Origin of the sequence: Pseudomonas sp. RC3H12, assembly GCF_018596375.1 — a bacterium.
Classification (GTDB): domain Bacteria; phylum Pseudomonadota; class Gammaproteobacteria; order Pseudomonadales; family Pseudomonadaceae; genus Aquipseudomonas.
In genome coordinates this window covers 5425284-5482235 of sequence record NZ_CP075595.1, presented here as the reverse complement: position 1 = coordinate 5482235, position 56952 = coordinate 5425284, and the positions used below count along the sequence as shown (strand labels likewise).

The window sequence follows — 56952 nt, the reverse complement described above, 5'->3', positions numbered from 1 at the left end:
ACCGACAGGCATGCGCCTTACCCTGTGCGCGCATGTAAAGGGAGATAAGCAATGCCTGTACGTTCCGTTTGTGTCTTCTGTGGCGCCAGCATCGGTGCCAACCCTGCCTACCGTGAAGCCGCCGTCGCCCTCGGCCAGGCCATCGCCCGCCGTGGCCTGACGCTGGTGTACGGCGGCGGCGCGGTCGGCCTGATGGGCACCGTCGCCGATGCCGCCATGGCGGCGGGTGGCGAGGTTGTCGGCATCATTCCTGAAAGCCTGATGAACGCCGAAATCGGCCACAAGGGCCTGACCCGCCTGGAGGTGGTAGATGGCATGCATGCGCGCAAGGCGCGCATGGCCGAACTCAGCGACGCCTTCATCGCCCTGCCGGGTGGCCTGGGCACGCTGGAGGAGCTGTTCGAGGTGTGGACCTGGGGGCAACTAGGCTATCACGCCAAGCCGCTGGGCCTGCTCGATGTGAATGGGTTCTATGCGAAGCTCGGCGGGTTCCTCGACCATATTGTCGAGGAAGGCTTCGTGCGGCCACAGCACCGGGCAATGCTGTTGCTCGGGGAGCGGCCGGATGAGTTGCTGGATGGGATGGACAGCTTCGTTGCGCCGGTGGTGCCGAAGTGGGTCGACAAGCAGCCTGATTGACCTGGAAGGGGCTGCTTTGCAGCCCCTTTTATGATCAGCGCGGAATGACCGGCTGGCGCGGCTTCTTGCCCTTGCCGCCACCACCCTTGGCCGCTTCCTTGCGCTCCTTGGCCGCCTGCTGGTTGCGGGCGAACGCCTCGGCCTTGGCTTTCTCGCGCTTGTCCCACGGCTTGCTGCCATCGCTGGCGCGCGGCGGCAGGCCGGTGTGCTGGGTGAGGATCTTCTGGTCCTTGCCCACCTTGTGGCTGCCGGCCGGGGTCGAGTTCTTGCGCCGCGCACTCTGGTAAGTGTCGGTCGCCGGCTGGTGCAGCGGGATCAGCTGGTGCTTGCCTGGCCCGATCAGGTCGGCGCGCCCCATGCGCTGCAGCGCCTCGCGCAGCATCGGCCAGCCCTTTGGATCGTGATAACGCAGGAACGCCTTGTGCAAGCGGCGCTGCTCCTCGCTCTTGACGATCTCCACCCCTTCGCTCTTGTAGGTGACCTTGCGCAGCGGGTTCTTGCCCGAATGGTACATGGCGGTGGCCGAAGCCATCGGCGACGGATAGAACGCCTGCACCTGGTCGGCGCGGAAGCCATTGCCCTTGAGCCACAGGGCCAGGTTCATCATGTCTTCGTCGGTGGTACCCGGGTGGGCGGCGATGAAGTAAGGGATCAGGTACTGCTCCTTGCCCGCCTCTTTCGAGAACTTCTCGAACATGCGCTTGAAGCGGTCGTAGGTGCCGATACCCGGCTTCATCATCTTGTCCAGCGGACCACGCTCGGTGTGCTCCGGGGCGATCTTCAGGTAACCACCGACGTGGTGGGTGACCAGCTCACGCACGTACTCCGGCGACTCGACCGCCAGGTCGTAGCGCAGGCCCGAGGCGATCAGGATCTTCTTGACCCCCGGCAGGGCACGAGCCTTGCGATACAACTCGATCAGCGAGCTGTGGTCGGTGTTGAGGTTCTCGCAGATGCCCGGGAACACGCACGAAGGCTTGCGGCAGTGCTTCTCGATGTCGTGGCTCTTGCAGGCGATGCGGTACATGTTGGCGGTCGGCCCGCCGAGGTCGGAGACCACGCCGGTGAAGCCCGGCACCTTGTCGCGCATCTCCTCGATCTCGTGCAGGATCGACTCGTGGGAGCGGTTCTGGATGATCCGGCCTTCGTGCTCGGTGATCGAGCAGAAGGTGCAGCCACCGAAGCAGCCACGCATGATGTTCACCGAGAAGCGGATCATCTCGTAGGCCGGGATGCGCTCCTTGCCATACGCCGGGTGCGGGATGCGCGCATAGGGCATGCCGAACACATAGTCCATCTCTTCGGTGGTCATGGGAATGGGAGGCGGGTTGAACCACACGTCCACCTCGCCATGCTTCTGCACCAGGGCGCGGGCATTGCCCGGGTTGGTCTCCAGGTGCAGCACGCGGTTGGCGTGGGCGTAGAGCACCGGGTCGTTGCGCACCTTCTCGAACGACGGCAGGCGGATCACCGACTTCTCGCGGGTGACGCTGGGGCTGTCGAGGATCTGCACGACCTTGGCTTCGTTCGGGTCTTCCTGGTCGCCCTTGGCCTGCTCGATGGCACAGGCCTGGGTGTCCTGGGTGTTCACGTACGGGTTGATGATCTTGTCGACGCGGCCCGGACGGTCGATGCGCGTGGAGTCGATCTCGAACCAGCCCTGCGGGGTGTCGCGACGAATGAACGCGGTGCCGCGCACATCGGTGATGTGCTCGATGCGTTCACCCTGGGACAGGCGCTGGGCAACCTCGACGATCGCGCGTTCGGCGTTGCCGTACAGCAGGATGTCGGCACTGGCGTCGACCAGGATCGAGTGGCGGACCTTGTCCTGCCAGTAGTCGTAATGAGCGATACGGCGCAGCGAGGCCTCGATGCCGCCGAGCACGATCGGCACATGCTTGTAGGCTTCCTTGCAGCGCTGGCTGTACACCAGGCTGGCTCGGTCCGGACGCTTGCCGGCCAGGCCGCCTGGCGTGTAGGCGTCGTCGGAACGGATTTTCTTGTCCGCGGTGTAGCGGTTGATCATCGAGTCCATGTTGCCCGCCGCGACCCCGAAGAACAGGTTCGGCTCGCCGAGCTTCATGAAGTCGTCCTTCGACTGCCAGTTCGGCTGGGCGATGATGCCCACCCGGAAGCCCTGGGCCTCGAGCAGGCGGCCGATGATGGCCATGCCGAACGATGCGTGGTCGACGTAGGCGTCACCGGTCACGATGATGATGTCGCAGGAATCCCAGCCGAGCTGATCCATCTCCTCCCTGCTCATCGGCAGGAACGGCGCTGGACCGAAGCATTCGGCCCAGTACTTGGGATAGTCGTAGAGTGGTTTGGCTGCTTGCATGTCAGTGACCGGTTCTAATGTGCAGGAAAATCGCGGGCGCGGAATATAGCACAAATTTTGACCAAATCCGACGGTGGTGGTCGGATTCATCTGTAGCTTCCACTGGCCCTATCGCCGGCAAGCCGGCTCCCACAGGAGCGCTGCTGCCGGGGATAGGCTCGGTGATTACTCGTCGTCGTCGAAGTTGTACATGCCCGGTGCGAGGTTCTCGAAGCGGGTGTACTTGCCGATGAACGCCAGGCGAATGAAGCCGATGGGGCCGTTACGCTGCTTGCCGATGATGATCTCGGCCACGCCCTTGTGCTCGGTCTCGGGGTGATACACCTCGTCACGGTAGACGAACATGATCACGTCGGCGTCCTGCTCGATCGCACCCGATTCACGAAGGTCGGAGTTGACCGGGCGCTTGTTGGGGCGCTGCTCCAGGGAGCGGTTGAGCTGTGACAGGGCGATTACCGGGCAGTTGAATTCCTTGGCCAGCGCCTTGAGCGAGCGGGAGATCTCGGAAATCTCGTTGGTCCGGTTGTCACCGGCCGAACCCGGGATCTGCATCAGCTGCAGGTAGTCGACCATGATCATGGCGATCTCGCCGTGCTCGCGGGCCAGGCGGCGGGTGCGCGCACGCATTTCCGATGGGCTGATGCCGGCGGTATCGTCGATGAACAGCTTGCGGTCGTTCAGCAGGTTGACCGCCGAGGTCAGCCGCGGCCAGTCGTCGTCGTCCAGCTGACCGGAACGCACCTTGGTCTGGTCGATGCGCCCGAGCGACGACAGCATACGCATGATCAGCGATTCACCGGGCATCTCGAGGGAGAACACCAGCACCACCTTGTCGCTGCGCAACACGGCGTTTTCCACCAGGTTCATGGCGAAGGTGGTCTTGCCCATCGACGGACGGCCCGCGACGATGATCAGGTCGGCGGCCTGCAGGCCGCTGGTCTTTTCGTCCAGGTCGGTGAAACCGGTGGACACGCCGGTGATGTCGCTGTCGGAGTTGAACAGCGTGTCGATACGGTCGATGGCCATGGTCAACAACTCATTGACCCCCACCGGCCCGCCGGTCTTCGGCCGCGCCTCGGCGATCTGGAAGATCTGCCGTTCGGCGTCGTCGAGGATCTCTTCGGCGTTACGCCCCTGCGGGTTGAAGGCGTTGTCGGCGATATCGGTGCTGATGCTGATCAGCTGCCGCAGCGTGGCCCGCTCGCGGATGATCGCAGCATAGGCCTTGATGTTGGCCACCGACGGGGTGTTCTTGGCCAGCTCGGCAAGGTAGGCCAGGCCGCCGACCTGGGTGGACACGCCTTCCTTGTCCAACTGCTCGTGCAGGGTGACCACGTCGAACGGCTGGTTCGCATCCACCAGCTTGTGGATGGCACGGAAGATCAGGCGATGGTCATGCCGGTAGAAATCGCCATCCGACACCTGATCCAGCACCCGCTCCCAGGCGTTGTTGTCCAGCATCAGGCCACCGAGCACGGCCTGTTCGGCCTCGATGGAATGCGGCGGCACCTTCAGGGCAGCGGTTTGCAGGTCGAGTTGTTCGGGGGTGGTGATCTCGTTCATGGCCACGAAAGAATTCTGGAAGATGAAAAAGACAAAGGGCACGGCCTGCAAGACAGGACCGTGCCCGATGTTAACCGCCTGGCCCGCGAGGGACCAGCCGATTACGCAGCTTAGGCAGCTACGACAACCACACGTACGGTGGCTTCAACGTCGCTGTGCAGGTGCACGGCTACGTCGTACTCGCCAACCTGACGAATGGTGCCGTTCGGCAGACGAACTTCAGCCTTGGCCACTTCAACGCCGGAGGCGGTCAGGGCGTCAGCGATGTCGTGGGTGCCGATCGAACCGAACAGCTTGCCTTCGTCGCCAGCGGTGGCAGTGATGGTCACTTCCAGCTCGGCCAGTTGGGCAGCGCGGCTTTCAGCCGAAGCTTTTTTCTCTGCGGCGGCTTTTTCCAGCTCGGCGCGGCGTTCTTCGAACGCGGCCAGGTTGGCGGCGTTGGCAACGGTGGCCTTGCCGAATGGCAGCAGGAAGTTACGGCCGTAACCAGCCTTAACGTTTACTTTGTCGCCCAGGTTGCCCAGGTTGGCGACTTTTTCCAGCAGGATCAGTTCCATTTGGTAAAACCTCTTAACTTTTAACCTTCACCGTTCGCGGAGTCGTCACCCTGTGAAGGGGACTTGCGACCGCGAAAATCAATCAGGCTGTCGACAATGGCCAGAACCACGAGCAACGGATACATCAGCTGCATGAGCAGCGGCAACGTCACGTACATCCCCACCAGCCAGAAACCGGCCAGACGCCGTTGTGCCACCAGCCCGTGAATCAGGGCGATGCCAGCGAGCAGCAGCACCAGGCTGGACGCACTGGCCAGGACGATGAACTGAGACCCGATGAACGGGCCCAACACCATCAATGACACCAGCACCAGCATGGGTACCAGCGGCAGCCTCAGTTCGCGAAACTCGCGCCCGAAACCACCGGGGTTGTACAACGCAGCCTGCCAATAGCGCGCCAGCATCAAGGCCAGCAGGCTGAACAGCTGCAGCATTACCGCACTGGAAGCGACCAGCAAAGGGCCGATCAGCTCACCAGGTAGTACTGGTTGGCCCTCGAACTGCGGCAGGGCTTTTTCAAGCGCCTTGGCCAGCACCTCGAAGGTTTCGCGCATCACCGCATCCAGGATCAGGCTGTACAGCAAGCCTAATGCGACACTGGACAGCAGTACCCGGGTCCAGGAATGCCCGGCGCGCAACGAGGCGGCCAGACCCAGCGTTCCCAAAAGCACCAGCAAGGTGCTCGGTTCGCCGAAGAACCCCATGATCAACGCTGGCAAAAGGCCCCAGGCGATGACCGATGAAGCGTCCTTGAACCCGCGCCGCAGGAGCACAAGGCTCCCGGCAGCGGCACTCAACCAGAACAGCAGCGGCAGTACCGCGCTGATGACCACCACGAGGGTGGCCTGCACACGACCGCGCATGATGAAACTTGCCAACGCTCGCATGCTTATCCCTTGCTACTTAGTCGACGACCCGGTCTCAGCGGCCGTGGCTGTCGGTGTAGGGCAGCAGGGCCAGGAAGCGGGCGCGCTTGATAGCGGTGGCCAGCTGACGCTGATAACGAGCTTTGGTACCGGTGATGCGGCTTGGAACGATCTTGCCGGTTTCGGATACGTAAGCTTTCAGGGTGTTGAGATCTTTGAAGTCGATCTCTTTCACGTCTTCAGCAGTGAAGCGGCAGAATTTACGACGACGGAAGAAACGTGCCATGTAATAGGCTCCTCAAAAGGTCCGTGGATTACTCGTCAGCGTTATCGCTGTTGTCGCTGTCATTGCTGTCGTCGCCTTCGGCGCCATCAGCATGCTCAGGACGTTCACGACGCTCACGGCGCTCGCTGCGGTTCTCTTCTGCCTTGAGCATCTCGGACGGGCCGGTGACGGCTTCGTCGCGACGGATGACCAGGTTACGGATCACGGCATCGTTGTAGCGGAAGTTGTCTTCCAGCTCGGCCAGGGCCTTGCCGGAGCACTCAACGTTCAGCATCACGTAGTGAGCCTTGTGAACATTGTTGATTGCGTAGGCCAGTTGACGACGGCCCCAGTCTTCCAGGCGGTGGATCTTGCCACCATCTTCTTCGATCAGCTTGGTGTAACGCTCAACCATGCCGCCGACTTGCTCGCTCTGGTCCGGGTGAACCAGGAAGATGATTTCGTAATGACGCATGAATGCTCCTTACGGGTTAGTAGTCTGCCAGCAACCTGGTCAGACAAGGAGTGAATGACACTGTATGTCTTGCCCTAGAGAGAAGGCACATGCGCGCCTGCCAGCTCGGCAAGGGGCGCAATTGTAGAGAAGCCGGGAAGGACAAGCAAGGAGGTTGGCGAATATTTGAACAGCCGGAAACATATTCGCCAGGTCGGGTGATTCTTGCGGGAACGGGGCTCGTGGGAGGGGCGATGCGGCGACCCGCCCCGCGATGGTGGTGGGTTTGCCATCGCATCGCGGGGCAAGCCCGCTCCCACGCCCCCGCCCCACGAGCAATGAATCAGCGCTTGACCTGACGCTGCCTCACCGCCTCGAACAGGCACACCCCGGTGGCCACCGAAACGTTCAGGCTGCTGACGCTGCCGCCCATCGGCAACTTCACCAGGAAATCACAGTGTTCACGGGTCAGGCGGCGCATGCCCTTGCCTTCGGCCCCCATGATCATCACCAGCGGACCGGTCAGGTCCTGCTGGTAGATTTCCTGCTCGGCCTCGCCAGCGGTACCGACCACCCACAGTCCGCGCTGCTGGAGTTTCTCCAGGGTACGCGCCAGGTTGGTCACGGCCACCAGCGGCATCACCTCGGCGGCGCCGCAGGCCACCTTGCGCACCACGCCGGTCAGGGTCGCGGACTTGTCCTTGGGGATCACCACGGCGGTCGCCCCGGCCGCATCGGCGGTGCGCAGACAGGCGCCGAGGTTGTGCGGATCGGTAACGCCATCGAGCACCAGGATCAGTGGCGGCGTCTCGGTGCGCTCGAGCAGCTCGTCGAGCATCGCCTCGCCCCATACCTGGCTCGGGCTCACCTCGGCGACCACCCCCTGATGCACACCTTCGACCCAGGCGTCGAGCTCACGGCGCTCGGCCTGGCCGACCTGGACGCGGTTCTGCGCAGCCAGCTCCAGCAGGGCCTGGATGCGTGGCTCACTGCGCCCTTCGGACAGCCAGATCTGCTTTACCCGCTTGGGGTGGTGTTGCAGCAGCGCCTGCACGGCATGCACGCCGTAGATCTTTTCCAGCTGACTCATGACTTGTTCTTGCCCTTGCGTGGCGCGCCGGACTTGGGCGGCCCCTTGCGATGCTTGGTCGGCTTGCCGGACGACTTGCCACCTTTTTCCGACTTGCCGCCGGCATGGCCGCTGGCACGCGCCTCGCCCATCAGCGCCTTCTTCATTTCACGGCTCTTACGCACCTCGGCATTGCGCTGCACGGCGTCTTTCGGGAAGTACGCCTCGGAGGCCTCGCTCTTGCGGCTGCGCGGCTTGGGCGAAATCTTCGCTTCGGCGGCAGGCGCCTGCTCGGCCACCGGCTGCGCGGCAGCGCGTGGCTTGCGGCCGACCGGCGCGGTGACGGTCTTCTCCGACATTTCGAAGTCGATCTTGCGCTGCTCGAGGTCGACACGCATGACCTTCACCTCGACCGTGTCGCCCAGGCGGAAGCTGCGGCCGCTGCGCTCACCGGACAGGCGGTGATGCACCGGATCGAAGTGGTAGTAGTCACCCGGCAGGGCGCTGACATGCACCAGGCCTTCGACATAGATGTCGGTCAGCTCGATGAACAGGCCAAAGCCGGTCACCGCGGTGATCACACCAGGGAAGGTCTCGCCGACGCGATCACGCATGTACTCGCACTTGAGCCAGTTGACCACGTCGCGGGTGGCCTCGTCGGCGCGGCGCTCGGTCATCGAGCACTGCTCGCCCATCTGCTCGAGGCTGTTCTCGTCGTACGGGTAGATGCGCGCCTTGGGAATGCTCATGGCACCGGCACGCTTGACATGCGGGGTGTCGACCTTGGAGCGGATCACGCTGCGGATGGCGCGGTGCACCAGCAGGTCCGGGTAACGACGGATCGGCGAGGTGAAGTGGGTGTAGGCCTCGTAGTTCAGACCGAAGTGACCGTTGTTCTCGACGCTGTACACCGCCTGGCTCAGCGAGCGCAGCATGACAGTCTGGATCAGGTGGAAGTCCGGGCGCCCAGCGATGCTCGCCAGCAGCGCCTGGTAGTCCTTTGGCGAAGGATCCTTGCCTTTGTGCAGGCTCAGGCCCAGCTCACCGAGGAATGCGCGCAACTTCTCCAGGCGCTCGGGCGGCGGACCATCGTGCACGCGGTACAGCGCAGGCACATTGTGCTTCTGCAGGAACTCTGCCGTCGCGACGTTGGCCGCCAGCATGCACTCTTCGATCAGCTTGTGGGCGTCATTGCGCACGGTCGGACGAATTTCGTCGATCTTGCGGTCTTCGCCGAAGATGATCCGGGTTTCCTGGGTCTCGAAATCGATCGCGCCACGGGTGTGACGGGCCGCCAGGAGCACCTTGTACAGGGCGTACAGGCTCTTCAGGTCCGGCAGCACCGCGCTGTACTCCTCGCGCAGGGCCTTGCCTTCGCGGGTGCGGGAATGCTCGAGCATGCTGCTGACCTTGTTGTAGGTCAGGCGCGCATGGGAGTGGATCACACCCTCGTAGAACTGGTAGTCGACCATCTGGCCGGCCTTGTTGATGGTCATTTCGCAGACCATGGCCAGGCGATCGACGTGCGGGTTCAGCGAGCACAGGCCGTTGGACAGCTCTTCGGGCAGCATCGGCACGACGCGCTCGGGGAAGTACACCGAGTTACCCCGTTGCTGCGCTTCGGTATCCAGGGCCGAACCCAGGCGCACGTAGCTGGAAACGTCGGCGATCGCCACGTACAGGCGCCAGCCGCCGGAGAACATGCGCAGCTTGCCGAGCGGCTCGCAATACACCGCATCGTCGAAGTCGCGGGCGTCTTCGCCGTCGATGGTGACGAAAGGCAGATGGCGCAGGTCGATGCGCTTCTCTTTATCTTTCTCCTCGACTTCGGAGCGGAACTTGCGCGCTTCCTTGATCACCTCCTGCGGCCAGACATGCGGAATGTCATAGCTGCGCAGGGCGATGTCGATCTCCATGCCCGGCGCCATGTAGTTGCCGATCACCTCGACCACATCACCCTGCGGCTGGAAGCGCGGGGTTGGCCAGTGGGTGATCTTGATCGACACGAACTGGCCGATCTTGGCGCCGCCGTTGCGCCCGGCGGTGACCAGCACTTCCTGCTGGATCTTCGGGTTGTCGGGGGTCACATAGCCGATGCCGCCCTCTTCGAAGTAACGGCCGACCACGCTTTCGTGGGCGCGGGAGATGACTTCCACCAGCACACCTTCGCGGCGGCCACGGCGGTCCACCCCGGAAACACGGGCCAGGCCGCGGTCGCCGTCGAACACCAGGCGCATCTGCGACGGGCTGAGGAACAGGTCTTCGCTGCCATCGTCGGGAATCAGGAAGCCGAAACCGTCGCGGTGGCCGGACACGCGGCCACAGATAAGGTCAAGCTTGTCCACCGGGGCATAGGTGCCGCGCCGGGTATAGATAAGCTGACCGTCGCGCTCCATGGCACGCAGGCGGCGGCGCAGGGCTTCGATCTGGTCTTCTTCGTAAAGACCGAACTCTTCGGCCAGCTGTTCGCGGGCAGCCGGCTCGCCACGGTCGGCGAGGCGCTGCAGGATCAGCTCACGGCTGGGGATAGGGTTGTCGTATTTTTCCGCTTCGCGAGCGGCCTCGGGATCGAGGGATTGCCAATCGGCCATCAGAAGGGGTTCACCTTGGGGTATATAGATATGAATTCTGGCATAGGCGTATTGAAACCGGAAATGTCAGCCTTGGACAGCCCCGGCGTGGTATCCGCCGAACGGAAATAGGCGCGTGGAATCAACGGGTTGAATTTTTTGAATTTTTTTTCGGTCAGGGGCTTTACAGCCATCAGGAGCGTCCGTATAGTGCGCACCACAACGACGGACAACCCCGAAGTTGTAGTAGAGATGAACGACGCTGTAAAGCATCTTTTAATCTCGAATGTGTGCCCAGGTGGCGGAATTGGTAGACGCGCTGGTTTCAGGTATCAGTGACTTAACGGTCGTGGAAGTTCGAGTCTTCTCCTGGGCACCAAAAATTTTCAAGTAACAGATGACCAAGGATCTGTTACTACTGTGTGAAAGCAGACGAAAGTCGCCTTCAACAGACGATGCAAAGCTTTGCCCAGGTGGCGGAATTGGTAGACGCGCTGGTTTCAGGTATCAGTGACTTAACGGTCGTGGAAGTTCGAGTCTTCTCCTGGGCACCATACAAAAACCCACTAGCTTGCTAGTGGGTTTTTTCTTGCCTGCGATTTCATGTCGCCGGGCAGCCCCCCCCCTTCGTCTACCCATGAATTTCCCGTCATGCGCCCATTTGAGAAACAATTTCGTTTACCATTGTTTCCAAATATGTAGCCGTAAGCGAGGAAGCACCCGCATGACGATCCGCCCGCAACCGCTGATGCGCACCCTGGCCGCCGCAGTCCTGAGCCTGGTGATCGGCGCTCCGGCCGCCCTGGCAGACGAACCAGTCACGTTGACAATGTACAACGGCCAGCACAAGGAAATCGGTGAAGCCATCGCCAAGGCCTACGAGGCCAAGACCGGCATCCATATCAATATCCGCAAGGGCAGCAGCAACCAGCTCGCCAGCCAGATCATCGAGGAAGGCGAACGCTCGCCGGCCGACATCATCTATACCGAAGAGTCGCCACCGCTGAACAACCTGGGCGAACTGGGCCTGCTGGCGAAGATCGACGACGCCACCCTGAACATGCTGCCCAAGGAGTACGTGGGCGCCAACGGCACCTGGATGGGCGTCACCGCGCGCACCCGCGTGGTGGTCTACAACCCGAAGAAGATCGATGAGAAGGACCTGCCGACCACGGTGATGGATTTCGCCGGCCCCGAATGGGACGGCCGTGTCGGCTACGTGCCCACCAGCGGCGCCTTCCAGGAACAGGCGGTGGCCATCCTCAAGATGCACGGGCGCGAAGCCACCGAAGAATGGCTGACCGGCCTTAAAGCCTTCGGCAAGACTTACACCAACAACATGGTCGCGCTGAAGGCCGTGGAGAAGGGCGAAGTCGCCGCCGTGCTGGTGAACAACTACTACTGGTACGCCCTGGAGCGCGAGCGCGGCAAGCTCGACTCCAAGCTGTACTACCTGGCCGACGGCGACGCCGGCAACCTGGTGACCATCTCCGGTGCTGCCGCGGTCAAGGCCAGCAAGCATCCGAAAGAGGCCCAGGCCCTGCTCAACTGGATGGCCAGCGAAGAAGGCCAGCGCGTGATCACCCAGACCACCGCCGAATACCCGCTGCATAAAGGCATGGTCTCCGACCGCGGGCTGAAGCCGTTCGATGAGCTGCGCCCGCCGAAGATCTCGCCGGCCGACCTTGGCAATGCCGAGGAAGCCATCGAGCTGGAACGTGAGGTTGGCCTGCTCTGATGACTGCCGCCCTGCCCTCGCCCGCCTTGGCGCGCTTCGTCCCCAAGCGCAAGCGCCCGTCCATCTGGGTGGTGCTGCCCGTGCTGTTCCTGGTGGCCATGAGCCTGCTGCCATTGCTGTACGTCGGGCTCAAGGCCTGGGATGCCGGCTGGCATGAAGCCCTGCGCCTGCTATGGCGTCCGTTCGTGTGGGGCTTGCTGCGCAACACCCTGCTGCTGATGGTCGGCGTCACCGCGCTATGCCTGGTGGTGGGCGTGGCCCTGGCCTGGCTGCTGGAGCGCAGCGACCTGCCGGGCCGACGCCTGTGGGGCGTGGTGCTGTGCCTGCCGTTCGCCGTGCCGTCGTTCGTCAGCAGCTTCACCTGGGTGTCGCTGAGCTCGGACTTCGAAGGACTGGGCGGGGCGATCCTGGTGATGGCGCTGTCGAAGTACCCACTGGTGTTCCTGCCGGTGGCCGCTACCCTGCGCAACCTGGATACCGCGCTGGAGGAGTCGGCGCGCACTCTGGGCTGCAGCCGCTGGGGCGTGTTCCGCAAGATCACCCTGCCGTTGCTGTGGCCGTCGATGCTCGGTGGCGGGCTGCTGATCGCCCTGCACATGCTGGTGGAGTTTGGCGCCCTGTCGATCCTTGGCCTGCAGACCTTCACCACGGCGATCTACCAACAGTTCGAACTGGAATTCAGCAACGCCAACGCCGCGATGCTTTCGGCAGTACTGCTGGTGCTGTGCCTGGCGATGCTGTGGCTGGAACTGCGAGTGCGTGGCAAGGCGCGTCATGTGCGCATTGGCCAGGGCGTTGCGCGCCGCGCCCAACCCTTGCGACTGCGCGGCTGGATGCCACTTGGCCAGCTGTTCTGCCTGGCGCTGGCGGTGCTGGGCAGCGGCATTCCGCTGGCCATGCTCGGCTACTGGCTGAGCGTGGGCTCATCGGCGGCCTTCCCGGTCGCGGCCATCGGCAAGGCCCTGGGCACCTCGCTGTCGGTGTCATTGGGTGGCGCCGGCTTCTGCGTGCTGCTGGCCCTGCCAATCAGCTTCCTGGTGGTGCGCTACAAGGGGCGCCTGGCGATCTGGGCCGAGCGTTTGCCGTACCTGCTGCACGCCCTGCCCGGGCTGGTCATTGCGCTGACCCTGGTGTTCTTCGCCCTGCACTATGTGCCGGCGCTTTACCAGACCACGGCGCTGTTGATCTTGGCCTATGCCCTGCTGTTCCTGCCGCTGGCGCAGTCGCCGGTGCGCACCGCACTGAACAAGGCCTCGCCAACCCTGGAAGAGGCGGCACGCACCTTAGGCGCCAGCAGCTTCGCGGCCTTCTGCCGGATTACCTTGCCGATCATCTTCCCGGCAATGGCAGCGGCTTTCGCCCTGGTGTTCCTGGATGCGATGAAGGAATTGACCGCCACCCTGCTGCTCAGCCCGACCGGGATGACCACATTGGCCACCGAGGTGTGGGCGCATACCGCCAACGTCGAGTTCGCGGCGGCGGCGCCTTATGCGGCGTTGCTGATCGTGGTTTCGGGATTGCCGGTGTATCTGCTGACTACGCGGATGTACCTGAACAAGGCCTAAAACGCCATCGCGGGGAAAGTCGGGTCGCCGCATCGCCGCTCCCACGGTCACAGCGCACCGTGGGAGCGGGCTTGCCCCGCGATGCTTTATGTCAGGCCCTGAACTGCCCCAGGCTTGCACGTAACTGAGCCGCCAGGTCATCGAGCACCTTGCTGCTGGCCGTGGTCTGCATCACCACCTCGGCCGAACGCTCGGCCTGGGCATGGATGGTTTCGACTCGCCCACGCACGGCTTGCGCGCCACTGGCCTGCTGCTCGGCCGCTCGCGTGGCCAGGCCGATCGCCGCATGCACCTGCTCGACCGCAGCCTGCACCGATTGCTGCCGCCGTTCATTGTCGCGCAACACCAGCAAGCCTTCACTGGCCTGGCGTCCTGCCTGGCTGATGGTCGCCACCGCCTCCTTGGCGCCTTGCTGCAGCGCAGCGATATGCGACTGGATATCCCCGGTCGAGCTCTGCGTCTTGCTCGCCAAGGCACGCACCTCATCGGCCACCACGGCGAAACCGCGCCCGGTCTCTCCGGCCCGCGCCGCTTCGATGGCGGCGTTGAGCGCCAACAGGTTGGTCTGTTCGGCAATACCATGGATCACCGTCAACACCACCTCGATCTGCTCGCTCTGCTTGGCCAGCCGCTCGATCACCTGGGAGCCGGTCTGCACTTCGCCGGCCAGGTTCTCGATCAAACGCGCCAGCTGCGTCGAAGCACGGCTGTTTTCGTCGGTCGCCTGGCGAATGTCCACCACCTGCTGCAATGCCGCCTGCATGGCATGGCTCTCGGCCTGGGCCTCGTCAGCCATGCTCGACAGGTCGCGCAGGCTGGCAGCCACTTCATCGCGCTGCAACGCGGCGGCGGCATCGGCCCCGGCGTTGCGCTGGGCCATGCTGTCGATCTCCACACCCGTACGCTGGGCCACTTCGCCAGCTTCGCGGACGATGGGCTGCAGCTTGTCGACGAAGCGGTTGACCGCCGAGGCCATGTCGCCGATCTCGTCACGGCTGTCGAGCTTGACGCGCTTGGTCAGGTCGCCTTCGCCGGCGGCCAGGTCGTTCAACGCGGCGATCAGCAGGCCGAGCTTGCTCAGGACACGGCGCCCGAGCACCACCGCCACCACCACCAGCACACCCAGACCGACCAGCACCAGACCCAGGCCGATGCGCCAGCGCAGCTCGGCGGCGGCATCACGCACGGTCTGCGCGGTATTGGCCTGCATGGCCGTGGCGCTGTGCTGGGCTGTCTCCAGGCGCGCACGCAAGGCCTTGCCACTGTCGGCGGCGGCGGCCACCAGGCTGTCCCCGACCAGTTGCTCGCCACTGGCGATCAAGGCCGCGAAGCGCTGATCCAGGGCCTTGAGCTCCTGGTCGATGCCCGCGGTCGACACGCCCATCAGCACCTTGCCGATCTCTGCGCCATTGGGGTTGATCGACGCTTCTACGAAGTACACCGACGGATCCTTGCGCGCGGCATCCAGCACCTTGTCCAGCGCCCGCTCACCCTGGCCCTTTTCCATCAATGCCTGGTTGATCGGGTTCTGCCGGTTGAGGTAGCGGGTCAGGTGCTGGCCCTGGGCATCGTCGTAGATCACGAACAGTACGTTGGGATTGCGCTGGGCACGGCGAGCGAAGTCCGAGAGCATCGGCACGTCGTTGTCCCAGATCGCCCGTGGCGCGACCGAAGCCAACAGATCGGCCATTTCATGGGCCGAGTCCCTGAGATTTTCCTCCAGCGTTGCGCGCAACTGCTGCTGCTCATCCTGCAGGCGGCTGGACAGGCCTGCACTCAAACGCTGGCGCGTACTGACGGAAAGGCTATCGAGCCCAGCCCGGACATCCTCCCCGGCCTGCTCCAGTTCGGCAGCCAGTTTCTGGCTGTCATTGCCCAGGCGCGCCCCCAAATCGGCCTCCAGGGCGGTGACCGTGCTCCGCGTCAGTGCAACAGCAACCAGCACCTGCACCAGAAGAGCGATACCAAGCGCAACAAACACAGGCCGCAAGAGGCGGCTTCGTAACAGTGAAAGGATGGCAGACACGTTGTAACCCTCGTGTTTCTGGCGCCATTACTTTGATGGCATCTACAGAAACTTCTTACAGCAAGGGTTGTGCCTGAGACAGCAGGTATAAATGCCAAAGGTATGAGGTAATTATCCATGGCAGCGAAATTGCCCACGCCGATGCCATGCGCGGGGCAGGTCCGCCGCTACTTCGTACCCCATATGAAAACGCCGCGCCTCCTTGCGGGGGCGCGGCGTTCAGTCAGCTAGCGAGTAGCTGATCAGGCGAACGGATGACGCAGCACGATGGTTTCGTTGCGGTCCGGGCCAGTCGAGATGATATCGATCGGCGCGCCGACCAGTTCCTCGATGCGCTTGATGTAGTTGCGCGCGGCCTGCGGCAGCTCTTCCAGGGTTTTAACGCCCAGGGTCGACTCGCTCCAGCCTGGCATCTCTTCGTACACCGGCTCCAGGCCGATGTAGCTGTCGGCATCGGAAGGCGCGTCGATGACGGCACCGTTCTCGTTCTTGTAGCCAACGCAGATATTGATGGTTTCCAGGCCGTCCAGCACGTCCAACTTGGTCAGGCAGATACCCGAGATGCTGTTGACGTCGATGGCGCGACGCAGGATCACGGCATCGAACCAGCCGCAACGACGGGCACGACCAGTGGTGGAGCCGAACTCGTGGCCACGCTTGGCCAGGGTGGCGCCGGTCTCGTCGAACAGCTCGGTCGGGAACGGACCGGAACCGACACGGGTGGTGTAGGCCTTGGTGATGCCCAGGATGTAGTCCAGGTACATCGGGCCAACGCCGGAACCGGTAGAGATGCCGCCGGCGGTGGTGTTGGAGCTGGTGACGTACGGGTAGGTGCCGTGGTCGATGTCCAGCAGCGAGCCCTGGGCGCCTTCGAACATGATGTCCTTGCCGGCGCGGCGCAGGTTGTGCAGTTCGGCGGTGACGTCGAGCATCATCGGCTTGAGCTGCTCGGCGTAGGCCATGCACTCGTCCAGGGTCTGCTGGAAGTCGATGGCAGGCTCTTTGTAGTAGTTCACCAGCTGGAAGTTGTGGTAATCCAGCAGCTCACCGAGCTTGGCGGCGAAGCGCTCGCGGTGGAACAGGTCGCCGACGCGCAGGCCGCGACGGGCCACCTTGTCTTCGTAGGCCGGGCCGATACCACGACCGGTAGTGCCGATCTTGGCTTCGCCGCGGGCTTTTTCACGGGCCTGGTCGAGGGCCACGTGGTACGACAGGATCAGCGGAGCAGCCGGGGAAATGCGCAGGCGCTCGCGCACCGGTACGCCCTTCTCTTCCAGCTTGGTGATTTCACGCATCAGGGCATCCGGGGCAACGACCACGCCGTTGCCGATCAGGCATTGCACGCCTTCACGCAGGATGCCGGACGGAATCAGGTGCAGAACAGTCTTCTCACCGTTGATCACCAGGGTGTGGCCCGCGTTGTGGCCACCTTGGTAGCGCACGACGGCGGCAGCATGTTCGGTCAGCAGATCGACGATCTTGCCTTTGCCCTCATCACCCCACTGGGTGCCCAGGACGACGACATTCTTACCCATTACATTTGTCCTCATTCACGCAAACTTGGTGCCGGCCCATTGCCGGCGAAGAATCTCAATGGGTCAGCGGCAGAACCTGCCAGCGCCCGTCTTGCTGAATCAATTGCCGATCACAATCCGCCTCGAGGGCAGCACTCAGCGGCTGGCCAGGCAAAGCCTGGACCACTCGCTGGCCCTCGTTGCGCAACTGGCAGACCATCTGCCAGAGGGCCGCATCGCTGCTGTCGGGCATCCAGATGCCGCCAACAGGCAATACGACCTCCGCTCGCCCCAGTGTGACCAGGGTCTTCAAATCCGTGGAGAATCCGGTGGCCGGGCGTGCCCGGCCAAAATCGGCGCCGATGTCGTCATAGCGGCCGCCCTGGGCGATCGATTGACCTTCGCCAGGCACGAACACGGCGAACACCACGCCAGTGTGATAGTGGTAGCCGCGCAGTTCGCCGAGGTCGAAGTACAGTGGCAGGTCCGGGTAGCGCGAAGCCAGGCGGTCGGCGATCGCCAACAGGTCGTCCAGCGCCGCCAGCACGCTGGCCGGGGCACGGCCCAGGCGCACACGGGCCTCGGCCAGCACTTCACGGCCACCGCACAGTTCGCACAGGGCGCGCAGCATGTTGCCCAGGTCCTTCGGCAGGTCTGCGGTCAGCGCCTGCACTTCATCGACGGCCTTGCGCTGCAGGGCATCGAACAGTTGCTGCTCGACCGCGCCGGACAGGTTGGCGGCACGGGCCAGGCCACGATAGATACCGACATGGCCAAGGTCCATGTGCACATCGGCGACATCAGTCAGCTGCAGTGTGGCGAGCATCAGGCTGATGACTTCGACATCGCTGGTAGGGCTGGCGTCGCCGTACAGCTCGGCGCCCAGCTGGATCGGGCTACGCGAGGTCGACAAGGCACGCGGCTGCGCATGCAGCACGCTGCCGGCATAGCACAGGCGGCTCGGGCCTTCACGGCGCAGGGTGTGGGCGTCGATGCGCGCCACCTGCGGCGTGAAGTCGGCACGGAAACCCATCAGGCGGCCGGACTGCGGGTCGACGACCTTGAAGGTACGCTGGTCCAGGTCCTGGCCGGCGCCGGTGAGCAGCGACTCCAGGTACTCGATATGCGGGGTGACGACCAGTTCGTAACCCCAACTCTGGAACAGGTCCAACACCTGACGACGCGCGATCTCGATGCGCGCCGCCTCAGGTGGCAGTACTTCCTCGATGCCATCTGGCAGTAGCCAGCGGTCTACCGTTGCCATTACGCCATTTCCCCTCTGGTCCGGGCGGCCTGCCAGCTGGCGAGCCGTGAGTAAAGCAGGCATTGACACACAACAGCGGGCAGCACCGATCCCAGCGCAACCACCGTAGCCAATACCCTCGAATTGCCTTGCGACCTGACCAAACCGTCAACTGGCCGTTTGCCAATCAACCTTGCAGACGCAAAAAAGCCGGGAATTTCCCGGCTGACTCATCATACACCCCTTTTCATTCAGGATGCACCCCGCCAGGCATTTTAGCTGCCCGGCGGGGCGAATCCCTCATGAGAGCACGATCAGGGCTTGCTCTTGTCCAGGAACCTGAAGAACTCGTTCTTCGAATCCAGGACCAGTACATCGCTCTTGCTGGAGAAGCTTTCGCGATAGGCCTTGAGGCTACGGTAGAACGCGTAGAAATCGGCGTCCTGCGTGTAGGCCTTGGCGTAGATGGAGGCCGCCTGGGCGTCACCATCACCACGGGTCTCTTCCGCTTCGCGGTACGCTTCGGCCAGCAGTACGCGGCGCTGACGGTCGGCGTCGGCGCGGATACCTTCGGCCAGTTCGTTACCCTTGGCACGGTGCTCGCGGGCTTCACGCTCGCGCTCGGTGCTCATGCGGTCGAACACGCTGCGGTTGACTTCCTTGGGCAGGTCGATGGCCTTGACGCGAACGTCGACCACTTCGATACCCAGCTCCTTGCTGGCCATGCGGTTCAGCGAAGCGGTGATATCCGCCATCAGCGCATCACGCTCACCGGAAACCACTTCGTGCAGGGTGCGTTTACCAAACTGGTCACGCAGGCCGCTCTCCAGACGACGCGACAGGCGCTCGTCGGCGATCTGCTTCATACCCGAGGTTGCGGTATAGAAGCGCTCGGCGTCCTTGACCCGCCATTTGGCGTAGGCATCAACCATCACCGCTTTCTTCTCCAGCGTCAGGAAACGCTGGGTCGGTGCGTCGAGGGTCATCAGGCGGGCGTCGAACTTGCGCACCTGGTTCACGTACGGCACCTTCACGTGCAGGCCAGGCTGGACATCGGCCTTGACCACGCGGCCGAACTGCAGCAATACCGCGCGTTCAGTCTGCGAAACGATGTAGAAGCAGTTCCAGGCGGCGATCGCCAGCACCACGGCGCCGATCAGGGCGAACAGTGACTTATTGCTCATCAGCGGCTCTCCCTGGAACGCAGCGGCGGTTGTGGTTGCAGGTCCTGCGCAGCACGCGCGGCGGCGTCATTGACCGACGGCGATACGCTGCTGGCCGGCGCTGCACTGTTGCCACGGCTGCCTTCGACCATCTTGTCCAACGGCAGGTAGAGCAGGTTGTTCTGCCCGTCCTTGGCCGTGACCAGAACCTTGCTGGAGTTGCTGTAGACCTCCTGCATGGTATCCAGGTACAGACGCTGGCGCGTGACCTCCGGTGCCTTGCGGTACTCGGCGACCAACTTGGTGAAGCGATCGGCCTCACCCTTGGCGCGGGCAATGACTTCATCACGGTAGCCGTTGGCGTCCTCGATGATGCGCTGCGCCTGGCCACGGGCCTCCGGTACCACACCATTGGCGTAGGACTCGGCCTGGTTGCGCGCACGCTGCTCGTCCTCACGGGCACGGATCACGTCGTCGAAGGCTTCCTGCACTTCACGCGGGGCTGCCGCGCTCTGTACGTTGACCTGGGTGACAGTGATACCGGTGCGGTAGGTGTCGAGGAAACGCTGCAGGCGCTCGCGGATATCCACCGCCATCTGCTCGCGGCCTTCGGTCAGCACCTGGTCCATCGAGGTGGAACCCACCACGTGGCGCAGGGCGCTTTCGGTCGCATGCTGCAGGCTGACTTCCGGCTGGTCGACGTTGAGCACGAAGTCCTGCAGGTTGCTGATGCGGTACTGCACGGTCAGTGGCACTTCGACGATGTTTTCGTCTTCGGTGAGCATCTGCCCCTGCTTGGTGTACGCCCGCTCGCGGGTCACGTTTTCCATGTACTTGCGGTCGATCGGCGGGAAATAGATATTCAGGCCGGGACCAACGGTCTCGTAGTACTTGCCGAAGCGCAGCACCACGGCCTGCTCCTGCTCGTCCACGACATAGACGGCGTTATACAGCCAGATTGCCGCCAGAGCCGCCAGGCCGATGCCCAGCAGGCCATAGCCGCCACCCTTGCCGATATTGCGGTCACCGCCGCCGCCACGTTTCTTGCCACTGCCGAACATGCCGTTCAGGCTGTCCTGCAGCTTGCGGAAGGCCTCGTCCAGATCCGGTGGACCTTTCTTGTCGCCACCACCGCCGCCACCATTACGGCGGCCGCCCCAGGGATCCTGATTGTTCGAGTTGCCACCCGGCTCGTTCCAAGCCATAGCGCTCTCCATCTGATAAAGCAAAGACGCGCCCACGGCGCGCCGTCCAATGCTACAGAATGCCTGTCACGGCTGCCCGGCGACCTCGACGGGCATTTATTGCAAAGTGTGTTGCTCGACAAACACTTGCGGCTCCATGCCTTCGCGGCTGACCAGGCGATTCAACTCAACCCTGGGCAGTCGCACGCTCAGCAGGCTGCGCCCTTCTTCATCATGCTCTTCACTCTGCACGGCACCCAGGGCAAAGAATTGCGCGCGCAGGCGGGCAAACCGTTGCTCCAGGCACAGGGTTCCGACATACAGGTCGTCCCCCAGCAACTCGGCAATCGCCTGGCCAACCAGCTCCAGGCCTCGTCCATCACGTGCCGATACCCAGACTCGCTGCGGCTTGCCATCGGCATCGCGCTGGATCTGCGGCTCGACATCTTCGAGCAGGTCGAGTTTGTTATAGACCTCGAGGATCGGCAAGCTCTCGGCACCGATCTCGCCCAGCACCGCCAGTACCTGTTCAATCTGCTCCATGCGCTCGGGCTCATGGGCATCGATCACGTGCAGCAGCAGGTCAGAGTTGCTCGACTCTTCGAGCGTAGCCCGAAATGCCTCGACCAGCTTGTGCGGCAGGTGGCGGATGAAACCTACGGTGTCGGCCAGCACGATCGGCCCCAGGTCGGCCAGCTCGAGCCGGCGCAAGGTCGGGTCGAGGGTGGCGAACAACTGGTCCGCGGCATACACATCGGATTCGGTCAGCGCATTGAAGAGGGTCGACTTGCCGGCGTTGGTATAGCCCACCAGCGACACCGACGGGATGTCCGCGCGCTTGCGCCCACGGCGGGCCTGTTCGCGCTGGCTGCGCACCTTCTCCAGGCGTGCCTTGATCTGGCGCAGGCGCACCCGCAGCAGGCGGCGGTCGGTTTCGAGCTGGGTTTCACCCGGACCACGCAGGCCGATACCGCCCTTCTGCCGCTCAAGGTGGGTCCAACCGCGTACCAGCCGCGTGCTCATGTGCTCGAGCTGGGCCAGTTCGACCTGCAGCTTGCCTTCGTGAGTACGCGCCCGCTGGGCGAAAATGTCGAGAATCAGCCCGGTACGGTCCAGCACGCGACACTCGAAGACGCGCTCGAGGTTACGTTCCTGGCTGGGCGTGAGGGTGTGATTGAAAATCACAAGGTCGGCTTCGGCCGAATGGACCAGGTCGCGCAACTCCTCGACCTTGCCGCTGCCGATCAGAAACTTGGCGGTGGGCTGATGCCGCGCCACTGTTACCAGCGAAACGATATCGGCTCCGGCCGACAGCGCCAGCTCCTGAAACTCCTGCGGGTCTTCGCGCGCCTCAGGGTTCTGACCTTCCAAGTGAACGAGCAGCGCTCGCTCACCACCACCGTGGCGCTCAAAGAACAATGCAGGCTCCTACTTTTTTCAAGCGTTGCCTGGCTCGCTGTCGCCGTGCTCACCATCGGTCGGGCTTGGCAGACGAACCGGGCGTGCGGGGACGACGGTCGAAATGGCGTGCTTGTAGACCATCTGGCTGACGGTGTTTTTCAGCAGCACGACGAACTGGTCGAAGGATTCGATCTGGCCCTGCAGCTTGATCCCGTTGACCAAATAGATCGAAACCGGGACTTTTTCTTTTCTCAAGGTGTTCAAGTAAGGGTCTTGTAGCGAATGCCCTTTTGACATATGCCGCACTCCTGTAAGGATCAATAATAGAAAATCAAGAAAATCGATAAATTATGCCGCCCCTTCGCAAGAATAGACGGCAACTGGCAGGGACTCAGCTCAATATGGAGACGGTCCCCAGGTATTTCAAGGTGCGGGACAGATTGTCGCAGGCCAGGCTATCCAGCCAGTGGACGTCGGACCAGCCGCGCAACCAGGTGAATTGCCGCTTGGCCAGCTGACGCGTGGCAATGATACCGCGTTCACGCATCTCATTCTCAGTCAGCTTGCCGTCGAGGTAGTCCCAGACCTGCCGATATCCCACTGCCCTTATAGACGGCAGCTCCGCATGCAAGTCACTTCTGGCCCGCAGCGTTCGGACCTCGTCGACAAAGCCCTGTTCCAGCATCTGTGAAAATCGTAACGCAATTCGCTGATGCAAAATGTGACGATCTGTAGGCGCTATCGCCAGGCTGGCGACAGTATAGGGCAAATGCTCGCCCGCGCCTGCGTCTGCGCCGCTACTTTCCGCGTATTGACGCTGACGGTGGGCGGTCATGCTCTCGCCACTCACTTTGTACACTTCAAGCGCACGAATCAGCCGCTGCGGGTCATTCGGATGAATGCGCGCCGCCGACTCCGGATCGACTTCGGCCAGTTGGCGGTGCAATTCGGCCAAACCGAGCGCCTGCGCCTGTGCCTCCAGCTCGGCACGCACCATGGCATCGGCTGGCGGCATGTCCGCCAGGCCATCGACCAGTGCCTTGTAATAGAGCATGGTGCCGCCAACCAGCAGTGGGATCTTGCCGCGCGCGGTGATCTCGGCCATGGCTTGGAGAGCATCGGTGCAGAAACGCTTGGCCGAGTAGCTTTCGGCGGGGTCAAGAATGTCGATCAGGCGGTGCGGATGCGCGGCCAGCACTTCCTTGGAGGGCTTGGCGGTACCGATGTCCATGCCGCGATAGACCAGCGCCGAGTCGACACTGATCAGCTCGCAGGGCAGCTTGCTGGTCAGTTCGATCGCCAGGTCGGTCTTGCCGGCCGCGGTCGGGCCCATGAGGAAAATCGCCGGAGGTCTGGCACTCATTTCATCGGCCCCGCAGGAACAGCTTGTCCAGATCGTCCAGGCCCATCTGGGTCCAGGTCGGTCGGCCGTGGTTGCACTGGCCGCTGCGCTCGGTGTTCTCCATGTCGCGCAGCAAGGCGTTCATCTCGGGGATGGCCAGGCGCCGGTTGGCCCGCACCGCGCCATGGCAAGCCATGGTCCCCAGCAGCTCGTTGAGGTGCGCCTGGATACGATCACTGGTGCCGTACTCCATGAGGTCGGCCAGCACATCCTGCACCAGGCGATTGGCCTCGGCCTGCTTGAGCAGGGCCGGGATCTGGCGGATCGCCAGGGTTTCCGGGCCCAGGCGCTGCAGCTCGAAGCCCAGGCGCTGGAACCATTGGGCATGTTCCTCGGCGCAGTCGGCTTCGCGCTGGCTCAACGCCAGCGACTCGGGCACCAGCAACGGCTGGCCGCTCAAGCCTTCACTGGCCATCGCCACCTTCAGCCGCTCGTACATGATCCGCTCATGGGCGGCGTGCATATCCACCAGCACCAGGCCGACGGCGTTCTCGGCAAGGATATAGATCCCCTTGAGTTGCGCCAGGGCGTAGCCCAGCGGCGGGATGTCGCCCTGGCTTTCAGGCAGCGCGCTCGGCGCGGCGGCGGCATTGTCCAGGGGGGCGTAGAATTCACGGTAGGCCGCCTGGGCCTCGCCGGCATTCAGCGGCTGGGAGGGCCTAGGCGTGTACTGGTACTGATAGCCCGCGCCCGAGCCGCTCGAAGCGAACCCCCGCTGCTCGCCCTGAGGCTGCTCGAGCACTGGCGAGGCCAGGCGCATTTCGCCTTGGGGACCGAACTCGCCGGCCTGCAAGCCGCTGGGGCGGACCAGTTCGTCGGTGGCCGCCGGCGCCGCAAGCTGGTCTTCCGGGCGCACATCGGCCAGGGCACGGTGCAAGGTGCCGTAGAGGAAGTCATGAACCATGCGCCCTTCGCGGAAGCGCACCTCGTGCTTGGTCGGGTGGACGTTGACATCAACGCCGGTCGGGTCGCACTCGAGAAACAGCACGAAGGTCGGGTGCCGGCCATTGAACAGCACGTCGCGATAGGCCTGGCGCACAGCATGGGCTACCAGCTTGTCGCGCACCGCACGGCCATTGACGAAGAAGTACTGCAGATCGGCCTGGCTGCGCGAGAAGGTCGGCAGACCGACCCAACCCCACAGGCGCAGGCCGTTGCGCTCGACATCAATGGGCAGCGCCTGCTCGAGAAAGCCCGGGCCGCAGATGGTGCCGACCCGTCGCGCCCGCGCCATCTCGTCGACGGCCTCGTGCAGGCTGAAGATGGTCTTGCCGTTGTGCCGCAAGTGAAAACCGACGTCGAAACGCGCCAGCGCGAGGCGCCGGATCACTTCCTGCAGATGATCGAATTCGGTCTTTTCGGCCTTGAGAAACTTGCGTCGCGCCGGGGTATTGAAGAACAGGTCACGCACTTCGACGGAGGTGCCGACCGGATGCGCGGCAGGCTGCACCCGCGGGGTCATGTCGCGCCCCTCGGTCTCCACCTGCCAGGCCTCGCTGGCATCGGCGGTACGCGAGGTAAGGGTCAGACGCGCCACCGAGCTGATCGATGCCAGGGCCTCGCCGCGAAAGCCCAGGCTGAGCACGCCTTCAAGGTCTTCCAGTTCGCGGATCTTGCTGGTGGCGTGGCGGGCCAGCGCCAGCGGCAGGTCATCGGGGGCAATGCCACCGCCGTTGTCGCGCACCCGCAGCAACTTCACGCCGCCCTGTTCGACCTCGACCTCGATGCGCCGAGCACCGGAGTCGAGGCTGTTCTCCAGCAACTCCTTGGCCACCGAGGCGGGGCGTTCGACTACCTCGCCGGCGGCGATCTGGTTCGCCAGCCGTGGGCTGAGCAGCTGGATACGCGAGCCGCCACTCATTGCTGGGACGCCAGTGCGGTGGTGGGGATGTCAAGGTGCTGGCCAACCTTGAGCTCGTCGGTCTTCAGGTTGTTGCTACTGCGCAGGCCAGCCACGCTGACCTGGTAACGCACCGCAATCATCGCCAGCGTCTCGCCGGGGCGCACGGTGTGCTCACGCGGGCCCTGGACGATCTTGCCACTGTCGCGCAGCCAGGCGATGTAAGTGCCAGGCGGCGGGTTCTGCTGGAAGAACTGACGCACACCGGTATGGATCGAACGTGCCAAGGCCTGCTGATGGCTACGTGTAGCCAGCTTGGCCGCCTCGTTGGCGTTGGAGATGAACCCGGTTTCAACAAGGATCGACGGGATATCCGGCGACTTCAGCACCATGAACCCAGCCTGTTCCACCCGTTGTTTGTGCAGCGGCGTGACCCGGCCCATGTTGCCCAGCACCTTCTGCCCGACATTGAGGCTGGAACTGAGGGTGGCGGTCATCGACAGGTCGAGCAGCACCCCGGCCAGCATGCGGTCCTTGTCGTCGAGGCTGACGTTGCCTGCACCGCCGATCAGGTCGGAGCGGTTTTCCGTGTCGGCCAGCCAGCGGGCGGTCTCGGAGGTTGCGCCGCGGTCGGACAGGGCGAACACCGAAGCGCCAAAGGCAGCCTTCGACGGCGCGGCGTCGGCGTGAATCGAGACAAACAGATCGGCGCCCTTCTTGCGGGCGATCTCGGTGCGCTTGCGCAGTGGGATGAAGTAGTCACCCGTGCGGGTCAGCTCGGCGCGGTAACCCTTCTCGGAGTTGATCTGGCGCTGCAGTTCCTTGGCGATATCCAGCACGATGTCTTTCTCGTGCTGGCCACGCGAGCCGGACGCGCCGGGGTCTTCGCCGCCGTGACCGGCGTCGATGGCGACCACGATGTCACGCTTGCCACTCGGCGCCGGTGGCAACTTGATCGCCGGCTGCGCCGGGGTGACGGGCACCGCCGGCGTGGTGGCCGGTGGCTGCGGCGTCGGCGGCGGTGTCGGGTTGCTGGCGGCGATGGCGTCGGCTTCCTGGTCATACAGGTCGACCACCAGGCGGTTGCCGTACTGGGCGTTCGGGGCCAGGGTGAAGCTCTTTGGCGACACGGCTTTCTTCAGGTCGACCACCACGCGCAGGTCGGTGGGCGTGCGCTGAGCTGAACGCACGCTGGTGATCGGCGTGTTCGAGGTGGAGACGTTCAGCGGCGCCCCCAGGGTGGCACCGTTGATGTCGATCACCAGGCGATCAGGAGCGCTGAGGGTGAAGACGCTGTGCTGCACAGGCCCGGACAGGTCGAAGACCAACCGCGTGTTGTCCGGAGCGCGCCACAGGCGCATGCTCTTGACTTGAGTGACGGCCAGAGCGTCAACGGTCACCGCGGTCAGCAGCAGCCCAACGACAGCGACCAGTGCGCGTATGCGCATACCTTTCCCCACTTACTGTATGAATTCTTTGGCCAGAACGGCACACCAGGACTCGCCGCGTGCCCCCTGCGGCGACAGGTTCAGCGAACGTCCGCCCGCTTGCGGGCTTATGGTAATGGTCAGGTCGGGCTTTGGCAAAACGCCCGCGCCTTTATCGGGCCATTCGAACAGGCACAATGCATCGCCCTCGAAATAATCGCGAATACCCATGAATTCAAGCTCTTCCGGGTCGACCAGGCGATAGAGGTCGAAATGGAAGGCGCGCACCTCACCAATCTCGTAGGGTTCAACCACGGTAAATGTCGGACTTTTTACCGGACCGGTATGACCCAGGCCACGGATCAGCCCGCGTGACAGGGTGGTTTTGCCAGCCCCCAGGTCGCCCTCGAGAAAAATCACACCATGACCTTTGGTCACTTCGGCCAGTTTCGCGCCGAAAGCGACGGTGGCGTCCTCGTCGCCCAGAAACAGGGTTATGCCTGACACGCTGAATGCTCCTCCAATAACGCTCTAATGACCGGCACCAGATCACTGGCCGCCAGCCCTCTACCTTTGACACCCAGCCGCTCGCCGGCGCAGGCATGCAGCCACACCCCCAGGCACGCGGCCTGCCAGGCGTCCAGCCCCTGGGCCAGCAAGGCTGCGAGCACGCCTGTCAACACATCGCCCAATCCGGCACCAGCCATGGCTGGGTGCCCACGGCCGCAAACCGCCAGTTGCCCGCCAGGGTCGGCCACCAACGTGCCGGCGCCCTTGAGCACGCAGACGCTGGCGTAGCGACGCGCCAGCTTGCGCGCCGCCCCCGGCCGGTCGGCCTGCACCGCCTCGGTGGAAATCCCCAGCAGGCGCGCGGCCTCGCCGGGGTGCGGGGTGAGAATGCTACCGCTGGGCAGTGCCAGTGGCGTGCGCGCCAGCAAGTTGAGCGCATCGGCGTCCCACACCTGTGGCCGGTGGGCATTGGCCACCGCCGACAACAGGCTGCGCCCCCAACCGGCCTGGCCGAGGCCAGGGCCGACCACCAGCACCGTGGCACGCTCGAGCAACGCCATCAGTTGGTTGGCCGAGCTCACGCCCATCCACATGGTCTCGGGCAGGCGCGTCAGCCCCGCAGCTACGTGTTCGGGGCGGGTGGCCACGCTGACCAGGCCGGCGCCGCAACGCAACGCCGCCTCGCCACTGAGCATCACCGCGCCGCCTGTGCCCAGGTCGCCGCCGACCACCAGCACATGGCCGAAATCGCCCTTGTGGGCATCAGCGGCACGTGGCGGCAGCCTGGCCAAGGTCAGGCTGCTGAGCGGTAATGGGGGGTGTTTGGTCTGAGGCATGGGGTCAAAGGCTCCGATGTCTGGCAGAATTATACGCACCTCCGCTTGTAATGCTTGTTCATCCATGTCCGCCGACCTTCCAGACATCGCCACATTGGCCCAATCGATCAAGGATTGGGGCCGCGAACTCGGTTTTGCCCATGTCGGCATCGCCGGTGTCGACCTTGGCGAGCACGAACAGCATCTGCAGCGCTGGCTGGCGGCAGGCTACAACGGCGAAATGGAGTACATGGGCGAGCATGGCAACAAGCGCTCGCGCCCGGCCGAGCTGATCCCCGGCACGTTGCGGGTGATCTCGCTGCGCATGGACTACCTGCCCGGCGACACGCAGATGGCCAAGCGCCTGGCAGAGCCGGAAAAAGCCTACATCTCGCGCTACGCCCTGGGCCGCGACTACCACAAGCTGGTGCGCAAGCGTGTGCAGCACTTCGCCGACCGCATCCAGGAAGCCATCGGCCCGTTCGGCTACCGCGCCTTCGTCGACAGCGCTCCGGTGCTGGAGAAAGCCCTGGCCCAGGAGGCTGGCCTTGGCTGGATTGGCAAGAACACCCTGCTGCTCAACCGCAAGGCGGGCAGCTATTTCTTCCTCGCCGAGTTGTTCGTCGACTTGCCGCTGCCGATCGACGGCGTGCAGGGCAGCGATCATTGCGGGCGTTGCCAGGCCTGCCTGGACATCTGTCCGACCCAGGCGTTCGTCGGGCCCTATCAGCTCGATGCCCGGCGCTGCATCTCGTACCTGACCATCGAGTTGCGCGGGGCCATTCCACTGGAACTGCGCCCACTGATCGGCAATCGGGTGTTTGGTTGCGACGATTGCCAGATCGTCTGCCCGTGGAACCGTTTCGCCAAGACCACGACCGAAGACGACTTCATGCCCCGTCGGGGGCTGGACAATATCGAGCTGGCCGAATTGTTCCTGTGGGATGAAAAGCGTTTTCTCGGCTGCACCGAAGGCTCGCCACTGCGCCGGGCGGGGTATGAACGCTTCCTGCGCAACCTCGCGGTAGGGCTTGGCAACGCACCGTCGACCATCCCCGTGCTGGAGGCGCTCAATGCGCGTAGGGATGATCCTTCGGAACTGGTACGCGAACACGTGGAATGGGCCCTGGCTCGCCACAACGCCCTTTGAAGCTCGCTGCTTCGACTTTGCCTTTGCCTTTGCCTTTGCCTTTGCCTTTGCCTTTGCCTTTGCCTTTGCCTTTGCCTTTGCCTTTGCCTTTGCCTTTGCCGATCAAAAGGTCAACCCCATAGCCCGCGAGCGCCAGCTGCGCCAGTGTAGGCGCCGCCCGTAACTTCGCGACTTCAGGAGGCCGAACGCAGGCCTTGCGGAGGGAGGTGACGGGCATGGATGCCCGTCAAGCGCTGCGCCCCAGGATGGGGCGTTCAGCGCGGTCCTCCCGGGAGCAAGGCCGGAGTGAGGGAACCCGGAGCGAAGCGGAGGGCCGGATGAATGGAGCGCAGCGTTTTTTGGTTACTTTTTGTCGCGTTTGACAAAAAGTGACTTGCCGGGTGGCGAAAGGGTGACTATGCGTCATTATAGCAAATGAATGCGCTTACAACTGTAAAAACCCACACCAATCGCATTTGACTTTGACTTTGATTTACACAGCGTGTGTTTTAAAAGTTATATGCGCATTCATTCGCCATGTCGACGCACACTCACCTTTTCGCCTTTACGGCGACCTTCTTTTGCACGCGGGCAAAAGAAGGCAAAAACCGCCCGCCCCATTCATCCGGCCCCTACGCTTCGCTCCGGGGTCCCCTCACTCCGGGCTCGCTCCGGGAGGACGCGCCGACGGGCCATCCATGGCCTGATCGGCGCTTGACGGGCATCCATGCCCGTCACCTCCCTGCGCAAGCCCTCCGTTCGGCCTCCTGAAGTCGCAATTTGTGTCGCCTGAACTATCGCGCACTTAGAAGCAAAAGCAGAGCAAGAGCAAGAGCAAGAGCAAGAGCAAGAGCAAGAGCAAGAGCAAGCAACTCTTCTGAATAATGGTTATATGACTACAGTTACAACCCTGCCGAACAATTCTGAATATAGTGGCTGCGCCGCAAAAAGCCGCCGCTATTGCTGATCATTGTAATGAAACTTCGGCATCTCCCAATGAAACCGAATCGCCAACAACCGCACCAGAAAACCACCAAACAGTGTCAGCAGCATGGCCTGCTCCGCCGGCACCTTGAAGTAAACACACCCCAGATAGAACCAAGCCGCCGCGAAAGAAACACTGGCATACAGCTCACGCCGAAACACCAACGGAATATCGTTGCAGAAGATGTCCCGCAGGATGCCGCCAAACACCCCGGTAATCACCCCGCTGATGGAGGCGACAAGGAACCCCTGCCCCATCTCCAGCGCGGTCATGCAGCCAATCAGGGTGAACGCCACGAGCCCCAGGGCGTCGAGCACCAGGAACAGCGACCGCAGGTGGCGCATCAATGGCGCGATGAAGATCGTCAGCAATGCCGCAAAGCTGGTCAGCACCAGGTATTCCGGGTGCTTGACCCAGGTGAGCGGGTAGTGCCCAAGCAGTACATCACGCACCGAACCACCACCCAGCGCGGTGACGCAGGCGATCAGCACCACGCCGAACCAGTCCATGCCGCGGCGGCCAGCGGACAGGGCGCCGGTCATGGCTTCGGCGGTGATGGCGATGAGGTAGAGCATCAGCAACATGGTGCAGGTCCGTGCGGGAAAGGCGCGCAGTCTACCCAGTCACGCGGGGCACCAAAAGGGGCGCGCCGACGATCATCGGCGCACAAGGTCAGACTTTGATGAAATGCTCACGGTAGTGACGCAGTTCGCCAATCGACTCACGGATATCGTCCAGCGCCAAATGGGTGTTGCCCTTCTTGAAGCTGTCACGCACTTCCGGCGCCCAGCGCGCGGCCAACTCCTTGAGCGTGGACACATCGAGGTTGCGGTAGTGGAAGTAGTTTTCCAGCTCGCGCATGTGGCGATAGAGGAAACGGCGGTCCTGGCAGATACTGTTGCCACAGATCGGCGACTTGCCCTTCGGCACCCACTGCTCGAGGAAGGCAATGGTCTGCGCCTCGGCCTCGGCCATGCTCACCTTGCTCTCGCGCACGCGCTGGGTCAGGCCCGAGGCGCCATGGGTGCGGGTGTTCCACTCGTCCATGCGCGCCAGCACTTCGTCGCTGTGGTGGATGGCGATCACCGGGCCTTCGGCCAGGGTGTTCAGCTCGCTGTCGGTGACGATGGTGGCCATCTCGATGATGACATCGTTGTCCGGGTCCAGGCCGGTCATCTCCAGATCAATCCAGATCAGGTTCTGTGGGTTTTGCATGAAAAGGCTCCTCGAATAGGCCGTCATATTAGCCTAGCGAACGGGTGTTGGGCGCGCCGTGCTAAACTGCCTGCCGTTTTCTTTCTGCCCCGCCAACACGGAACCTTCATGGCCAAACGCCAGCTCAACCGCCGCCAGAACTGGCGCATCGAAAAGATCCAGGGTGAGCGCGCCGCCCGCGCCGCCAAACGCGAGCAGCACGTGCTGCAGGAACTGGAGGGCGGCGACCTGGGGCCAGAGCAACTGGGCCTGGTGATTGCCCACTTCGGCGTGCAGGTCGAGGTCGAGGCCCAGGACGGCGAGGTTGCGGGCCAGGTGTTCCGCTGCCACCTGCGGGCCAACCTGCCGGCGCTGGTGACCGGCGACCGTGTGGTCTGGCGCGCCGGCAATCAGGGCATCGGCGTGATCGTCGCGCAAATGCCGCGCAGCACCGAGCTGTGCCGGCCGAACAACCATGGCCAGCTCAAGCCGGTGGCGGCCAACGTCGACCTGATCGTCATTGTCTTCGCCCCTGCGCCCGAACCGCATCCCAACCTGATCGACCGTTACCTGGTCGCCGCCGAGCATGCCGGCATCCGCCCGCTGCTGCTGCTGAACAAGGCCGATCTGATCAACGACGAGAACGCCCCGACTCTCAACGCCATGCTCGAGGTCTACCGCGGCCTGGGTTACCCGCTGCTGGAGGTTTCCGCGCACCAGGGCGATGGCATGCAGCGCCTGCAGCAGACACTAGACGGCCATATCAGCGTGTTCGTCGGCCAGTCGGGCGTGGGCAAGTCCTCGCTGGTCAACAGCCTGCTGCCTGATGCAGGCACCCGTGTCGGCGACCTGTCGGAATGGTCCGGCCAGGGCACCCACACCACCACCACCGCGCGCCTGTACCACTTCCCCAACGGCGGCGACCTGATCGACTCGCCGGGTATCCGCGAGTTCGGCCTGGGCCACGTCAGCCGGGACGATGTCGAGGATGGCTTCATCGAGTTCCGCGAACTGATCGGCAACTGCCGCTTCCGCGACTGCAAGCATGATCGCGAGCCTGGCTGTGCGCTGCTCAAGGCCCTGGAAGACGGTAGCGTTACGCAACAGCGAATGAACAGCTACCGCTCGATCATCGCCAGCTTGCCGGAAGACACCTATTGAGGTGGCGGCAAGCACGCTAGCATCGTAGGAAATTTTACCGGAGCAGGTAGGACCGCTCCGGTTTCGCGGTCACCTATTGTCCCTCCCGCTGCTTTCCCTGATGGTCATGGCCTTGTCGTCGGTATTGATCAGGGAGGGCAGCACAGATGCCGGTATTCATCAGTTACCACCAGAACGAACGGCTCGATGCCTTCATACTGAACGAGCGTCTGCTACTAGAAGGCATTTCCACCCAACTCGTCCCCTTCGACAGTGAAGGGCAGACCCACGACGACCTGCATGGCAGATTTTGCCAACACATGGCCGATGCCACTCACTGGATCGGAGTGCTCTGCGAGGCCCATGCCGAAGGCTGGTGGACGGCCTGGCTACTGGGCGCTGCGGCCATGGCGCATCGGCGGGTGACTTTCTACCATGCTGGCTCGACTGACCTGCCGCAGCGCTTGGGCAAGTGGCCAGTAATGCGGGAACGAGAGCATATCGACCTGTTCGTGCGCGCCTATCATGACGAACAGACCTTTGGCCGGGCCATGGCTTCGCCGGCCGGGGGCGGCGCAGTGTCGGACAGGGACAATGCGGATTTCTTCCATGCCGATCTCAAGGCCAAGATCAGGCGGGGGTTCTGAATGCATCGGGGCCGCAAAGCGGCCCCTGTTACTTACTGGTCTTTGGCCTCGTCCATCTTCAATACGCCATCTTCGAAGATGTTCAGCTTCTGGCGCAGCTCACGCGGCTGCATCGGCGTATCGCCCGGTGTCGCGGCTGCACCTGGCGCTGCGCTCGCAGGCGGTGTGTCAGCGGCAGGCGGCGCAGCCTCCGGCTTGCCCTGTTCACCCTCGATATCGCGCTGCGCCTTCTTGGTGAGGACGATGATGTCGATACGGCGGTTGACCGGGTTGAACGGGTTGGCACGGTCGAACAGCGACGACGAAGCATAACCGACCACGCGGGCCACCTGCTCATCCGGATAGCCTCCAGCGACCAATGCACGACGCGCCGCGTTCGCGCGGTTGGCCGACAGCTCCCAGTTACCGAAATCGCCGGTACCGGAGTACGGCTTGGCATCGGTATGGCCACTGATGCTGATCTTGTTCGGCACCGCCTTGATGGTGTCGGCCATGGCCAGCAGGATGTCTTCGAAGTACGGCTGCAGGCGTGCGCTGCCCAGGTCGAACATCGGCCGGTTCTCGGCATCCATGATCTGGATGCGCAGGCCGTCCTGGGTGATCTCGAACAGGATCTGGTCCTTGAACTTCTGCAGTTGCGGGTTTTCCTCGACCTTGTTCTGCAGCTCCTGCAGCAGCAGCTCGAGGCGCTCGCGCTCGACCTGCTCGGCCATGGTCTCGACCTGATCCTTGTCCAGTTGCAGGCTGGTATCCGGCGTCGGTTCAGACTTCACTTCCGGGTTGATGGTCTTTTCCGGTGCCAGTTCTGGCGAGCCACCCAGATCGATGATGTAGGGCGTACCGCTTTCGGAGAAACCGATCGGGTCCTTGAAGTAACCGGCGATTGCGATCTTCTGCTCAGGCGTGGCGGTCGACAGCAACCACAGCACCAGGAAGAACGCCATCATCGCCGTGGCGAAGTCGGCGAAGGCGATTTTCCAGGCGCCGCCGTGATGGCCGTCGCCAAAGCGCTTGACGCGCTTGACGATGATGGGCTGATTGTTCTCCATGGCTTAGCGACCGCGTACTGCTTGTTCCAGCTCGGCGAAGCTCGGGCGGTGCGCCGGGTACAGCACCTTGCGACCGAACTCGACCGCCAGCGACGGCGGCATGCCGGAAGCCGAGGCCACCAGCGAGGCCTTGATCGCCTCGTAGACGTTCAACTCTTCCTTGGCATCATGGCGCAGGGCGTTGGCCAACGGGCCGAAGAAGCCGTAGGCTGCAAGAATACCGAAGAAGGTACCGACCAACGCCGCACCGACGTGCAGGCCGATGGACTTCTGGTCACCGTCACCCAGCGAGGCCATGGTCACCACGATACCCAGTACCGCCGCGACGATACCGAAGCCGGGCATGCCGTCGGCGATTCCGGTCACTGCGTGGGACGGGTGCTCGAGCTCTTCCTTCATGCTCAGCAGCTCCATGTCGAACAGGCCTTCGAGCTCGTGGGGCGCCATGTTGCCGGTGGACATGATCCGCAGGTAATCGCAGATGAACGCGGTCATGCGCTCATCACCCAGCACCGCCGGGTACTTGGCGAAGATCGGGCTGGCCGCGGCGTCCTCGATGTCGCCTTCGATCGCCATCATGCCTTCACGACGGCTCTTGTTGAGGATCTCGTACACCAGGCCCAGCACTTCCAGGTAGAAGGTGTGGGTGAAACGGGTGCCGAACATCTTCAGCGACTTCTTGATCACATGCATGGTCATGTAACCAGGGTTGGCCTGGAGGAACGCACCAAAGGCCGCGCCGCCGATGATCAGCACTTCGAACGGCTGGATCAGTGCCGCGATCTTGCCGTGGGAAAGCACGTAGCCGCCGAGCACGCTCGCGAATACGACGATGATGCCGATAATTTTAGCCATAAGTTGGAAGCACTTGCTGTCGTGGTCAGGATAGGGAACGGAAGCTTGAAAACTCTTCTTCTACTTATCGGCAGAACTGCGCCAGACTATAGCCACTCATTGCGAAAAGCCAGTTCGGACTGATGTCAATATGCCAATTGAAACCAAGGTGCCAAGTCAGGCTCCGTCGAGTCTAGAGGCCTGGATCAAGCTGCTCGACGGGGTCCGCGTACCGGTGCCGAAAGAGAGCCATGATCGCGTGCTGCAGGCTATCAACGACAGCCGTCGCTCCCTGCGCGATATCGCCGAACTGATGCAGGACAGCCCCGCGCTGGTGCTCTGCGTGCTGCGCGAGGCCAACCACCCGGCCAACGCCAGCCAGGCCGAGCCGGCCGAGAGCCTGGAAATTGCCCTCAACCGCCTTGGCCTGGCCCGCGTCAGCCAACTGCTGGCACGCCTGCCATCACTGCCGGCCGACGAGATCCCGCCGGTGCTGCGCCAGTTCCTGCTGATCAGCCAGCATGCCACCCAGCAGGCCAACGGCCTGTTCGCCAGCCGCCTGGCGCGGCTTTGGCAGGAGATTCACTGGGGCAGCCTGCTGTTCCTCTCGCCGCTGTGGCCTCTGGCGCTGGCTTACCCCAAGCTGCTCGACACCTGGGAGCTACGGGTCATCCACAAGGGCGAGGACGCCGCCGTGGTCGAGCAGGAACTGTTCGGGGTGCGCCTGATGCAACTGTGCCGGAGCCTGGCCGAACACTGGCGCCTACCCGAGTGGGTCATCCAGGGCTACCGCCTGCTGCTTGAAGAGCGCGAACAACTCGCCCTGGTGTTGAACATCGCCCGCGAGCAGGACCCACTGGCCCAGCAACAGCGCCTGGACGACGAGCCGGCCCTGCGCCGCTGGTTCAACCAGCCCCCTAACACCGTGCTGCTGGCCAACGGCCTTGCCCTGGCCGCCCAGGTGGGCTGGGACAACCCGCACCTGCTGCGCTGGCAACTGCTCACCGCGCTGTACCTGCAGACCACCCTGGACGATGTCCAGCAGCAGGTCCACCAGCAGGCCGCGGCCAGTGCCCGCCACCACGCCCGGCATGCGCTGTTCCACCCGGCCGAGGCGCTGATCTGGCCCTGGCACCAGCGCCGGCCGCATCCGGACATGCTCACGCCACCACCGCCCAGCACCGAGGACCTCGGCCGCTGGCGTACGCTGTGCCAGGAACTGCTGGCCCAGCCCAGCCCGTTCAGCAACGCCGTGCACCTGGCCACCCAGGCCCGCGACGCCCTGCTGGCCTGCGGCATGCAGCGCATCATGCTGCTGAGCCTGGACAAGACCACCGACTACCTGCGCGTGCAGCAGACCGCCGGCCTGCCACGCGAGGCCGCCGCCATGGCGTTGCCCGTCGTGCAGAACAAATTGTTGCAAAAGTTGATGGCCAAAGCCGGGCAACTGCGCCTGACGCCCGACAATCATGCCCAGTTCAGCGCCCTGCTGCCGGCACCGCTGCGCGCCTTCTTCCGTAGCGAGCACCTGCTGCTACGCTCGCTGGCGGTGGGCGACCAGGTGCTGATGCTGGCGGTGGCCGACCAGGACGGCAAGCCGTTGGCCGACGTCAGCGTGCAGGCGTTCGGCAAGACCGCGCAATGCGTGGAGCGCGCCCTGGCCGTGTTTGCCACCCGCAATGCCTGACCCTTGCGCTACAATCGCCCCTCTTTCCACCCTGGAGAACGTGGATGACTGACTTTTCCGGCCTGCCCCTGGTGATCGAAGCCGAGGACCTGCTGCCGCGCCTGGATTCGCCACGGCTGATCCTGGTCGACCTGACCAGCGCCAACCGCTATGGCAGCGGGCATATCCCCGGAGCCCGCTTCGTCGACCCGAAACGCACCCAGCTGGGCCAGCCCCCGGCCCCCGGTCTGCTGCCGGCCCAGGCAGACCTGGAAAAGCTGTTCGGTGAACTCGGCCACCGCGACGATGCGGTCTACGTGGTCTACGACGACGAGGGCGGCGGCTGGGCCGGGCGCTTCATCTGGCTGCTCGACGTCATCGGCCACAAGGGTTACCACTACCTGAACGGTGGCATCCAGGCCTGGCCGGCGGACAAGCTGTCCACCGAAACGCCCGAAGTCGCCGGCGGCCCGGTGAACCTGCACCTGCATGGCGAACCCACCGCCACCCGCGAGTACCTGCAGAGCCGCCTGGGCGACGCCGACCTGGTCATCTGGGACGCCCGCGGGCCACTGGAGTACAGCGGCGAGAAGGTGCTGGCAGCCAGGGGCGGGCACATTCCAGGCGCGATCAACTTCGAGTGGACCGCCGGCATGGACCTCAACGACCACCTGCGCATCCGCAAGGACATCGCCGAAGTCCTGCAAAACCTGGGCATCACCCGCGACAAGGAAGTGATCACCCACTGCCAGACCCACCACCGCTCCGGCTTCACCTACCTCGTGGCCAAGGCCCTCGGCTATCCACGGGTGAAGGGCTATGCCGGTTCCTGGGGCGAATGGGGCAACCACCCCGACACGCCCGTCGAAGTTTAAGGACGCTCAATGAAATCCCGCTTGTTCATCATCAGCCAGTACCTGCTGCCGCACCACCTGCTGTCGCGGCTGGCCGGCTGCGTCGCCGAGTGCCGCGCACGCTGGTTCAAGAACGCCTTCACCGCCTGGTTCGCCAAGCGCTACCAGGTGAACATGTCCGAGGCACTGGTCGAAGACCTCAGCGCCTACGAGCACTTCAACGCCTTCTTCACCCGCGCCCTCAAGCCCGGCGCCCGCCCGCTGGACGAGACCCCCGGCGCGATCCTCTGCCCGGCCGACGGCGCGGTCAGCCAGCTCGGCCCGATCGAGCATGGCCGCATCTTCCAGGCCAAAGGCCACGGCTACAGCGCCCTGGAGCTGCTGGGCGGCGACCCGGCCCTGGCCGCGCCGTTCATGGGCGGCGAATTTGCCACCATCTACCTGTCGCCCAAGGACTACCACCGCGTGCACATGCCGCTGGCCGGCACCCTGCGCGAAATGGTCTATGTGCCGGGCCGTCTGTTCTCGGTCAATCAGACCACCGCGGAGAACGTGCCGGAGCTGTTCGCCCGCAACGAGCGCGTGGTGTGCCTGTTCGATACCGACCGCGGCCCGATGGCCGTGGTGCTGGTCGGCGCGATGATCGTCGCCTCGATCGAGACCGTCTGGGCCGGCCTGGTCACGCCGCCGAAGCGCGAGTTGAAGACCTTCCGCTATGACGACGCCAGCCGTGCGCCGATCCATCTGGAGAAAGGCGCCGAACTGGGCCGTTTCAAGCTGGGCTCCACCGCCATCGTGCTGTTCGGGCCAGAGCAGGTGAAGTGGGCCGAGAGCCTCGGTGCCGGCTCCGCCGTGCGCATGGGTGAGCTACTGGCGCAGCCGGCCCAGGCCTGATTGACTGCTGCAACAAGAAAGGCCCTGCTCAGCAGGGCCTTTTTCATTGGGACCGCTACGCGGTCCATCGCCAGCAAGCCGGCTCCCACAGTAACAACGCAAACCTCTGTGGGAGCCGGCTTTCCGGCGAAAGGGCTGCAACGCAGCCCCAGGGCTCAAGATCAACCGCGTGCTTCGCGATCGCGTACGCCGAGCAGGTACAGCACACCATCCAGACCCAGGGTCGAGATCGCCTGCTTGGCCGACTGACGCACCAGCGGCTTGGCGCGGAAGGCCACACCCAGGCCGGCCAGGGACAGCATCGGCAGGTCGTTGGCGCCATCGCCGACGGCAATGGTCTGCTCGAGTTGCAGGCCCTCTTCGCCGGCCAGTTGCTGCAGCAGATCAGCCTTGCGCTGCGCATCGACAATCGGCTCGACGGCCACGCCGGTGACCTTGCCATCCACCACTTCAAGCTCGTTGGCGAATACGTAGTCGATACCAAGGCGCGCCTGCACCTGCTTGGCGAAGTAGGAGAAGCCGCCGGAAAGGATCGCAGTCTTGTAGCCCAGGCGCTTGAGCTCGGCGAACAGGTGCTCGGCGCCCTCGGTCAGGCGCAGCGAGGCGCCAATCTGGTCCAGTACGCCCACGTCCAGGCCCTTGAGCAGCGCCATGCGCTCTTTGAAGCTGGCCCGGAAATCCAGCTCGCCACGCATCGCGCGCTCGGTGATCGCCGCCACCTGCTCACCGACACCGGCAGCCTTGGCCAGCTCGTCGATGACTTCAGCCTCGATCAGCGTCGAATCCATGTCGAACACCGCCAGACGGCGGTTGCGGCGGAACAGGTCGTCGCGCTGGAAGGCGATGTCGATGTTGAGCTCTTCGGACAGGGCGAAGAAGTCGGCGCGCAAGGCCTGGGCATCGCTGGCTTCGCCACGCACGGAGATTTCCAGCGCGGATTTGCCCTTCTCGGTCTGGACATCCAGCGCCACGCGGGCCGACAGGCGCTCGATGCGCTCGATGGTCAGGCCGTACTGGCTGATGATGGCGCTGACCCGCTGCAACTGTTGGGGAGTGACCCGGCGGCTGAGCAGGGTGACGATGTGGCGGGCCTCGCCCTGGCTGTCGGCCCAGTGCTGGTAGTCGGCCTCGGAGATCGGCGTGTAGCGCGCCTGCAGGTTCAGCTCATGGGCCTTGGCCTGTACGCTCTGCAGCAGCGCGGTGGCCACCTCGTTGTCGGGAATGTCGACCAGGATGCCGAACGACAGCGTGCCGTGCATGACCGCAAGGCCGATGTCGAGAATGTTCACACCGCCCTGGAGCAGGACGCCGGTGATGGCCGCGGTAAGACCTGGACGGTCTTCACCAGTGATGTTGATCAGGACGATTTCGCGCAAGACCGGGCTCCAACTCGATGAAAAATGCGCATTCTACCGATTTTCCATGACCATCGGGCGCCAACGCTACTTTGCCGACAAAACACGTATCGCTATACTGCCCAGCAACTTTCTCGCCATGAAGAGCCGCGCTCTGTGAACCGGCCCACGCCCGTAAAACCCGATAACTTCTTCCTGATGATCTACCGAGCCCTCAGCCAGCGCCGAATCCCCCTGGCCCTGCGCATTGCCAGCCATAACATCTTCCTGGTGGCCCTGGCCCTGGTGATCTATGCCTGCGTGATGGGTTTGCAGTTCAAGCAGGCCATGCACGAGCAGGCCGATGCCGTTGGCCAGAGCCTGACCACGCAAACGGCCACATCGGCCACCGAGCTGCTGGTGTCCAACGACATCCTCAGCCTCAACGTGCTGCTCGGCAACCTGGTGAAGAACCCGCTGGTGGCCCATGCCGCCATCTACAGCGTGGACAACCGCATCCTCGCCGAGGCCGGCCAGCGCCCACGCAATAGCTTGCTGGGCGAAACCGAAGGGGTCTACCAGACAAAGATCACCTTCCAGGACGTGACCGCCGGCCAGTTGCGCATCAGCCTGGACATGAGCCAGTTCCAGCAACCGATGCTGATCAGCCTGCAGAGCATGGGCATCCTTGCCGCGATCCTGTTGGCCCTGGCGCTGACCCTCAGCCTGCGTCTGGGCCGTTTCATCTCCACCCCGCTGCTGCAACTGCGCGTCTGGTTGCGTGATCCGCATCCCTACACGCCGGGCATCGACCGCCAGGACGAGATCGGCGACCTGGCCCGCCAGCTGCACGCCCGCCTTGCCCCGCCGCCGCCACCGGAGCCGGAAGAAGAGGACCAGGAAGACGATTTCGATGAGGTGCCCGCCCCCAAGGCCGCGCCACGCACGAAAGTCGCGGCACAGGCAACCGAGCACGACGATGACGATGACGCCTTCGCCGATCTGCTGGATGAGCAAAGCGCCCCGGCCAAACCCGTTATCGTCGAGTCCGACGAACCACAGCACAGTGCCGTGCTGGCCGTGCAACTGGGCTCCCAGGAGCAACTGCGCCGCCTGCCGCGCACCCGCCTGACCGAATTGCTGGAACGCTACCGCGACTGCCTGGACCAAGCCGCATCGCTGTACGAAGGAGAAGTCCACACCCTGAACGATGGCAGCACCCTGCTGCTGTTCCACAGCCGTGACAGCGGCGAGGACTACCTGACCAATGCCATCTGCTGTGGCGAGCTCCTGCGCGCCCTGGGCCACGCCCTGCAGATCGAGGTGGCAGACAGCGGTATCACCCTGCAACTGCAGCTGGGCCTGGTGCTGGCCGACGACCTGCAAGGCATGGATCAGGTCGACTTGCTGATGACCGAACAGGCCCAAGACGCCCTGGCCCTGTCGCAGCACAGCCGTAACCTGTTGCTGGTCGAGCGCCGCATCAGCGATGACACCCTGGTGCGCCAGCGCGCGCGCATCCGCCCGATCGCCAGTCCGGAGGGCGCCTGCTGTGTCGAGCGCCTGATGGAGCCTTACCCGTCCATGCTGGAGCGCCAACTGGCGCGGATGCACGAGCGCCGCGCCTGAGCCAACTCTGATTCAAGGCCTGCGTGGGAGCGGGCTTGCCCTGCGATAACGTCGGGGCAGGCAATGTTGCTGTCTTGGCGAGCCCTATCGTGGGGCAAGCCCACTCCCACGCCGTCCCGATCACATGGCGACACCCACAAAAAAGCCCGCATCGCTGCGGGCTTTTTCATGCCTGTCATATCAGAAGCGGAACACTTCCATATCGGTACGAATCGGTGAAGCCATCGGAATCTTTGGTTTCTCCGGCTCTTTCTTCACCTGCACCGGCGCGGCCGGCTTGCGTGGCGCTTCCTCGGCGATGGCCGGCTGGTTGGCCAGCGGCTTGACCGTGGTGCTCAGCTGTTCGACCAGTTTCTGCAGCAGCTGCCCCTGGGCTTGCACCTGCGCCGACTCACTACCCGCATGGGGCTGCTCGAGGTGGACGATACGGTTGTCACGCACCTGGCCACGGCGATCCAGCACGCGCCACTGCGCATCGAGGATCGCCGGCTGGTTCTTGCCCGAGTCCAGGCGGGTGATTGACAGCAACACCTGCACGTCCGGCGTGAAGCCGGCACTTGCCGGCGCCAGCACCACGCGTTGGCTGTCCAGGCGCCAGGCCAGCTGGCGTACCAGCAACTGGTCGATATCCGACGAAAGGCTGCCAGCCCAGCGACCGTCGGTCGCCGCGGTCAGGCTGCCATCGGTCTGACGCTGCAAAAAGGTTTCACGTTGCAGGTAGTCGGCCACCGATACCGGGCCAAGCACCACCGCCATGCCCGCAGCCTGGGTCGGCTGGCCGGGATCACCGCTGTCGAGCTGATACAGGGCAACCGGCTGGTGCATGCTGCACCCGCTCAGGCCCAGCAGGCCAGTCATCAGCAGCGCAAATGGAAGGCGCAGAAATTTCATTCATCCCATCCAGGCGGTCGTCACCAGACTGACCGCAGTGATACTCATGTAGATTCATCCGGGCACTCGGCCACGCCGGCGCCAACGAGGGCCCTATCATCCGCGAAATAGCCGCTCGACTCCAGCATTTCCGCCCGAAGCGGCGTTGAAAACGCCGCAACAGACGGCCCATCCATTCACGCGGGGGTTTCTACCAGCAGCCCGTCGACGCGCTGGAAACCACGTGGCAATTTGCTACCACGGCGCCCCCGCTCGCCTTTGTAGTGCTCGAGATCATCGGGCTTGAGCGAAAGGGTACGCTTGCCAGCTTGCAATACAAGGGTGGAGCCCTCGCTGATCACCGCAAGATCGGTCACGTATTCCTCGCGGCTGGCCACCCGGTCACCCGGCACGCCGATGATCTTGTTGCCCTTGCCTTTACCCAGCTGCGGCAGGTCGGCCACCTTGAACACCAGCAGACGGCCCTCGGTGGTCACCGCGGCGAGCCAGTCCTGCTCACGATCGGTCACCGGGCGCGGGGTCATCACCTTGGCGCCGTTGGGCAGGCTGAGCAGGCCCTTGCCGGCCTTGTTCTTGGCCTGCAGGTCCTCGCCCTTGACCACGAAGCCGTAGCCGGCGTCGGAGGCCACGACGTACAAGGCATCGTCTTCCGGCAGCAGCACGCATTCGAAGGTGGCGCCCGGTGGCGGGGTCAGGCGGCCGGTCAAGGGCTCGCCCTGGCCACGGGCCGACGGCAGACTATGGGCGGCCAGCGAGTAGCTGCGACCGGTGGAGTCGATGAGCACGGCAAACTGATTGGAACGTCCGGCGGCGGCGGCCTTGAAGCCGTCGCCAGCCTTGTACGAAAGGCCCGTGGCATCGATATCGTGGCCCTTGGCACAACGCACCCAGCCCTTCTCCGAAAGCACCACGGTAACCGGCTCGGTCGGCATCAGTTCGTTTTCCGACAGGGCCTTGGCCTCGGCCCGCTCGACGATCGGCGAGCGGCGGTCGTCGCCGTAGGTCTCGGCGTCCTTGATCAGCTCGCTGCGCACCAGCTTGCGCAGCTTGGTGTCGCTGCCCAGCAGCGCTTGCAGTTGCTTCTGTTCCTTGAGCAGCTCGTCCTGCTCGCCGCGGATCTTCATCTCTTCCAGACGCGCCAGTTGACGCAGGCGGGTCTCGAGGATGTAGTCGGCCTGGATCTCGGTCAGGTCGAAGCGGGCGATCAGGGCCTGCTTGGGATGCTCCTCGGTGCGGATGATGTGGATCACTTCATCCAGGTTGAGGAACGCGGTGAGCAAGCCTTCCAACAGGTGCAAGCGCTTCTCGACCTTGTCCAGGCGATGCTGTAGGCGACGCCGCACGGTACCGATGCGGTACTCCAGCCACTCCAGCAGCAACGCCCGCAGGTTCTTCAGCTGCGGGCGACCGTCGAGGCCAATGATGTTGACGTTGACCCGGTAGGTGCTTTCCAGATCGGTGGTGGCGAACAGGTGCTGCATGAGTTCGGCGGCATCCACGCGGTTCGAGCGCGGGATGATCACGATGCGGCACGGGTTCTCGTGATCCGACTCGTCGCGCAGGTCGGCGACCATCGGCAGCTTCTTGGCCTGCATCTGCGCGGCGATCTGCTCGAGCACCTTGGCCCCGGAAACCTGGTGCGGCAGCGCGGTAACGACGATGTCGCCATCCTCGATGCGGTACACCGCGCGCATGCGGATCGAGCCTTTGCCGCTCTCGTAGATCTTCTGGATGTCGGCGCGCGGGGTGACGATCTCGGCTTCAGTCGGGTAGTCCGGGCCCTGGATATGCTCGCAAAGCTGCTCGATAGTGGCCTTGGGCTCGTCGAGCAGTCGCACGCAGGCGCTGGCCACTTCGCGCAGGTTGTGCGGCGGCACGTCGGTGGCCATGCCCACGGCGATGCCGGTGGTGCCGTTGAGCAGGATGTTCGGCAGGCGCGCGGGCAGCACGGCCGGCTCCTGCAGGGTGCCGTCGAAGTTCGGTACCCAATCCACGGTGCCCTGACCCAGCTCGCCGAGCAGCACTTCGGAATAGCGCGACAGCCGCGCCTCGGTATAACGCATGGCGGCGAACGACTTCGGATCGTCCGGCGCACCCCAGTTGCCCTGGCCGTCGACCAGGGTGTAGCGGTAGCTGAACGGCTGGGCCATCAGCACCATGGCCTCGTAGCACGCCGAGTCGCCGTGGGGGTGGAACTTGCCAAGCACGTCACCGACGGTACGCGCCGATTTCTTGTGCTTGGAGTCGGCATCGAGCCCCAACTCGCTCATGGCATAGACGATGCGTCGCTGGACCGGCTTGAGGCCGTCGCCGATGTGCGGCAGGGCGCGGTCCATGATCACGTACATGGAGTAGTTGAGGTAGGCCTGTTCGGTGAAGTCAGCCAGGGAACGGCGTTCGACGCCGTCGAGACTGAGTTCGAGTGAGTCGCTCATGCGGGCCTCGTCATTTCAGGTTCTGGCGCAACAGCATGGTGCCGCCGCGCTGGGTAAATTCAAGTTGTTTCAGGGCACTCATGCCCAGCAGCACGCCCTGGCCATCCAGGCCGGGCACCACCAGCGCGCGCACGTCGCGCAGGTGGATATCGCCCAGTTGCAGGCTGTCGAGCCGCGTGCGGTAGCCTTGGGTTCGGCCATTGGCGGTGCTCAACTGCACCGCGGCGCCACGCGCCAGCTCCAGGTCGCGGGCCAGTGCCTCGGGGACCGCCACGTCGGTGGCGCCGGTGTCGAGCATGAAATGCACCGGTCGCCCATTGATCGCGCCATCGGCGACGAAATGGCCCTGGCCGTTGCTCAGCAGGCGCACCTCGACGAAGCCATCGCCCTGCTCGCTCTGCACCACGCTGTTGGGATTCTGCTGACGTTCTTCCCACTGGCCGAAAAAACGCGTGGCGAGGAACATCGCCGCCGCCCAGGCGACAATCATCAACACCCTGCCCGCGCGCTTGCCCGGTGGCTGGCTCATGGCTTGGCGCTCCAGCCGCCCTGCGGCGCGTCAAAGCGCCAGACGATCGGCCGTGTTTCACCATCCACCCGCGGGCGGTCATTGTTGTCCACGCCGATCCAGGCACCGCCCTTGTCGATCACCAGCGCCTCAGCCAGGCCGTAAGGCTGCGAGTAGCGCCGCGACTCCATCAGGGCCTCGGCGGCGAACGACCAGCAGCGCTCCACGGCGCCCGTGTCGGCATCCCGTCGGCAAATGCGGTAGGCATTGCGCTCGAGGGTGAACAGCTTGCCTTCGAACCAGGCCAGGTCGGCAAAGTCACGTGATACCGGGCGTGCCTCGGGGAATTGCGGCGGCTGCATCTCGACACCCGCCTCGCTGAGCAGTACGCAGCCGCGCCCGCAGGTCCACACCGATTGCTGGCGCTGCACCGCGAGCAGGCCACGGCGCTCGCGCTCGGCGGCCAGCCACAGGCGATCGCCCGCCGGGTTGATCGCCAGCCCCTCGAACAGTGCGTTGAAATGCAGCAACATGCCGCTGGCCCGCGCTTGGCGCACCATGGCCTGGTCGATTTTCAGCCAGTCCGGCTCACCGTCCACGGGCAACTGCAGCACGGCGGCGTGGGCCTCGCTGACGATGTAGAGGTTGCCGGCCTGATCGCAGGTGATGCCCTCGAAATCCAGCTCGCCGCCGCGGATGTAGGACGCCGCCCAGTTGCGCGACTTGAGCCCCCAGGGCAGGCCGGTATCGGGCGCGGGGGGCGGGGTGAAAGTCTGCGGCAGGGCCTGCCAGGTCGCCTCATCCTGGTCCAGGCGGTAGATACGGTCGTCATCGCGGTCGGACACCGCCCACAGCGCCCCACGGCACCAAGCCAGGCCCGACAGGTTGCCGCCGCGCATGCCATCGACCACATGCTCGGCGCTGAGCTTGAGCTGCGGCCAGTCGCCGGCCTGGGCCTGCAGGGCGAATAACGCCAGGCAGGCCAGGAGCAACGGACGAATCAAACCAGGACCTCGGCCAGGTTGCCTTTGGTCTCCAGCCAGCTCTTGCGATCGCCCGCACGCTTCTTGGCCAACAGCATGTCCATGATCTCGGTGGTGCCCTGTACATCGTCCAGGGTGAGCTGGACCAGGCGCCGGGTGTTCGGGTCCATGGTGGTTTCGCGCAGTTGCGGCGGGTTCATCTCGCCCAGGCCCTTGAATCGGGTGACCTGCGGCTTGCCGCGCTTTTTCTCGGCGACCAGGCGGTCGAGAATGCCGTCGCGCTCGGCTTCGTCCAGGGCGTAGTAGATCTCCTTGCCCAGGTCGATGCGGTACAGCGGCGGCATGGCCACGTAGACATGCCCGGCCTCGACCAGCGGGCGGAAATGCTGGACGAACAGCGCGCACAGCAGTGTGGCGATGTGCAGGCCGTCGGAGTCGGCGTCGGCGAGGATGCAGACCTTGCCGTAGCGCAGCTGCGAAAGGTCGGCTGCGCCCGGGTCTACGCCGATGGCCACGGCGATGTTGTGCACTTCCTGGCTGGCCAGGACTTCACCGCCATCGACCTCCCAGGTGTTGAGGATCTTGCCGCGCAGCGGCAGGATGGCCTGGAACTCCTTGTCCCGCGCCTGCTTGGCCGAGCCCCCTGCCGAGTCACCCTCGACCAGGAACAGCTCGGCGCGCATCGGGTCCTGGCCGGCACAATCAGCCAGCTTGCCGGGCAACGCCGGCCCCTGGGTGATGCGCTTGCGCTCGACCTTCTTGCTCGCCTTCAGGCGCCGGCCAGCATTGCTGATGGCCAGTTCCGCCAGTTGCATGCCCAGTTCGGGGTGGGCATTGAGCCACAGGCTGAAGGCGTCCTTGACCACGCCAGAGACGAAAGCGGCCGCCTCGCGGGACGACAGGCGCTCCTTGGTCTGGCCGGAGAACTGCGGCTCCTGCATCTTCATCGACAGCACGAAGCTGATGCGCTCCCAGACGTCCTCGGGAGCCAGCTTGACCCCGCGCGGCAGCAGGTTGCGGAACTCGCAGAACTCGCGCATGGCGTCCAGCAGGCCCTGGCGCAGGCCGTTGACGTGGGTGCCGCCCTGGGCGGTGGGGATCAGGTTGACGTAGCTTTCCTGGATGCTGTCGCCACCTTCCGGCAGCCACAACAGGGCCCAGTCCACGGCCTCCTTGTTACCCGCCAGGCTGCCGCAGAACGGCTCGTCTGGCAGGCGCTGGAACTCGCTGACCGAATCGACCAGGTAGGAGCGCAGACCGTCCTCGTAGTGCCACTCGACCTTCTCGCCGGTGCCCTTGTCCTCGAAGCTGATGGACAGCCCCGGGCACAATACGGCCTTGGCCTTGAGCACGTGCTTGAGGCGGCTGATGGAGAACTTCGGCGAATCGAAATACTTCGGATCGGGGCTGAAGTACACGCTGGTGCCGGTGTTGCGCTTGCCGACGGTGCCGACCACCTCCAGCTCGCTGGCCTTGAAGCCGTCGGCGAAGGTCATCTGGTACTCGTTGCCGTCGCGCTTGACGCGCACGCGTACCTGGCTCGACAGGGCGTTTACCACCGAGATGCCGACGCCGTGCAGGCCGCCGGAGAACTGGTAGTTCTTGTTGGAGAACTTGCCGCCGGCGTGCAGCTTGGTAAGGATCAGCTCGACACCGGAAACGCCCTCTTCGGGGTGGATGTCCACCGGCATGCCGCGGCCATCGTCGCTGACTTCCAGCGAGTGATCGGCGTGCAGAACGACCTGCACCGACCGGGCGTGGCCAGCCAGGGCTTCGTCGACGCTGTTGTCGATGACTTCCTGGGCCAGGTGGTTGGGCCGGCTGGTGTCGGTGTACATGCCCGGCCGCTTGCGGACCGGGTCAAGGCCCGAGAGGACTTCGATGGCGTCTGCGTTATAGGCGCTAGCGCTGGGATTGGCCATGGGTTCTCGTCGTCAGTCTGGTGAATGCAAAAGTCAAAATACAGAAAAGTCCAGCGCCGCGTACTGCCCGCGGGCAATGCCGGCGAACGCCAGCAGGGCCGGCAACTGTTCGGCGAAGCCCTGGTAACTGTGGTCGCCACCGGCCTGGATACGCAGGGCGCAGGCGCGGTAGTAGCGCTCGGCCTGGCGATAGTCCAGGGTTTCATCGGCGGTCTGCAACCACACTTGATAGCGGGCGGCATCCTGCGGCGCCGGCACTTCCAGCTCGGCCAGGGCGTCCACGTGGTCGTGGGTGAGCTCCCAGGCTTCGTCGGTATAGAGGTTGCGCTGGGTGCCGAGGTAGCCGTCGAACAGCTTGTGGGGGGCCACTGCCGGGTTGATCAACAGCGCCTTGAGCCCGTGTCGCTCGGACAGGTGGGTGGCATAGTAGCCGCCGAGTGAGCTGCCGACCAGCAAGGGCGCGCCGAGCTCGGCGATCGCCGTCTCCAGTTGGGCGATGGCCTGGCGTGGATGGTGGTGCAGGGCCGGGACCCGCAGTTGCTCGGCCAAGCCGAGCTGCTGCATCACCGCTTCGAGCTGGCGTGCCTTGGTCGACAGCGGCGAGCTGTTGAAGCCATGGATATAGAGGATGGAACCCGACATGCTGCCCCCGGACGCAAAGACGCGCAGTGTAGCGTGTTCGAGGGGCATTGGCGCAGCGTGGGGATTTTCGCAACAAATTCTTCAAATGACCGGGGGCGCTCTGCGCCCCTTTCGCTGGCAGGCCAGCTCCCAAGGGCCGCACAGCGGCCTCTCAATAGCCGGGGCTGTCGAAATCCAGCGTCACCACGAAATCCCGCGCCCGCACCACCCCGGTCTCCAACCGCCCGTCGGCATGCAGACGAAGCCAGCGGTAACCCGGCTGCTCCTCGCTCACCTTGAAATCCTCGCTGCGCGGCGCGAACTGGATGCAGGTCGACGGTGTGGCAAGTAAACGAATGCCGTCACGCACTTCGTCCCATTCCTGGTGGATATGCCCCCACATCAGCGCCTTCACCTGTGGATAACTGCGCAGACGCCGCAACAGCTCATCGGCATTATGCAGCCCGATCGGCGCGATCCAGGCACAACCGATATCCACCGGTTGGTGATGGCAGCACACCAGGCAATGGCGCTCGCCCGCACCGTTCAGCGCCTGGTCCAGCACCACCAGCTGGTCATCGGCCAACAGACCGAAGGTGGCACCGACCACTGCCGAGTCGAGCATGACGATGCGCCAGGCGCCGATATCGGTCACTGCCTGCACCAGTTCCGGCGCCACCTCGGCCATGACCCGCGCCTCGTCATGGTTACCCGGCAGCCAGCGCGCTGGCGCGCCGAGCGTCGACGTCAGCTCGCGAAAAGCCGCGTAGGATTCGACGCTGGCATCCTGGGAAAGATCGCCCGTGCACAGCAGCAGGTCGATGCGCGGCTGTTCGCGGCGAACCTGGCCAATCACGTGTCCGAGGCTTGCGCGGGTATTGAGGCCCAACAAGGTGCCCGCCGGGTCGGCAAACAGATGGGCATCGGTCAGTTGCACCACATGGACAGGTGACGGGGGTGAAAGTGGTTGCGGCAACGGCCGTCTCCTCGAACGGATTCAGCACGGATTATGGCGGCGGATCGCTTTCGAGCAAATACTCGAAACCGACGCGCATCACATTTCAGCGCACGGCTGCCAGTTCGTGGCCACAGGCCAGGCAGTGGCTCAGCCATTCACCGAGGAACAGATTGAGCTGGGCCTTCTCGTCCGGCTGGTGCATAGCCGTGTTGGGATAGGGGTAGATGCTGCGCAGGCGACGCGCATGCTCGGCACTGACCACCTCGGCCATGCGCGCGTCATGGTAGACCTGCACTTCCAGCTCTGGCACCGGCAGCCAGGGCAGGCTGTGCTCCTGGCGCACCTTGAGCGTGGTGGTGTAGGGGCAGGCCAATAGCACTTCAAGCACCAGCACGCCGAGCATCTGGTCGCCCTGGGTCATGCCGATGCGCCGCGAGCTCTGCGTGGTGCGCATGTCGGGCAACAGGCGCATCAGGCGGGCATAGTTGGCCTCGCAGGCCGACTGCAGCCCGACCAGGTCGACTCGATAGCGCTCGCGCAGCAGGTTCACTTCCACATACCTCGTACTTCGTCACGGTTCAGCGCCAGCCATTGCAACCCGATGATCGCGGCGGCGTTGCAGATACGCCCGTCGCGCACCGCCTGCAGGGCGTCCTCGAACGCCCAGACGCGCACGCGAATGTCTTCGCTTTCCTCTTCCAGGCCATGCAGGCCACCGGCACCCTCGCTGACGCAACGGCCCAGGAACAGGTGGACGTACTCGTCGCTGCCGCCCGGTGACGGGAAGTACTTGGTCATCGGCCACAGCGCCGAGAAGGTCAGGCCTGCTTCTTCCTCCGCTTCGCGATGGGCGACCTGTTCGGGTTGCTCGTCCTTGTCGATCAGCCCGGCGACCATCTCGATCAGCCAGGGGTTGGCGACCTTGCCCATGGCACCAACGCGAAACTGCTCGATCAGCACCACTTCGTCGCGCTGAGGATCGTAGGGCAGCACGCAGACCGCGTCATGGCGCACGAACAGTTCACGGGTGAACTCGCGGCTCATGCCCCCGGCGAACAGTTCGTGGCGCAGGTGAAGCTTGTCGAGCTTGTAAAAGCCCTTGAACAGCGGCTCCCGCCGAGCGATCTCGACTTGGGTAGGCACTGTATTGTGCGTGTCCGTCATGCAAACTCCTCATGCCTCGTTTACCGCATCGCGCAATCCTACTCTGCGCACGGCCCGGTTTCATCCCTTTCCGTCGACCGTTCGGGCAGCCGGGACAGGCGTGTCACTCTCTGTTAGCTTAGTGGCGAACTGAAGGCCGCGCAGGCGGTCCAAGGCCGATCATCACCGTTGTGAAAGAGGCAACATGACGCTTGTCAAACTGACTTCCGTGGCCGTCCTGGCACTGGCGCTCGGCGCCTGCCAGAGCCTGTTCACGCCCAATTACCGGGCCCCGCTCGAGGTCAAGCGCGAGGCCTGGGAGCACGTAAAACCCGGCTGCAGCGAAAGCGACTGCCCGCTGGTCAACATCGACGTCGTGCACTTCCCGGCCCTGCCCAAGCTCGACGGCATCGTCGAGAAGCGCCTGCTGATGTTGACCGAGGACAACCAGCGCGGCACCCCGCCGGCCTCGCTGCAAGCCTATGAACAGCAGTACCTGGCCCGCGCCGACAAGCGCAACAGCAGCTACCTGCAAGCCAAGGTACGCGAGCAGCATGACGGGCTGGTGATCGTGGAGCTGTCCAGCTACCTGGACAGCGGCGGTGCCCACGGCATGCCTGGGCGCGGCTTCATCAACTATTCACGCAAGCTGGACAAGGTACTGACCCTGGACGACATGCTAGTGCCCGGCCAGGAGGCGACCTTCTGGAAGACCGCCGAGGAGTCCCACCGCGCCTGGCTGATCAGCACCGGCATGGACAAGGACCCCGAGTTCGTCAAGACCTGGCCGTTCAAGCAATCCCCGCACATCGCCCTGACCTACGGCGCGGTGGTGATCAAGTACGAGGTCTACTCCATCGCGCCCTACTCCATGGGCCACGTCGAGCTGAAGATCCCCTACCCGCGCCTCAATGGCGTGATCAAGCCCGAGCTGTTTCCCGGACGCGGCTGAGCGATAGCAGCAAATGCAGTACCCCTGCCAGCAACAGTGCCGGCAGGGTCGCCCCCAGCTCCGGCGCCTGGCTGGCCATCAGGTGATAGGCCGCCACTCCCGCGCCCCAGGCCAGCAGCGCCTGCCAGTGCAAACCCTCAACCAGCGCTGGCAAGCGACGGCGGCGAATCACGAAGTGATCCACCAGCACCACGCCGAACAGCGGCGCGAACACCGAGCCGATCAGCAACAGGAAGTTCTGGTACTGGGCCAGCGGCGCCAGCAAGGCGATCAGCGTGCACAGCACGCCGATGGCCAGGGCCAGGTGCTCGACCTTCATTTTCAGCAGCAGGCCGGTGGACACCGCCGCCGAGTGGATATCGGCAAAGGCGTTTTCCGTCTCGTCCAGCAGGATCAGCAGCAACGGAATGCCCAGCCCGGCACCGGCCAGTGCCAACAGCAGAGCATTCACCTCACCGCTGGGCGCGAACGCCAAGGTGTAGGCCACACCCAGGCTCATCAGCCAGGCATTGCCAATGAAGAAGCCCAGCGCGGTACCGCCGAACACCCGGCTGGCGCGCAGGCCAAAGCGTGAATAGTCGGCGATCAGCGGCAGCCACGACAGCGGCATGGCGATCACGATGTCGAAACCCAGTGCCAGGGACAGCGAACCGTCCCCAGGCCGGCGCCACAAGTCGGCCAGGTCGGCCTTGGCGAACAGGTTCCAGGTCAACCAGGCGCAGGCGCCCAGCAGCAGCCAGATCCCCCATTTGCGCAAGACCTTGCGCACGAACGCCAGCGGCCCGCTGACCGCCAGCAGAGTAGCCAAGGCGCCAAAGCACAAGGTCCACAGCAGCGGGCTGCTCCAGCCGCTGCCCTCGCCGAACGCACGCGCGCCAAGTAGGCTGGCGGCATCACGCATGACGATGATCTCGAACGAACCCCAGCCCACCAGTTGCAGCAGGTTGAGCAAGGCCGGCAGGCGCGCACCATGGCTACCAAGCGTGAGGCGCAGGGTCGCCATGGCCGACAGGCCGGTATCACTACCGATCACCCCCACCGCGGCCAGCAGCAATACCCCTACCGCCGTGCCCAGGGTGATCGCCAGGATCGAGCCCGCCAGCCCCAGGCCCGGCGCCAACAGGCTGCCGACCTGCAGGACCATCAGGCCGATGCCGAGGGAAAACCACAGCGAAAACAGGTCGCGGGCGCCGAACTGGCGATGGTGGGAGGGGACCGGGTGGTCGGGAGAGAAGTGGCTGGGAGTGGTCATGATTGTTATCCGGTTGCCTGAAGATGTTGAGCCGAAACGTGGGAGCGGGCTTGCCCCGCGATGGCGTCGTTGAATCCAACATTGCCATCGCGGGGCAAGCCCGCTCCCACGCTGCGTTACAGCTAACGCGTCAAACTTTCTGGTACAACTGGCTGCCTTCCTGGCGGAACCGCTCGGCCTGCTCGCGCATGCCCTGTTCGACTGTCACGTCGACGGTCTCGATCTTGGCCGCGTACTCACGCACTTCCTGGGTGATCTTCATCGAGCAGAACTTCGGCCCGCACATCGAGCAGAAGTGGGCGACCTTGGCCGATTCCTTGGGCAGCGTCTCGTCGTGGAACGCACGGGCGGTGTCCGGGTCCAGGCCCAGGTTGAACTGGTCCTCCCAGCGGAACTCGAAGCGCGCCTTGGACAGTGCGTTGTCACGGATCTGCGCGCCCGGGTGGCCCTTGGCAAGGTCGGCGGCATGCGCGGCGATCTTGTAGGTGATGATGCCGGTCTTGACGTCATCCTTGTTCGGCAGGCCCAGGTGCTCCTTGGGCGTGACATAGCAGAGCATGGCGCAACCGAACCAGCCGATCATCGCCGCGCCTATCCCTGAGGTGATGTGGTCGTAGCCAGGGGCGATGTCGGTGGTCAGCGGGCCAAGGGTGTAGAACGGCGCTTCGTCGCAGCATTCGAGCTGCTTGTCCATGTTCTCCTTGATCAGCTGCATCGGCACGTGGCCAGGGCCTTCGATCATGCACTGCACGTCGTGCTTCCAGGCGATCTTGGTCAGCTCGCCGAGGGTTTCCAGCTCACCGAACTGCGCGGCGTCGTTGGCGTCGGCGATCGAGCCCGGGCGCAGGCCATCGCCCAGCGAGAAGCTGACGTCGTAGGCCTTCATGATTTCGCAGATCTCGTCGAAGTGCGTGTACAGGAAGTTTTCCTTGTGGTGCGCCAGGCACCACTTGGCCATGATCGAGCCGCCACGGCTGACGATGCCGGTGACACGCTTGGCGGTCAGCGGCACATAGCGCAGCAAGACGCCGGCGTGGATGGTGAAGTAGTCCACGCCCTGCTCGGCCTGTTCGATCAGGGTGTCACGGAACAGCTCCCAGGTCAGGTCCTCGGCAACGCCATTGACCTTTTCCAGGGCCTGGTAGATCGGCACGGTACCGATCGGCACCGGCGAGTTGCGTATGATCCACTCGCGGGTTTCATGGATGTGCTTGCCGGTGGACAGGTCCATGACCGTGTCCGAACCCCAGCGGATGCCCCAGGTCAGCTTGGCCACTTCTTCCTCGATGGAGGAACCCAGGGCGCTGTTGCCGATGTTGCCGTTGATCTTCACCAGGAAGTTGCGGCCGATGATCATCGGCTCCAGCTCGGTGTGGTTGATGTTGGCCGGGATGATCGCGCGACCGCGGGCGATCTCTTCGCGCACGAACTCGGGGGTGATCTCTTTCGGGATACTGGCACCGAAGCTGTGGCCGGCGTGCTGCTGGCTCAACAGGCCGGCGGCGCGGGCTTCCTGCAGCTTCATGTTCTCGCGGATGGCAACGTATTCCATCTCGGCGGTGATGATGCCCTGGCGCGCGTAGTGCATCTGCGTGACGTTGGCGCCGGCCCTGGCCCGGCGCGGGTTGCGCACGTGGGCGAAGCGCAGCTTGGCCAGCTCGGCGTCGTTCAGGCGCTGCTGGCCGAAGTTCGAGCTCAGGCCACCCAGACGCTCGGTGTCGCCACGGGCGTCGATCCACGCCGAGCGCACATCGCCCAGGCCCTTGCGCACGTCGATGATGACATTGGGGTCGGTGTACGGGCCGGAGGTGTCATACACCAGCACCGGGGCGTTCTTTTCGCCGCCGAAGTCGGTGGGGGTGTCATGCAGGCTGATCTCGCGCATGGGCACGCGGATATCGGGGCGCGAACCTTCGACATAGACCTTGCGCGAGTTGGGCAGCGGTTGCACGGACTGTTGGTCGACTTGGGCCGACTCGCTCAGACTGATCGTTTTTTCTTGTTTGCTCATCACAGGCTCTCCAGACAGCTTCCTAGCGGGCGGAATGTCGGGGTGAACCTGAAAGGCGCGGACGCACCCGTGTCGACGAGTGCAGTGCCGGACAAGGGGTGCCGTGGGCTGCAAGCAGCTGTGGCGATCCCGGACCTGGCACAAGAGGCTCCCGGGACATGAGAGCAATCTTGTTCCCTACGCAGGCGCTAACCTGATCAGGTTCAACGGGATCCGCAACTTTGCGATCTCAGCCTTTGCATCAAGGCACCCCGACAAGAACCTGCGCAGTCTAGACTGGAGTGGTCGGCAAAGCCAAGCGGGTAAATCCCTGGCGTGATAAATGGCACACCTGGCGGATTGTTGATGGCGACGCACGGCACTACACTGGCGTGCTCGATACCAGACAGTACAGTAAATACATCTTGATCAAGGATTGCCCTATGCTGCGCAAACTCTCACTGGCGATTGCCGTGTCTTGTGCGTCCAACGGAGTGGCCTGGGCAGTGGATACGCCCACGACGGTGAAGACCGACCTGGTCAGCGTCTACCAGGAAGCGGTGGACAATAACGCCGACCTGGCAGCCGCCCGCGCCGACTACGGCGCCCGCCGCGAAGTGGTGCCCCAGGCCCGCGCCGGTTTGCTGCCCAACCTTTCGGCCGGCGCCGAGATGATGAATACCCGCACTAAGCTCGACGAGCCGTCGATCACCTCCAACCGCAGCGGCAATGCCTGGAGCGCCACCCTAGCGCAGCCGATCTTCCGCGCCGACCGCTGGTTCCAGCTGCAGGCTGCCGAAGCGGTCAACGAGCAGGCCGCGCTGGAACTGTCGGCCACCGAGCAGAACCTGATCCTGCAAAGCGCCGAGAACTACTTCGCGGTGCTCCGTGCCCAGGACAACCTGGCCTCGACCAAGGCTGAAGAGGCGGCCTTCAAGCGCCAGCTCGACCAGTCCAACGAGCGCTTCGATGTCGGCCTTTCGGACAAGACGGATGTGCTGCAGTCACAGGCCAGCTATGACACGGCGCGGGCCAACCGGATCATCGCCGAGCGCCAGGTGCAGGATGCCTTCGAGGCCCTGATCACCTTGACCAACCGCCAATACAGCGCGATCCAGGGCGTGGTCCACACCCTGCCGGTGCAAGTGCCGACGCCCAACGACGCCAAGGCCTGGGTCGAGACCGCCGGGCGGCAGAACCTCAACCTGCAGGCCACCAACCATGCCGTGGCGGCCGCCGAAGAGACCGTGCGCCAACGCAAAGCGGGCCATGCACCAACCCTGGATGCCGTGGCCAAGTACCAGAAGGGCGACAACGACAACCTGGGGTTCACCAACCCTTCGCAGAACGGCGTGCGCTACGGCGGTGACGTGGAGCAGACCAGCGTCGGCCTGCAACTGAACATTCCGATCTACAGCGGCGGGTTGACCAGCTCCCAGGTACGCGAGGCCTATGCGCGCCTGACCCAGAGCGAGCAGCAGCGCGAAAGCCTGCGCCGCCAGGTGGTGGAGAACACGCGTAATCTGCACCGTGCGGTGAACACCGACGTGGAACAGGTACAGGCGCGCAAGCAGTCGATCATCTCCAACCAGAGCGCACTGGAGGCCACCGAGATCGGCTACCAGGTCGGCACCCGCAACATCGTCGACGTGCTCGATGCGCAACGCCAGCTGTACACCTCGGTGCGCGACTACAACAACAGCCGCTACGACTACATCCTCGACAACCTGCGCCTCAAGCAGGCGGCCGGCACCTTGAGCCCGCAGGACCTGCAGGACCTGGGGCGGTACCTG

The 56952-nt window shown here is 64.0% G+C and carries 49 protein-coding genes, 2 tRNA genes, 2 pseudogenes and 1 riboswitch (1 of these 54 cut by a window edge); of the genes and pseudogenes, 15 read left to right on the top strand and 38 right to left on the bottom strand.

Features of this window, described 5'->3' with window-relative positions; all coding sequences use genetic code 11:
* Positions 1 to 51: 51 nt before the first annotated feature.
* Complete coding sequence (locus KHO27_RS24860) at positions 52 to 639, top strand: cytokinin riboside 5'-monophosphate phosphoribohydrolase (protein WP_110701823.1); 588 nt, start codon at positions 52 to 54, stop codon at positions 637 to 639.
* Positions 640 to 673: 34 nt separating this feature from the next.
* Here the strand turns inward: KHO27_RS24860 and KHO27_RS24855 are convergent, their stop codons facing one another.
* The 9 genes from KHO27_RS24855 to KHO27_RS24815 all read right to left on the bottom strand — a co-directional run bounded on the left by KHO27_RS24855 (position 674) and on the right by KHO27_RS24815 (position 10515).
* Positions 674 to 2977 (bottom strand): YgiQ family radical SAM protein, encoded by a 2304-nt coding sequence (locus tag KHO27_RS24855; protein WP_102683945.1) that lies wholly within the window; start codon positions 2975 to 2977, stop codon positions 674 to 676.
* A gap of 165 nt (positions 2978 to 3142) precedes the next feature.
* On the bottom strand, positions 3143 to 4540 hold the full coding sequence (gene dnaB, locus KHO27_RS24850; RefSeq protein ID WP_046854007.1) for a replicative DNA helicase: 1398 nt from the start codon (positions 4538 to 4540) through the stop codon (positions 3143 to 3145).
* Positions 4541 to 4650: 110 nt separating this feature from the next.
* A complete protein-coding gene (gene rplI, locus KHO27_RS24845; protein WP_046854006.1) occupies positions 4651 to 5097 on the bottom strand; it encodes a 50S ribosomal protein L9 in 447 nt (148 codons plus the stop codon).
* Between the two features lie 20 nt (positions 5098 to 5117).
* Positions 5118 to 5984 (bottom strand): YybS family protein, encoded by an 867-nt coding sequence (locus KHO27_RS24840; protein WP_111533326.1) that lies wholly within the window; start codon positions 5982 to 5984, stop codon positions 5118 to 5120.
* Positions 5985 to 6018: 34 nt separating this feature from the next.
* Complete coding sequence (gene rpsR / locus KHO27_RS24835) at positions 6019 to 6249, bottom strand: 30S ribosomal protein S18 (RefSeq protein ID WP_003249563.1); 231 nt, start codon at positions 6247 to 6249, stop codon at positions 6019 to 6021.
* A 28-nt stretch (positions 6250 to 6277) separates the two neighbouring features.
* Positions 6278 to 6703 carry a 30S ribosomal protein S6 gene (rpsF, locus tag KHO27_RS24830; protein WP_023629370.1) on the bottom strand — a complete coding sequence of 142 codons (426 nt, stop codon included), beginning with the start codon at positions 6701 to 6703 and terminating at the stop codon, positions 6278 to 6280.
* A 322-nt stretch (positions 6704 to 7025) separates the two neighbouring features.
* Positions 7026 to 7772 (bottom strand): 23S rRNA (guanosine(2251)-2'-O)-methyltransferase RlmB, encoded by a 747-nt coding sequence (gene rlmB, locus KHO27_RS24825; protein ID WP_104444841.1) that lies wholly within the window; start codon positions 7770 to 7772, stop codon positions 7026 to 7028.
* Complete coding sequence (rnr, locus tag KHO27_RS24820; protein WP_110701829.1) at positions 7769 to 10342, bottom strand: ribonuclease R; 2574 nt, start codon at positions 10340 to 10342, stop codon at positions 7769 to 7771. Before rnr ends, rlmB begins: the two co-directional genes overlap by 4 nt.
* Complete coding sequence (locus KHO27_RS24815; protein ID WP_158539579.1) at positions 10342 to 10515, bottom strand: hypothetical protein; 174 nt, start codon at positions 10513 to 10515, stop codon at positions 10342 to 10344. Before KHO27_RS24815 ends, rnr begins: the two co-directional genes overlap by 1 nt.
* A 98-nt stretch (positions 10516 to 10613) precedes the next feature.
* Here KHO27_RS24815 and KHO27_RS24810 point away from each other — a divergent pair.
* The 4 genes from KHO27_RS24810 (at position 10614) to KHO27_RS24795 (ending at position 13624) form a co-directional block, all read left to right on the top strand.
* Positions 10614 to 10700: transfer RNA gene (locus tag KHO27_RS24810), tRNA-Leu, on the top strand.
* Between the two features lie 88 nt (positions 10701 to 10788).
* Positions 10789 to 10875: transfer RNA gene (locus KHO27_RS24805), tRNA-Leu, on the top strand.
* Positions 10876 to 11045: 170 nt separating this feature from the next.
* Positions 11046 to 12059 (top strand): extracellular solute-binding protein, encoded by a 1014-nt coding sequence (locus KHO27_RS24800; RefSeq protein ID WP_023629373.1) that lies wholly within the window; start codon positions 11046 to 11048, stop codon positions 12057 to 12059.
* Positions 12059 to 13624, top strand: coding sequence for an ABC transporter permease (locus tag KHO27_RS24795; protein WP_214500922.1), 1566 nt, complete (start codon positions 12059 to 12061; stop codon positions 13622 to 13624). Before KHO27_RS24800 ends, KHO27_RS24795 begins: the two co-directional genes overlap by 1 nt.
* Positions 13625 to 13715: 91 nt before the next feature.
* Here the strand turns inward: KHO27_RS24795 and KHO27_RS26660 are convergent.
* From KHO27_RS26660 to KHO27_RS24735, 13 genes and pseudogenes are all read right to left on the bottom strand, one after another.
* Positions 13716 to 14231: pseudogene (locus KHO27_RS26660) on the bottom strand (methyl-accepting chemotaxis protein); the annotation flags it as partial.
* Positions 14232 to 14621: 390 nt separating this feature from the next.
* Positions 14622 to 14834 (bottom strand): annotated as a pseudogene (locus KHO27_RS26655) (methyl-accepting chemotaxis protein); the annotation flags it as partial.
* Between the two features lie 1058 nt (positions 14835 to 15892).
* Positions 15893 to 17185 (bottom strand): adenylosuccinate synthase, encoded by a 1293-nt coding sequence (locus tag KHO27_RS24785; RefSeq protein WP_028688256.1) that lies wholly within the window; start codon positions 17183 to 17185, stop codon positions 15893 to 15895.
* Between the two features lie 55 nt (positions 17186 to 17240).
* Complete coding sequence (locus KHO27_RS24780; RefSeq protein ID WP_102683938.1) at positions 17241 to 18428, bottom strand: ATP phosphoribosyltransferase regulatory subunit; 1188 nt, start codon at positions 18426 to 18428, stop codon at positions 17241 to 17243.
* A 293-nt stretch (positions 18429 to 18721) separates the two neighbouring features.
* Entirely contained in the window at positions 18722 to 19591 is an 870-nt protein-coding gene (gene hflC / locus KHO27_RS24775) for a protease modulator HflC (RefSeq protein WP_110701833.1), read from the bottom strand.
* Entirely contained in the window at positions 19591 to 20775 is a 1185-nt protein-coding gene (hflK, locus tag KHO27_RS24770) for an FtsH protease activity modulator HflK (RefSeq protein ID WP_102683937.1), read from the bottom strand. The genes hflC and hflK overlap by 1 nt, the downstream gene beginning before the upstream one ends.
* Positions 20776 to 20871: 96 nt before the next feature.
* The gene (gene hflX / locus KHO27_RS24765) at positions 20872 to 22173 is read right to left on the bottom strand and encodes a ribosome rescue GTPase HflX (RefSeq protein ID WP_102683936.1); all 1302 of its coding nucleotides are present in this window, start codon (positions 22171 to 22173) and stop codon (positions 20872 to 20874) included.
* Positions 22174 to 22191: 18 nt separating this feature from the next.
* Positions 22192 to 22452 (bottom strand): RNA chaperone Hfq, encoded by a 261-nt coding sequence (gene hfq / locus KHO27_RS24760; RefSeq protein ID WP_023629894.1) that lies wholly within the window; start codon positions 22450 to 22452, stop codon positions 22192 to 22194.
* A 94-nt stretch (positions 22453 to 22546) separates the two neighbouring features.
* A complete protein-coding gene (miaA, locus tag KHO27_RS24755) occupies positions 22547 to 23518 on the bottom strand; it encodes a tRNA (adenosine(37)-N6)-dimethylallyltransferase MiaA (protein ID WP_102683935.1) in 972 nt (323 codons plus the stop codon).
* A gap of 1 nt (position 23519) precedes the next feature.
* Positions 23520 to 25418: a DNA mismatch repair endonuclease MutL gene (mutL, locus tag KHO27_RS24750; protein ID WP_110701837.1), complete on the bottom strand. Its 1899-nt coding sequence runs from the start codon at positions 25416 to 25418 to the stop codon at positions 23520 to 23522.
* A complete protein-coding gene (locus tag KHO27_RS24745; RefSeq protein WP_111533328.1) occupies positions 25415 to 26845 on the bottom strand; it encodes an N-acetylmuramoyl-L-alanine amidase in 1431 nt (476 codons plus the stop codon). Before KHO27_RS24745 ends, mutL begins: the two co-directional genes overlap by 4 nt.
* Positions 26846 to 26857: 12 nt before the next feature.
* Positions 26858 to 27331: a tRNA (adenosine(37)-N6)-threonylcarbamoyltransferase complex ATPase subunit type 1 TsaE gene (gene tsaE / locus KHO27_RS24740; protein WP_102683932.1), complete on the bottom strand. Its 474-nt coding sequence runs from the start codon at positions 27329 to 27331 to the stop codon at positions 26858 to 26860.
* Positions 27319 to 28170 (bottom strand): NAD(P)H-hydrate dehydratase, encoded by an 852-nt coding sequence (locus KHO27_RS24735; protein WP_214500921.1) that lies wholly within the window; start codon positions 28168 to 28170, stop codon positions 27319 to 27321. Before KHO27_RS24735 ends, tsaE begins: the two co-directional genes overlap by 13 nt.
* Before the next feature lie 64 nt (positions 28171 to 28234).
* On the opposite strand from KHO27_RS24735, the gene queG reads away from it, so the two are divergent.
* Both queG and KHO27_RS24725 read left to right on the top strand, forming a co-directional pair.
* Positions 28235 to 29299 (top strand): tRNA epoxyqueuosine(34) reductase QueG, encoded by a 1065-nt coding sequence (queG, locus tag KHO27_RS24730; protein WP_214500920.1) that lies wholly within the window; start codon positions 28235 to 28237, stop codon positions 29297 to 29299.
* Positions 29223 to 29462 (top strand): hypothetical protein, encoded by a 240-nt coding sequence (locus KHO27_RS24725; protein WP_214502023.1) that lies wholly within the window; start codon positions 29223 to 29225, stop codon positions 29460 to 29462. Before queG ends, KHO27_RS24725 begins: the two co-directional genes overlap by 77 nt.
* Positions 29463 to 30235: 773 nt before the next feature.
* Here KHO27_RS24725 and KHO27_RS24720 read toward each other — a convergent pair.
* Positions 30236 to 30847, bottom strand: coding sequence for a trimeric intracellular cation channel family protein (locus KHO27_RS24720; protein WP_023630647.1), 612 nt, complete (start codon positions 30845 to 30847; stop codon positions 30236 to 30238).
* An 88-nt stretch (positions 30848 to 30935) separates the two neighbouring features.
* A complete protein-coding gene (gene orn, locus KHO27_RS24715) occupies positions 30936 to 31478 on the bottom strand; it encodes an oligoribonuclease (protein WP_046853993.1) in 543 nt (180 codons plus the stop codon).
* A 108-nt stretch (positions 31479 to 31586) separates the two neighbouring features.
* Here orn and rsgA point away from each other — a divergent pair, with 108 nt between their 5' ends.
* Both rsgA and KHO27_RS24705 read left to right on the top strand, forming a co-directional pair.
* The gene (rsgA, locus tag KHO27_RS24710; RefSeq protein WP_102682170.1) at positions 31587 to 32618 is read left to right on the top strand and encodes a small ribosomal subunit biogenesis GTPase RsgA; all 1032 of its coding nucleotides are present in this window, start codon (positions 31587 to 31589) and stop codon (positions 32616 to 32618) included.
* 146 nt (positions 32619 to 32764) lie between these two features.
* A complete protein-coding gene (locus KHO27_RS24705; RefSeq protein ID WP_214500919.1) occupies positions 32765 to 33244 on the top strand; it encodes a molecular chaperone Tir in 480 nt (159 codons plus the stop codon).
* A 32-nt stretch (positions 33245 to 33276) separates the two neighbouring features.
* Here KHO27_RS24705 and motB read toward each other — a convergent pair whose 3' ends face one another.
* Both motB and motA read right to left on the bottom strand, forming a co-directional pair.
* A complete protein-coding gene (gene motB, locus KHO27_RS24700; protein ID WP_102682172.1) occupies positions 33277 to 34293 on the bottom strand; it encodes a flagellar motor protein MotB in 1017 nt (338 codons plus the stop codon).
* Positions 34294 to 34296: 3 nt separating this feature from the next.
* Positions 34297 to 35148 carry a flagellar motor stator protein MotA gene (gene motA, locus KHO27_RS24695; RefSeq protein ID WP_023630652.1) on the bottom strand — a complete coding sequence of 284 codons (852 nt, stop codon included), beginning with the start codon at positions 35146 to 35148 and terminating at the stop codon, positions 34297 to 34299.
* A 130-nt stretch (positions 35149 to 35278) separates the two neighbouring features.
* On the opposite strand from motA, the gene KHO27_RS24690 reads away from it, so the two are divergent.
* Genes KHO27_RS24690 through asd form a run of 3 tightly spaced genes read left to right on the top strand, consistent with a single transcriptional unit; the run spans position 35279 to position 38541 of the window.
* Complete coding sequence (locus KHO27_RS24690) at positions 35279 to 36814, top strand: HDOD domain-containing protein (RefSeq protein WP_110702001.1); 1536 nt, start codon at positions 35279 to 35281, stop codon at positions 36812 to 36814.
* A gap of 44 nt (positions 36815 to 36858) precedes the next feature.
* Positions 36859 to 37668, top strand: coding sequence for a rhodanese-like domain-containing protein (locus KHO27_RS24685; RefSeq protein ID WP_110702003.1), 810 nt, complete (start codon positions 36859 to 36861; stop codon positions 37666 to 37668).
* 9 nt (positions 37669 to 37677) lie between these two features.
* On the top strand, positions 37678 to 38541 hold the full coding sequence (asd, locus tag KHO27_RS24680) for an archaetidylserine decarboxylase (protein ID WP_214500918.1): 864 nt from the start codon (positions 37678 to 37680) through the stop codon (positions 38539 to 38541).
* 161 nt (positions 38542 to 38702) lie between these two features.
* Here asd and serB read toward each other — a convergent pair whose 3' ends face one another.
* On the bottom strand, positions 38703 to 39917 hold the full coding sequence (gene serB, locus KHO27_RS24675) for a phosphoserine phosphatase SerB (protein ID WP_110702005.1): 1215 nt from the start codon (positions 39915 to 39917) through the stop codon (positions 38703 to 38705).
* Between the two features lie 135 nt (positions 39918 to 40052).
* Between serB and KHO27_RS24670 the strand changes: the two genes are divergently transcribed.
* Entirely contained in the window at positions 40053 to 41504 is a 1452-nt protein-coding gene (locus tag KHO27_RS24670; RefSeq protein ID WP_110702007.1) for a histidine kinase, read from the top strand.
* A gap of 180 nt (positions 41505 to 41684) precedes the next feature.
* Here KHO27_RS24670 and KHO27_RS24665 read toward each other — a convergent pair whose 3' ends face one another.
* The 9 genes from KHO27_RS24665 to KHO27_RS24625 all read right to left on the bottom strand — a co-directional run bounded on the left by KHO27_RS24665 (position 41685) and on the right by KHO27_RS24625 (position 50986).
* Positions 41685 to 42395: a PqiC family protein gene (locus tag KHO27_RS24665; RefSeq protein WP_038706898.1), complete on the bottom strand. Its 711-nt coding sequence runs from the start codon at positions 42393 to 42395 to the stop codon at positions 41685 to 41687.
* A 176-nt stretch (positions 42396 to 42571) separates the two neighbouring features.
* Positions 42572 to 44830 carry a DNA topoisomerase IV subunit A gene (parC, locus tag KHO27_RS24660; protein ID WP_110702009.1) on the bottom strand — a complete coding sequence of 753 codons (2259 nt, stop codon included), beginning with the start codon at positions 44828 to 44830 and terminating at the stop codon, positions 42572 to 42574.
* A 10-nt stretch (positions 44831 to 44840) separates the two neighbouring features.
* A complete protein-coding gene (locus KHO27_RS24655; protein WP_102682178.1) occupies positions 44841 to 45359 on the bottom strand; it encodes a retropepsin-like aspartic protease family protein in 519 nt (172 codons plus the stop codon).
* Positions 45356 to 46342 (bottom strand): esterase-like activity of phytase family protein, encoded by a 987-nt coding sequence (locus KHO27_RS24650; RefSeq protein ID WP_198754809.1) that lies wholly within the window; start codon positions 46340 to 46342, stop codon positions 45356 to 45358. The genes KHO27_RS24655 and KHO27_RS24650 overlap by 4 nt, the downstream gene beginning before the upstream one ends.
* Positions 46339 to 48243: a DNA topoisomerase IV subunit B gene (gene parE, locus KHO27_RS24645; RefSeq protein ID WP_023630810.1), complete on the bottom strand. Its 1905-nt coding sequence runs from the start codon at positions 48241 to 48243 to the stop codon at positions 46339 to 46341. The genes KHO27_RS24650 and parE overlap by 4 nt, the downstream gene beginning before the upstream one ends.
* Positions 48244 to 48276: 33 nt before the next feature.
* Positions 48277 to 48885 (bottom strand): YqiA/YcfP family alpha/beta fold hydrolase, encoded by a 609-nt coding sequence (locus tag KHO27_RS24640; protein WP_110702013.1) that lies wholly within the window; start codon positions 48883 to 48885, stop codon positions 48277 to 48279.
* A gap of 151 nt (positions 48886 to 49036) precedes the next feature.
* Positions 49037 to 49840 carry a 3',5'-cyclic-AMP phosphodiesterase gene (cpdA, locus tag KHO27_RS24635; protein ID WP_110702015.1) on the bottom strand — a complete coding sequence of 268 codons (804 nt, stop codon included), beginning with the start codon at positions 49838 to 49840 and terminating at the stop codon, positions 49037 to 49039.
* Between the two features lie 85 nt (positions 49841 to 49925).
* Positions 49926 to 50378 carry a DUF1249 domain-containing protein gene (locus KHO27_RS24630; RefSeq protein WP_110702017.1) on the bottom strand — a complete coding sequence of 151 codons (453 nt, stop codon included), beginning with the start codon at positions 50376 to 50378 and terminating at the stop codon, positions 49926 to 49928.
* On the bottom strand, positions 50369 to 50986 hold the full coding sequence (locus KHO27_RS24625) for an NUDIX domain-containing protein (protein ID WP_110702019.1): 618 nt from the start codon (positions 50984 to 50986) through the stop codon (positions 50369 to 50371). Before KHO27_RS24625 ends, KHO27_RS24630 begins: the two co-directional genes overlap by 10 nt.
* Before the next feature lie 184 nt (positions 50987 to 51170).
* On the opposite strand from KHO27_RS24625, the gene KHO27_RS24620 reads away from it, so the two are divergent.
* Entirely contained in the window at positions 51171 to 51917 is a 747-nt protein-coding gene (locus KHO27_RS24620) for an RsiV family protein (protein ID WP_102682182.1), read from the top strand.
* Here the strand turns inward: KHO27_RS24620 and cytX are convergent.
* Together cytX and thiC are read right to left on the bottom strand one after the other, a co-directional pair.
* A complete protein-coding gene (gene cytX, locus KHO27_RS24615; RefSeq protein WP_214500917.1) occupies positions 51886 to 53169 on the bottom strand; it encodes a putative hydroxymethylpyrimidine transporter CytX in 1284 nt (427 codons plus the stop codon). The two genes, KHO27_RS24620 and cytX, sit on opposite strands and share 32 nt — an antisense overlap.
* Before the next feature lie 130 nt (positions 53170 to 53299).
* Positions 53300 to 55180, bottom strand: a complete 1881-nt coding sequence (thiC, locus tag KHO27_RS24610; RefSeq protein ID WP_110702023.1) for a phosphomethylpyrimidine synthase ThiC — start codon at positions 55178 to 55180, stop codon at positions 53300 to 53302.
* A 157-nt stretch (positions 55181 to 55337) separates the two neighbouring features.
* Positions 55338 to 55444: riboswitch (TPP riboswitch) on the bottom strand.
* Between the two features lie 158 nt (positions 55445 to 55602).
* Between thiC and KHO27_RS24605 the strand changes: the two genes are divergently transcribed.
* Positions 55603 to 56952, top strand: the 5' portion of a protein-coding gene (locus tag KHO27_RS24605; RefSeq protein WP_023632667.1) for a TolC family outer membrane protein. It continues 84 nt past the right edge of the window; 1350 of the gene's 1434 nt are visible here — the first part of the coding sequence; it begins with the start codon at positions 55603 to 55605; its stop codon lies off the right edge, out of view.

What these genes read in the sequence shown, in the direction of transcription:
- KHO27_RS24795 (WP_214500922.1), top strand. Translation starts at nt 12,059, where the DNA reads ATGACTGCCGCCCTGCCCTCGCCCGCCTTGGCGCGCTTCGTCCCCAAG.
- KHO27_RS24720 (WP_023630647.1), bottom strand. Translation starts at nt 30,847, where the DNA reads ATGTTGCTGATGCTCTACCTCATCGCCATCACCGCCGAAGCCATGACC.
- KHO27_RS24640 (WP_110702013.1), bottom strand. Translation starts at nt 48,885, where the DNA reads ATGTCGGGTTCCATCCTCTATATCCATGGCTTCAACAGCTCGCCGCTG.
- rpsF (WP_023629370.1), bottom strand. Translation starts at nt 6,703, where the DNA reads ATGCGTCATTACGAAATCATCTTCCTGGTTCACCCGGACCAGAGCGAG.
- asd (WP_214500918.1), top strand. Translation starts at nt 37,678, where the DNA reads ATGAAATCCCGCTTGTTCATCATCAGCCAGTACCTGCTGCCGCACCAC.
- KHO27_RS24705 (WP_214500919.1), top strand. Translation starts at nt 32,765, where the DNA reads ATGCCGGTATTCATCAGTTACCACCAGAACGAACGGCTCGATGCCTTC.
- rnr (WP_110701829.1), bottom strand. Translation starts at nt 10,342, where the DNA reads ATGGCCGATTGGCAATCCCTCGATCCCGAGGCCGCTCGCGAAGCGGAA.
- motB (WP_102682172.1), bottom strand. Translation starts at nt 34,293, where the DNA reads ATGGAGAACAATCAGCCCATCATCGTCAAGCGCGTCAAGCGCTTTGGC.
- KHO27_RS24690 (WP_110702001.1), top strand. Translation starts at nt 35,279, where the DNA reads ATGCCAATTGAAACCAAGGTGCCAAGTCAGGCTCCGTCGAGTCTAGAG.
- KHO27_RS24860 (WP_110701823.1), top strand. Translation starts at nt 52, where the DNA reads ATGCCTGTACGTTCCGTTTGTGTCTTCTGTGGCGCCAGCATCGGTGCC.
- hflC (WP_110701833.1), bottom strand. Translation starts at nt 19,591, where the DNA reads ATGAGCAATAAGTCACTGTTCGCCCTGATCGGCGCCGTGGTGCTGGCG.
- KHO27_RS24800 (WP_023629373.1), top strand. Translation starts at nt 11,046, where the DNA reads ATGACGATCCGCCCGCAACCGCTGATGCGCACCCTGGCCGCCGCAGTC.
- queG (WP_214500920.1), top strand. Translation starts at nt 28,235, where the DNA reads ATGTCCGCCGACCTTCCAGACATCGCCACATTGGCCCAATCGATCAAG.
- rlmB (WP_104444841.1), bottom strand. Translation starts at nt 7,772, where the DNA reads ATGAGTCAGCTGGAAAAGATCTACGGCGTGCATGCCGTGCAGGCGCTG.
- cytX (WP_214500917.1), bottom strand. Translation starts at nt 53,169, where the DNA reads ATGACCACTCCCAGCCACTTCTCTCCCGACCACCCGGTCCCCTCCCAC.
- rpsR (WP_003249563.1), bottom strand. Translation starts at nt 6,249, where the DNA reads ATGGCACGTTTCTTCCGTCGTCGTAAATTCTGCCGCTTCACTGCTGAA.
- dnaB (WP_046854007.1), bottom strand. Translation starts at nt 4,540, where the DNA reads ATGAACGAGATCACCACCCCCGAACAACTCGACCTGCAAACCGCTGCC.
- KHO27_RS24840 (WP_111533326.1), bottom strand. Translation starts at nt 5,984, where the DNA reads ATGCGAGCGTTGGCAAGTTTCATCATGCGCGGTCGTGTGCAGGCCACC.
- parC (WP_110702009.1), bottom strand. Translation starts at nt 44,830, where the DNA reads ATGAGCGACTCACTCGAACTCAGTCTCGACGGCGTCGAACGCCGTTCC.
- KHO27_RS24855 (WP_102683945.1), bottom strand. Translation starts at nt 2,977, where the DNA reads ATGCAAGCAGCCAAACCACTCTACGACTATCCCAAGTACTGGGCCGAA.
- KHO27_RS24625 (WP_110702019.1), bottom strand. Translation starts at nt 50,986, where the DNA reads ATGACGGACACGCACAATACAGTGCCTACCCAAGTCGAGATCGCTCGG.
- KHO27_RS24745 (WP_111533328.1), bottom strand. Translation starts at nt 26,845, where the DNA reads ATGCGCATACGCGCACTGGTCGCTGTCGTTGGGCTGCTGCTGACCGCG.
- orn (WP_046853993.1), bottom strand. Translation starts at nt 31,478, where the DNA reads ATGCAAAACCCACAGAACCTGATCTGGATTGATCTGGAGATGACCGGC.
- miaA (WP_102683935.1), bottom strand. Translation starts at nt 23,518, where the DNA reads ATGAGTGCCAGACCTCCGGCGATTTTCCTCATGGGCCCGACCGCGGCC.
- KHO27_RS24725 (WP_214502023.1), top strand. Translation starts at nt 29,223, where the DNA reads ATGCGCGTAGGGATGATCCTTCGGAACTGGTACGCGAACACGTGGAAT.
- KHO27_RS24620 (WP_102682182.1), top strand. Translation starts at nt 51,171, where the DNA reads ATGACGCTTGTCAAACTGACTTCCGTGGCCGTCCTGGCACTGGCGCTC.
- KHO27_RS24815 (WP_158539579.1), bottom strand. Translation starts at nt 10,515, where the DNA reads ATGGCTGTAAAGCCCCTGACCGAAAAAAAATTCAAAAAATTCAACCCG.
- parE (WP_023630810.1), bottom strand. Translation starts at nt 48,243, where the DNA reads ATGGCCAATCCCAGCGCTAGCGCCTATAACGCAGACGCCATCGAAGTC.
- rplI (WP_046854006.1), bottom strand. Translation starts at nt 5,097, where the DNA reads ATGGAACTGATCCTGCTGGAAAAAGTCGCCAACCTGGGCAACCTGGGC.
- KHO27_RS24655 (WP_102682178.1), bottom strand. Translation starts at nt 45,359, where the DNA reads ATGAGCCAGCCACCGGGCAAGCGCGCGGGCAGGGTGTTGATGATTGTC.
- thiC (WP_110702023.1), bottom strand. Translation starts at nt 55,180, where the DNA reads ATGAGCAAACAAGAAAAAACGATCAGTCTGAGCGAGTCGGCCCAAGTC.
- hfq (WP_023629894.1), bottom strand. Translation starts at nt 22,452, where the DNA reads ATGTCAAAAGGGCATTCGCTACAAGACCCTTACTTGAACACCTTGAGA.
- KHO27_RS24685 (WP_110702003.1), top strand. Translation starts at nt 36,859, where the DNA reads ATGACTGACTTTTCCGGCCTGCCCCTGGTGATCGAAGCCGAGGACCTG.
- motA (WP_023630652.1), bottom strand. Translation starts at nt 35,148, where the DNA reads ATGGCTAAAATTATCGGCATCATCGTCGTATTCGCGAGCGTGCTCGGC.
- mutL (WP_110701837.1), bottom strand. Translation starts at nt 25,418, where the DNA reads ATGAGTGGCGGCTCGCGTATCCAGCTGCTCAGCCCACGGCTGGCGAAC.
- KHO27_RS24735 (WP_214500921.1), bottom strand. Translation starts at nt 28,170, where the DNA reads ATGCCTCAGACCAAACACCCCCCATTACCGCTCAGCAGCCTGACCTTG.
- rsgA (WP_102682170.1), top strand. Translation starts at nt 31,587, where the DNA reads ATGGCCAAACGCCAGCTCAACCGCCGCCAGAACTGGCGCATCGAAAAG.
- hflK (WP_102683937.1), bottom strand. Translation starts at nt 20,775, where the DNA reads ATGGCTTGGAACGAGCCGGGTGGCAACTCGAACAATCAGGATCCCTGG.
- KHO27_RS24785 (WP_028688256.1), bottom strand. Translation starts at nt 17,185, where the DNA reads ATGGGTAAGAATGTCGTCGTCCTGGGCACCCAGTGGGGTGATGAGGGC.
- KHO27_RS24780 (WP_102683938.1), bottom strand. Translation starts at nt 18,428, where the DNA reads ATGGCAACGGTAGACCGCTGGCTACTGCCAGATGGCATCGAGGAAGTA.
- KHO27_RS24665 (WP_038706898.1), bottom strand. Translation starts at nt 42,395, where the DNA reads ATGAAATTTCTGCGCCTTCCATTTGCGCTGCTGATGACTGGCCTGCTG.